10 protein-coding genes and 2 pseudogenes are annotated in these 53,387 nt (G+C 57.8%); 1 reads left to right on the top strand and 11 read right to left on the bottom strand.

Going from position 1 to position 53,387, the window contains the following annotated elements; genetic code table 11:
- A partial coding sequence (locus ACH107_RS05485; protein ID WP_412504968.1) for a hypothetical protein occupies nucleotides 1-277 on the top strand: 277 nt, incomplete at its 5' end.
- Between the two features lie 311 nt (nucleotides 278-588).
- Here the strand turns inward: ACH107_RS05485 and ACH107_RS05480 are convergent.
- The 11 genes and pseudogenes from ACH107_RS05480 to ACH107_RS05430 form a co-directional block, all read right to left on the bottom strand.
- Nucleotides 589-756 (bottom strand): annotated as a pseudogene (locus ACH107_RS05480) (IS1380 family transposase); the annotation flags it as partial.
- A gap of 218 nt (nucleotides 757-974) precedes the next feature.
- Complete coding sequence (gene pncB / locus ACH107_RS05475; protein ID WP_109388775.1) at nucleotides 975-2,267, bottom strand: nicotinate phosphoribosyltransferase; 1,293 nt, start codon at nucleotides 2,265-2,267, stop codon at nucleotides 975-977.
- A 31-nt stretch (nucleotides 2,268-2,298) separates the two neighbouring features.
- Entirely contained in the window at nucleotides 2,299-2,892 is a 594-nt protein-coding gene (gene pncA, locus ACH107_RS05470) for a bifunctional nicotinamidase/pyrazinamidase (protein WP_109388787.1), read from the bottom strand.
- Nucleotides 2,893-2,985: 93 nt separating this feature from the next.
- A pseudogene (locus ACH107_RS05465) lies at nucleotides 2,986-3,528 on the bottom strand (sigma factor-like helix-turn-helix DNA-binding protein); the annotation flags it as partial.
- Nucleotides 3,458-3,853, bottom strand: coding sequence for a transposase (locus ACH107_RS05460; protein ID WP_412504967.1), 396 nt, complete (start codon nucleotides 3,851-3,853; stop codon nucleotides 3,458-3,460). The pseudogene ACH107_RS05465 and the gene ACH107_RS05460, both read right to left, overlap by 71 nt.
- Before the next feature lie 307 nt (nucleotides 3,854-4,160).
- On the bottom strand, nucleotides 4,161-5,705 hold the full coding sequence (locus ACH107_RS05455; RefSeq protein ID WP_412504966.1) for a TolC family protein: 1,545 nt from the start codon (nucleotides 5,703-5,705) through the stop codon (nucleotides 4,161-4,163).
- The gene (locus ACH107_RS05450; RefSeq protein ID WP_412504965.1) at nucleotides 5,702-7,816 is read right to left on the bottom strand and encodes an HlyD family efflux transporter periplasmic adaptor subunit; all 2,115 of its coding nucleotides are present in this window, start codon (nucleotides 7,814-7,816) and stop codon (nucleotides 5,702-5,704) included. The genes ACH107_RS05455 and ACH107_RS05450 overlap by 4 nt, the downstream gene beginning before the upstream one ends.
- Before the next feature lie 3 nt (nucleotides 7,817-7,819).
- The gene (locus ACH107_RS05445) at nucleotides 7,820-9,190 is read right to left on the bottom strand and encodes an efflux RND transporter periplasmic adaptor subunit (RefSeq protein WP_109389917.1); all 1,371 of its coding nucleotides are present in this window, start codon (nucleotides 9,188-9,190) and stop codon (nucleotides 7,820-7,822) included.
- 2 nt (nucleotides 9,191-9,192) lie between these two features.
- Complete coding sequence (locus ACH107_RS05440; protein ID WP_412504964.1) at nucleotides 9,193-52,065, bottom strand: Ig-like domain-containing protein; 42,873 nt, start codon at nucleotides 52,063-52,065, stop codon at nucleotides 9,193-9,195.
- Nucleotides 52,062-52,877, bottom strand: a complete 816-nt coding sequence (locus ACH107_RS05435; RefSeq protein WP_412504963.1) for an efflux RND transporter periplasmic adaptor subunit — start codon at nucleotides 52,875-52,877, stop codon at nucleotides 52,062-52,064. The genes ACH107_RS05440 and ACH107_RS05435 overlap by 4 nt, the downstream gene beginning before the upstream one ends.
- 190 nt (nucleotides 52,878-53,067) lie before the next feature.
- On the bottom strand, nucleotides 53,068-53,238 hold the full coding sequence (locus ACH107_RS05430) for a ParB N-terminal domain-containing protein (RefSeq protein WP_109389861.1): 171 nt from the start codon (nucleotides 53,236-53,238) through the stop codon (nucleotides 53,068-53,070).
- Nucleotides 53,239-53,387: the final 149 nt, after the last annotated feature.

Genomic DNA, 53,387 nt, shown 5'->3' with positions numbered 1-53,387 from the left:
ATCCACTGCCTCACGGCATCGCGTCACAGGTGGCCGAATACTTCGGAACAGGTGGCCGGATGTGATCGGAATGGGTGGCCGAATGCGTCGGAATGCGCACCTGCGCCGTTATCGTATCGCAAAGCACTTGGCAACGGCGGTTGCCATAATGGGGCTTTCAATTTTTTTGGCATTGCGTCTTGACGATCTGGAAACTGATAAAACTGGCGCATATGCGATTATATATGCTGCGGCTCTTGGTACCCTTGGTTGGGCCTTTACCCTCTATGAAACCTGATCTAATTAACGCCGCGATTTCACGCTTCAGTTTATGAGATCCATAAACGAAAGCTCAATGATTGAAAGGCATAAATTAAATGTTTCAACACGTTACCCGTATGGCGTCAAGGTTGATGAACAGGACGTTGAACAGTTATTTAGAGACTTGCAAGATCCAAATAATTACAATGATCAATCTGCTCCGACACTTTATTCAATTGTTCAGATATTAAACCACTACGAATTCATTGCGAACCAAATTCGAAAAAACAGAATTGATGAGTCTGCCGCGAAGGAATGGTATTGTAACCTCATCTCGGCCGGCTGTGACAAATTCGGCGCTGTAATATCGGACAGCCCGAGTGTGTCATCCAGCTCGCGCATCACCAGCAGACCGCCGTCCGAACTGAGCTGTGTGCCTTTGAATTCCAGCCGAACACGAGGGTCGAAATCCACCCGATCTGCCCGCTGCAATCCCGCACCCTCTGGGTGATCCATGAAACACGCCCCTCACAGCTATCAACACCATGATTTATATAGGAAATACAAAGCTCAGGACAGCGAAATCAGCGGACTACTTGGGGAATGCGGGGTAATACGTCGTTTTCGCAGACCACAAAGTGACACTTTTCACGACAAGTACCCTGAGCTAATGTGGCTTTATCATCGTTGGAACGGCAAGCCATTCCCAGACAAATGAGCGAGGAGAAGTAGGTTCATACCACAACCTCCAACCGCTCCTGCTCCCCCACCCCGAACACGCGCTTGTAGCGGGCGATCTCGTCAACCGGCCCCATGGCCTTTTCGGGGTTGTCCGAGAGTTTCACCGTGGGCTGCCCGTTGGCCTCAACCGCCTTGCAGACCAGGCTGAAGGGGGCGAGCGTGTCGCCGGCGGTCAGGCCCTTGAAATCGTTGGTCAGCATGGTGCCCCAGCCGAAGGACACCTTGACCCGCCCGGCGAACTGGCGGTGCAGGGCGGCGATGCGCTCGGCGTCCAGCCCGTCGGAGAAGATGATCAGTTTCTCGCGCGGGTCCTCGCCGCGGCGTTTCCACCAGGCGATGGCGGTCTCGGCGCCCCGGGCCGGGTCGCCGGAGTCGATGCGGATGCCGGTCCAGCGCGCCAGCCAGTCGGGCGCGTTTTCCAGAAATCCCGGCGTGCCGTAGGTGTCGGGCAGGATGATGCGCAGGTTGCCCTCGTGTTCCTCGTGCCAGTCGGACAGCACCGCGTAGGGGGCACGGGCCAGGGCGGCGTCGTCCTCGGCCAGCGCGGCATAGACCATGGGCAGTTCGTGGGCATTGGTGCCGATCGCCTCTAGGTCGCGGTTCTTGGCGATCAGGCAGTTGGAGGTGCCGACGAAGCCCCGGCCCAGCCCTTCGGTCATGGCGCGCACGCACCAGTCCTGCCAAAGGAAGGAATGCCGCCGGCGGGTGCCGAAATCGGCGATGCGCAGGCCCTCGATGGGGCGCAGGTACTCGATCTTCTCCCACAGCTTGGTCATGGCGCGGGCATAGAGGATCTGCAGCTCGAAGCGGCCCATCTCGCCCAGCACGGCGCGGCTGCGCAGCTCCATCAGCACGGCCAGCGCCGGAATTTCCCAGAGCATGACCTCGGGCCAGGGGCCTTCGAAGGTCAGTTCGTACTGCCCGTCGCGTTTTTCCAGGGTGTAGGGCGGCAGGCGCAGCGCCTCGAACCAGTCCATGAATTCGGGCGTGAACATCTGGCGTTTGCCGTAGAAGGTATTGCCGCGCATCCAGGTGCTTTCGCCGCGGGTCAGCGAGAGCGAGCGGATATGGTCGAGCTGTTCGCGCAACTCGCCCTCGTCGATGAGCTCGGCCAGGCGGATGTCGGTGCTGCGGTTGATGAGCGAGAATGTCACCCACGTGTCGGGCTTGTTGCGGAACACCGACTGGCACATCAGCAGCTTGTAGAAGTCCGTGTCGATCAGGGACCGGACGATCGGGTCGATCTTCCACTTGTGGTTCCAGACGCGGGTGGCGATGTCGACCATGGTCGTCCTTTCTGTCGCGGGGTTGGGGCGCTCAGGCCAGCGTGACGCCCGCGTCCGTCATGGCCGCAAGCGCGGCATCCAGAGAGCCGTCCAGGTCGATCGCGCGGCACAGGTCGCGGCGCACGGTCACGGAGAAACCGAGGGTCGCGGCATCCACGGCCGACCAGTTGACGCAGAAATCCGTGGCCAGCCCGACCATGGCAAGGGTCTCGATGCCGCGCGTGCGCAGGTAGCCCTCGAGGCCCGTGGGCGTTTCGTGGTCGTTCTCGAAGAAGGCCGAATAGCTGTCGAGCGCCGGGTTGAAACCCTTTCGAAGGATCAGGTCGGCGCGGTCGGTGTCGAGGTCGGGGTGGAAGGCCGCGCCGTGGCTGCCCTGGACACAGTGATCGGGCCAAAGCACCTGCGGGCCATAGGGCATCTCGGTCATGGTCATGGGCGCGGCCCCGTGGCTGGAGGCGAAGGAGGAATGCCCCGGCGGGTGCCAGTCCTGGGTCAGGATCACTGCGCCGAAGTCGGCCATCAGCGCGTTGATACCGGGCACGATCCGGTCGCCCTCGTTCACGCCCAGCGCACCGCCGGGGCAGAAGTCGTTTTGCACGTCGATCACGACAAGAGCATGGGTCATGGGGCCTCCTTTCCTGGTGTGGGCGAGACTAGGGCCGGGGGGCCGGATTGAAAACCCGATAGCGGCGTCCCGGTGAATTGATGTTGAGCGACCCACCCGCCGCATGGTGCGCGCATTGAGATCTGCAAGCAGCTCGGCAATGGCCAGGTTCAGGGCCTCGATGGAAAAGAACTGCCGGTTGCGCAGGCGTGCCAGAATCCAGCGCTCCACGATCAAGACTGCGCCCTCGACCTTGCCCTTGTTGCGGATTTCAGAAATACCGGACAGCTATTACGCTAAATCCCGGACAGCCGTTTCAGTAATTCCCGGACAGCTCGGGCACGGCTGATCCTCTGCCTGCAGTTATGTTTTTGATGGCATCTTCGGCCAGTCTGGCTCGGTCAGGTCCCCCGGTGGGCGGCCAACGCGCTGGAACACAACCTGCTTCAGCGTGGAATCGTCATCCCGGCCCTTGGGCAGCGGCCAGCAGTTCAGCCCTGCTTCCCGGGCCCGGTTCAGGTATGTTGCCACTGTCGTTTTGCTGAGCTTCAGACGCGCGGCAACCTCACGCGCCGAAAGCCCTTGTTCATGCGTCAGTCGCAGTATGGATCGTATGTCTTGCACAGTCGTGCGCCTCGCTCGCTTCTGTCTCGGCATGGTCCCTCCCGGCCTTGTTCAAGACCGGCAGAATGCCGAGACGGCGCAGGCGATGACCAACCGAGCCCAAGCCCTCCCGGAACTGCCCGGGAATTAGCGAAATAGCTGTCCGGTATTTCTGAAATCCGCACCCATCGCGCTCATCGGCCGGCAGGACGAGATCGCCGTCCTTCGCCATGCGCCGCCAAGCCGACAACTGGTTCGGCCGGATACCATACCGCGCCGCCACCGCGTTGACCGTTGCACCAGGCCGAAGGGTCTCCGCGACAACCTGCGCCTTCACCTCATCCGGCCAGCGTCGTTGACCGGACGCATAGACCTCCACCCCCAACGATCGGAGAAACGCATTCGTAGCACACATTGAGAAACGCACTCCCTGTCTTGTGACAGGACCGGCCTCGCATTGCCCGGAACCTGGTAGAAGGTGGGGGCCAGCTCGCGCTTACGCTGAAAAGCCCGTGGGGCCCAGCTGGCGCTTACCAGGGGTGGCCGAATACCCCGGAATCACTGACCGGATAAAATTGGATTGGGTGGCCGGATACTTTCGGAATCGGTGGCCGGATGACCTCGGATTACGCAATCGCCGCCAGCCATCCGAAAAACCTGATCGACGAGCTCCTCCCTTGGAACTTTCAGCCGTCAAGCTGAAAAGCTCGTGGGGCCCAGCTGTCGCTTACATACCAGTTCTTCAAGGTGATACCCACCTCTCGCTCGATCTCATCAAGTGATGCGGCCTGTATAGAACTGATGTCCGGCTCGAGCCCCAGAGAGGCCTGCAGACGACCCATCGAAGAGTGTAAACCTGCAAGAGCCTGATAGCGCAGTAGATCCGCCATAATTGCCTCTGCCTGAGCACCCACCAACTCGACGTCGCTAATGGTGCCGGCCTTGTGCTGATTCACCATTCGGAACTCGATCTCCTGCTCTACATGTTGCAGCTCTTCCGCGATATCGAGCCGACTTAGGGCGTTTCTCGAGTGAAGCGCCGCCATATGGACCTGTGCGACAACGGTCATCTGCAAGGCGACTCGGCGCATATGGGCAAGCTTTTCCCGAGCCTCGGCATGGTTCCTTACGTTTCTGATATTCAGCAAACTAAACAGGTTGTAGCCCACCGACAGCGCGCCTTCGTTCCACTGATTGTTGAGTGAGAAAGAGTCCGTAGTATATCTCGGCCCCCAGCTGAAGGAGAGGTCGGGCATCAAATCGAGCAAAGCAGTCCGGGTTTCCAGCCTTGCGATTTCAAGGCCGTAAAACTGCTCTTTGAGATCAGCATTATTATAAAGGGCCACCTTCTCAAGTACTTCCATCGGTTCTTCCAGAACTCGCGGCCGATTTTCAAGGGACATCGGCGGATCCAGATCTAACGGCTGATCAACTGGTGCATTGATCAAATTAGAGAGCTCAACGCGCGAGGCCACAAGCTCCTGCTGTACCTGCTTCATATCGCGCAGGGTCCTCAGAAGAGCCCGCTCGTGCCGGAGATGTTCCATCGGCCCCTGCGCGTTGCCCTGTTGGGCAAGCCGTGTGTCCTGAATGGCTGCTCGGGTTACCTGAATGGTTGCCTCGACCTCGGGCTCTAGAGCCTGGGCGCTGGCCGCACGCCAGTAAGCCGTCTGGACGTCCATGATAAGCAGATGCATCGCCCGACGACGTCGCTCTTTGGCGATCAGAAGCCGATTCGCATTCTGCTGGGAGTCGTAAAAGCTAGCTCCGAAATCCAGCAAGCTCCAGCTGAGCTCAGAGGAGAAATCCCAGCTGGATTGATCTGCGCTAATGGTGGGATCCGACTCCAGCTCCTCGCCGGTGACTGCATTAACCGATCGGGTGAGGCGGGGCTCGCTACGTATACTGTAACCGGCATCGGCGAGTAAACGAGGCAGCATATCGTAACGGCTTAAATCAAACTCTCCACGAGCGACGGCCTGCTCCATCAGGGTCACTCGATGATCAAGGTTGAACTTGATCGCTCGTGCAATTGCTTCCTCGAGGCTAAGTGGTCCGCTAAGCGGCGGGACATCTTTCTGGGCGAACAGGCGATCCTGAATCAGATCATTGCTCATGGTCTGCCGATCGATGGCCACCGGCTCAGCCGCGCACCCGGCGAGCAAGATCGCGGAGAAACCGCAACATAGGACGACACCGCGCCAGCCGCGCGCCAAATTCTGGTCATTCATGGATTGAGCTCCCGTATCAGACTTAAGACGACTATACGTAAGTACTGTCCAGCCAGAGAAGCCGGTCGCGCACCTATTTTTAACCGGCCATAATGGACGCTAGTTACCCGGTTACGTCCAGTGCCGTCGAGCTCAACAACAACCCGATACGTCGCGCGTTCCGGGATTAGCTCGCCGGCTTTTTCACGCGCTAGAATATCGCCGCCGAAAACTGAGGCCATTGCTGGAAACGACAGAGAATTAATCGCGTCACTTCCGATCTCTACCACCCGTCCAGAGATAACATCACCGTAGCTTTGCGAGAAAAAGGTAGCCTTGGCACCGATCGATACACGGTCGATAGCGGATTCATCAATCCAGGTCAAAACTTCCATCCCGCTATCCGCATCAACTAGCGTCCCGACGACCGTATCCTTTGCCAGCCACTCGCCCTCGGCAATGTCCGGATTGTTTAGCCGAAACGTTCCATGATATGGTGCGATATGCGAAAGCTTTGTTACTTCACGATTGGCGCGCTCGAGCTCGGCCAGTCTAGACTCCCGCTGGTCGTTGGCCAGCCGCGGCGAGCCAGCGCGCTCCTTGTCAAGGCTGGCGGCCTGATGTCGCCTAGTCGCCGTTTCGGCACGCATAGCCGCCATCTGCTGGTTCAAAAGCAACATGGGGGAAACTAGCTCCACCAACTGACTACCCGCAACCACTTCCGCTCCGTCGCTCACAGCCAGCGCTTTTACACGGGCTGCTTCAGGCACTACCAACTGCGTTGACCGGACCGGCCGCATCAGTGCCTCAGAGGTCACCGGCTTCGGCAGTGGTACAACAAACACAAGCAAGAATCCCAACGTCACCATGATTGTAGCGCGTGTACGAAGCTGTGCCCATATCTCCGCTCGGCGTTCCCACCACAGTTTTGCTTCCTTGATCACAGGTGCGAGGATGAACCAGTAGATTTCGACAACAAACAGGAGAAGTCCCAACACTTTAGTGAACTTGAAGTACACCAAAATAGCAATGCCAATAAAAAGGATGAACCGATAAGTCCAGGTGAGAATGGCAAACACCACGAGGAAACGCTGGAACCCCAAGGATAATGTCTCGGGTGGGGGCTCATCCAAGCCAAATAGTAAGCGACGGATTCGCCACCGTGCCAACGCCGAACTCCTCGCATGCAAATTGGGATAGTCCAGCCAGTCCATTAGCACAAAATATCCGTCAAAGCGCATGAACGGGCTGATATTGAGCAACACTGATAGCACCCAACTTACCGAGGCCAGAAAGAAAACTGCTGATCGAATTGCACCGTCGGGTAAAATCACCCAAAGTAAGGTTGCCCAAACTGCCACCAGAAGTTCTAAACGCAATCCGGCGGTTGAAACCGCGAGGCGCTTACGCCGATCGCTGATCTTCCAGACTTCGTTGGTGTCAGTGTAAGGCATTGGGAACATCACGAGGAAGGCCACACCCATCACTGGTACTCGGCAGCCGTACCTTTTAGCCATGAAGCCATGGCCGAATTCGTGAAAAACTTTCACGCTCACCAAGGCAAAGGCATAGGTCATAAATCCTTTTACGGAAAAGGTATCCAGCAGAGTCGACTGAAAGACCTCCCACTGCTGGCCCACCTTGATCAGCGAAAACAGGAGCACTATGCCGGTCGTCAGTGTAAAGCCCCGTGAGAAAAGAAAAATGCCAATAAAGAGCCAGCGTTCCAAGAAGCGATCCGGGTTGATCAACGGCACCCGAAAGAAGAGGTAACGATGCATCAGGTCAAGCCACCACGCTTTTTTACTCGCCTGTTTGCGCCGAGCAAGCTCCATGGCGTCCGCAAAATCAAGTCGCTTGACCAAGCAGTGCGTATTGAGAAACACAGCAACGCTTTCAACGTCCTCAAGTGTAATCTCAAGTGTCGTTTCCCGGTTCACTGCGTCAACGATGAGCTCCGGCGAACGATAGTCCCATCGACAGAGAATCTCGTAAGTGGGCCAATCCAGTCGAAAAAATTGATTTGGCGCCGGATCGTGTAGTACCCAGCTCGGATGCCCCTTAGACCCAGTGGGCCCAGGATAGACAGTGATTTCGTCGCGCATGATGGAAAGGGCTGTCGAGTCTGTCATGGTTCAGGTACCGAGCCGCGTCCGCAGGCTGGCAATCGGCCGCCGCAGTATCCAGTAACCCAGCGTAGTCCAGCCGCCACTGAGTCGGCTTGTGCCTTTAAGGCCAACGCGGTGAAGATCCGCTTGATCAAGACTCGCGCGAACGCGGTAGGCCACGTTCCCGCTGGGTCGCTCCGTGGCGTCGTAGGCGACGTAGCGAACTTCCCCGCGGACCGGCTTGAGCGGCGCGGAACGAAGATAGAGGTTGACCGGTGAGCCGGGCGGCAAATTGACGGCATCTGCTACGGACAACCACGCCTCAATCTCGATTTTACCCGGATCGACGATGCGCAGGATCTGCTCACCCACGCCGACTGGCTGGCCAATCAGCGCCGAGACACTATCAAAAATCGCAACGCCACCAATCGCGGCGCGGACCGTTGAGTCGTTCAGCCGCGACTCGAGAAAAGTCAGTTCCGCGCGCGCCTGCTGAACCGCCCCCGCTGCTTCAATTAACTCGGCACTAAACTCGTCATTATCCAACGCCTGCTGGGTAAATTGCTGATACTGCTCCGTTGCGGCGCTCAGAGCTCGACGGGAGACTTCAACGCGCTTCTCGAGAATTTCATCATCGAAGCGGAAAAGCGGATCTCCCGCCTCGACATGTTCTGCCGGTCTCACCAGCACTTCCGAAATCACCCCCTCAATGGGGGCCCGGACCCTTAGCGGATCAACCGGCACAAGCTGTCCAGGTGCGATGACCGTCATGCGAACTGGGAGCAGCATAAGCACCAGAAAAACCGCAGCAATCCATATCAGCCGCTTGCGATACCATGGACGCTCTGCCGGCAACAGCCACTGCCTGACCACCCCAGGAGTGAGGCGCCGACGCGCCTCTTGACCGCCCTGGAGCGAGCGTTTGGCATGAGCCCAAACCTGCCACCACTCCTCGAGCAGGGTGCCTTCCTCATCGCTCCAGGGTATCGCCCGCACCAATAACAAGCCAGAGGGCACCGAGGTGGCCGTTATGTCCGGCAACCACAGGGCATACAACGGTAGGTATTCCTGCCAGGCCGCCTGATCTTCCTCACTGAGAGACTCAACATTCACCGGCCCCGCAGCACGATCACTCAATACACGGCGATGGAAGTTTGTCAGCCAGCCCATCATCGGAGCATTGGCATCCAGCGACATCAGCCCAGACAGAGCGGCAGGTTGATGGACATCGCGCCAGAGAATTGCCTGCCGATAGGGGGCCAAGCGATGCGTGGCATTAACAACAAGGTAGTCCAGCTCCTCGATACGCTCGACCATTCGCGCCTTACGCGAGAGCTCCACGAGCGTAACCATCCGATCGTTGACCTGCCCGGCTCGCGAGCGCAACTGTACTGCCATTCTTAACGGGCCTCGCGCAAGCGCTCAGCCAGACTGCGGGCGCTCTCAATGCGGATCACCTCACCGCTGAGGTGCAGTCGGATCACAAAACTTTTCTTATTGCCCTGGTCATCGGCGGCCGTCACCCGCAAAATAAGTTTGTCAGGTGCGTCCACTGGCGGCTCAATGATTAACTCACCCGTGCGGCTGTTGAACTGAATCCATTCTGGCAGCACCTCGTCGTCAAACGTATCCAGTTTCAGCAACACCTGTGCTGCCGGATCGGAGTGCACAAAGGCGTCGGGACGAATGACATCCATATAGCGCTCACCGGACTCCAGATGCAGGTCCGGGTGTCCTCGAAGGACCGCAAGACCAGGCACCTCCAAAGGCATCACTAGGGTGTGGAACCCACCACTGCGCGTGTATTCGAAGGTCGCGTCCATTCGCAGCCAACTCGTCGAGCGTTCGGTTTGCCACGGATCCGAAATAGTCCTAACCAAATCCATCATCCGATTGCCGCCCACGGCCATGCCACGCAAGGGACCTGCTTCGCCGAAGGTCTGTTGCAAACCGATGGGGGTTTGTTGGGCGATGCCCAAGTCACCTATTTCAGACTGCCTCAAGACAGCCGCATCCAGTCGATCCGGTGCGTTCTCTGCCCGTTTTTGCGGAAGGTGAATCTCCCTGTTGAAGCCGCTATCATTCCAACGATCTGCCGGCCTAATGTTACTCTCCACCATCGGAGGAACGCCTCCCCCGCCAGGAGAGACCGGCCCGGGAGAGACCGGCCCGGGAGAGACCGGCCCGGGAGAGACCGGCGTAATGGTTTCCTCTTCAGCATTCGGCCTAAAGAAAACGCCAAACCCGGGATCGAGCACCACGCCGTCGGCTACGCCATCCACATCACCACGGCCGCCTTCACGGATAAACAAGGTAAATAAATCATAGAAACCATCACCGTCGGTGTCCTGCGCCCGTGCACCTGTCTGTGAGACCGGATCCCAGTCAAAATGCTCGACTGTTCCATCCGGATAGATCTTGTAATAACGCGCCTCAAATTCATCCACTGCGTAGGTGGAGTCCTCGATGTGCACATCGACCTGGTGGCGAACGCCGGTATAGGCTTCGCGCACACGGTTGGCAAAGTCATTCTGTGCTTCTGGGCTGACATCGCCCCGATCCACCATGGTCTGAGGGTAGAGCCGGAAGCGCACTAAGTCGGTCGCTTCGAAGGCATCAAAGGCAGAATGCCCAAAGCGATCCAATAAATCCTGCTGGGCTAGATTAAGGTCACTGACATCCGCACTTTGCGCACCCACCAAATCCATCTGTGTTTCGGCGCGCATCGCCCCACCTTCGGTGAGAATGATGTCGGAGTTAAGCTCACGAATGGCATCAATGCGATCACCCGTGGCATCCAAGGTGAGGTCATTTGAATCACCACGGATTGACAAGCGATCACGCGAAATCGCATCCAACAGAATGCCGGCCTCAACGTTATGCCCGAATGGATCATTCTCCGAGAGCACGTTTTGCGGCAAGCTAATCGTTAGCGACACTGCCTCACTTTGCTGCGAAGCGGTACCCGCGAAATCCACCAGCTGATACGACAAATCCCAGCCACCCTCAGGCAGAGCGTACAGAGGAATCAGCGAGCCGGTCTGGGCATGAAATACGCTCGGAATTTCCCTCGGATCATCACCATCGTCCGGCGCCAACATCAAGCGCACGGCACCCGTGTTGGCGAGGATATCGTCACTGCTAATATCGACTTGCAAGCGGATCGCATCGGCTGGTATCGAATTACTTTCATCCACCCCAGGAACTTGCAGCGTCGGGCCTTCGAAATCCTGAAATAGCGCTGGGTCGTAGTAGCGATAAGCCTGCGTGCGAATAGCGCTTTCGCGATCAGCCTCTTGCGTATCGACCACCTTAAATTGAACCGCTTTGCCGGTACCCTGCTCGACGGCGGCCCCGGTCCAGGTGAAGTGATTGCCATCCCAACTCACATCGCTAAGCTGATCGGGACCATTAAGCGCCTGCCAGCCATCCTCATCGCTCACCCCCGGGCCACCCGCGCCATCCATTCGGCCATACACCAAATAGCGGTCGCCGGTCGGATCAACCGCGACATCCAAACTTCCAGTGATTGTCACCCCGGTATCAGCAAGCGGTAGCGGCCCCCCTTGCAGCGCACCGGGTGGTGTCTCATCAAGTTCTATTGCCAAGCTGTTTGGTTTGGGCAGTTGATTGAGTAGCTCGGCGACCGCTTCGCGAATATCAAGATACTGATCAATCGGCTGTCTGGTCTCACCATCCGCTGGTTCAGGGCCTTGGAGTACGCTGAGCACACCATCGAGATTGAAGTCTGTAACGCCGGACATGCCCAGTAAGGTGAAATCGGCCGGTGTGACCGGGTCCGCCGGCTCGGCATTCGGTGAGAGGATGCTATTCATCAGACGCTGCGAGGCACTCGCCAGTTGATCGACCTGCGCAACCGTTGCCACCGCATCGGTGTCAGCCAGCTTCAGGGCCTCAATGAACAGTGTGGCCGTCTGATCCGCACTGTCACCCGGTGCGGGCATGATCTGCGCGGCAACATTAGCGCCAATCGCCGTGAAATCGGCCGCGACCGGGTCTACGGTGGTATCGGCATCGGCAGCAACACCATTCGCCTCGGCGAGAATCGCCGCATAGCTGCCAGTAATTGATTCTAGATCGGCTAGCGCCGTGTCATCACTGGCGTCTAGTACGACATTGTCACCGGCGAGGGCATCATTAAAGGCATCAATATGGACCGGTGAGTCGAACTCAATCCCGTTGAGCGCATAGTCGCTCGCTGGTGGCGCTTGATCCGATTCACCAGCGGCATAGGCCCGCAACCGATCAAGTGCGTTAAGCCGTGCCGCTTCGATGGATAGAACACGGAGTTCCTCAACGCTATCCACTGCCGTTGGATCACCGGTCTCGGCCACTAACCGATAGAACTGCTCAAGGTCATCCATCGACAAGGTACGAATCCCAAGCTCATGGAGCGCCTCGAGCGAGGTTTGATCCATGCCGGTGCCATCCGGTAGCGGCGCATCGGCGGCAAGATTCGTGGCTGACAACGCCATTAGCTCATCCACTGTGCCGGCGAGCGACTCAATCATCGGCGTGCTGGCAATGGTTGGCACGGCTTTTCGCGTGATCACATCATTGAGCAGCGCGATGCCGTCGGCCGATAATGCGCCGGCGGTATTCGCACCGATAGCGTTGTAATGGCTAGTATCAGGCACCGCAACATCAGGCTCACCTGGTGTTGCTGAATGCATCAAAATCGCGGCAAAGCTATCAACGAGGGCTTGTAGCTCACTGACCGAATCGACATCTTCGCCAGCAACGACAGCGGTGGTTAGCGCGCTCGTCACCGCCTCATGGAGCAGGATGTTATCGGTGCCATCGGCCTCAATCGCGTTACCCTGCTCGTCGATGATCACACCGCCACCAGCAACTAACTTATCGATACCGGCCGCTTCGAAAATGTCGATGCCTGGCGCCTCACCGCTTGCCTCACCCTGACTATCCTCGGTGAACTCAATGATTGCTCGTAGCGCTGCCGCTTGCGCGTTGGCCTGTTGCGCTAAGTCAAGTAAGGCGGCATAATCGGTGAGTGTGTCTGCCTCGGCGTAGGCCCGCTGCAGGAATGGCTCGACAGCCAACTCGTCTAATGCAATTAAGCCCGCCTCGCTGGCATTGGTTAAAAACGCTGCCGGGTCATTAAGGGCTGCCGTATAATTGTCGACCGGATCACCATTGGCGAGCTCGGAGAGTTCGGCCACAAAATCCGCGGCAGCCTGAAGATGACCATGGCTAACCGGCCGATCGACGGCATCTTGAGCGACTAAATCATTAAACAAATCAATGCCCGCGTCGTATTGCCCAAACCCGGTGTCCGGATCAATCACCACACTGTCAGTAATGCCAGTGAGATCGACGCCAATGGCAGCAAAGTCCGCCGCGGGTGACGTTGTATCGCTGTTAACGTGGTTATAGGCATCAATAATCGCTTGCAGCTCAGCAATCGTGTCGGTTTCATCAGCCCCGATGGTAGCCGCCGCCAACACTGAATCGAGCCCGGATAAGTTATCCGCACTCACCCCTGAGAGCCCCGCCAAATCATAAGTGCTCGTTGTCGGGGCGGGGTTATCCGTTGGGCTATCGGCGTAATCCCGAATCTGCGCCAATCGATCACTCTGCAGCTGTTGCGCTTGGTTAACGAGCGCCTCAATATCCGCGCGGCTATCAACGGCAGAGGCGTCATCCGGTGTCTGCTCAACCAAATACAGGAAGGCAGGCATCAGCGAGGCATCAAGGCCTGTGATGCCGACATGTTCGAGGGCGTCGAGTGTGACCAAGTCAGGGTCACCATCACCCGCTAGTTCGCGCAAACCAACGACTAAGTCAGCGATTGTTTGCTGATCGGCGTGAGTCTTGACTGCCGCCTGATAGTCCATGGTATCGAGAAGGTCATTTGCTAAGTCAACGGCAACTGAATCATTGAGCTGACCCATCGCCAGGTCGACAAAATCCGCCTCGGTTAGCGGTACGCTGCCAGCGGTCGTGTTGGCCAACGCCTCGAGTTTGCCGCGAGCGTCGAGATACGCATCGGTCAGCGCCTCGACGTCTTTGAAGCTGTCTTTACTCTCGCTTGCCTGTTTGGCGAAGACCGCATTCAAGACCCCGGCGTCATCGGCTGAAATGCCCGAAATACCGGCGTTCAAGAAGTTACTCTCACGAACCGAGGTCGCCGTATCTGACCCATCTTGTCCCACAGCGGCATCAACCAGTGCTTGGCGGCCTTCGTTCAGCGCGGCAATGCCGTTGAGCACACTCTGCACACCGGCCATTGTCGGGGCGGGCTTGGCGCCGGTCACATCGGGGTCATCAAAGGTTGTGCCGATTTTCTCAATCAGCTCATCGACGTTGTCGTCGGTCACATTGCGGATACCGAGTGTCGCGAAGGCCGCCGGGTCAAGGTCATGATCGGCATCAGCACCCTGTTCAGCGACGGCAAAGACATCGTCGATGAGTGCGATCACACCGGCTAGACCGTCATAGGTCGCCACATCCGAATTATCGAGCAGGTCGAGTGACGACTGCAGGAAGTCGAGGCGCTCGTCAGAGAGATTGGCAAAGCCCAGCGTGGCAAGCAGCGCATTATCCACATCGCCCGCATTAAAGTTAAACGTATCGTCCGCGGCGGTGAAGACTTTGGCGTAGGCATCGGCAATAGCCTGGACATCCGCGGCGGTATCGGCATCGGTGCCGACAACGCCATCGGTGGCAAGCACCGAGGTCACGGCTGTGGCCATTTGCGTGGCATTAAAGCCCTTCAGGTCCATGCCGATGGCTTGGTAATCATCGGCGTCAGGCGTCGCCTCGTCATTGTCACCAGCGTAGGCTTCGATCTTCGCCAGCGCCGCATCAAAGGCTGTAACGGCGGCATCCACCACGCTCTGCAAACCAGTCTGTGTATTCACACTGCTGCTATCGCTCTCAGCGATGGCGCTGAGTATGGCGGCGAGGTTGTCGTTGGTGATGCCGGTAACGCCCAGAGCCTCAAGATCGGCTTTGGAAACGTCAGGAGCGGAGTCTGCATCTGCCGCCAGCGCCACCACCGCCTGCGCCTGATCAGCCAGAGCTTGCAGCGCGGCTGTTGTATCAACCTCACTCACCGATTTACCAGGCAGGATGCTGTTGAGCAGCGTCGCGCCATCGGCATCCACCCCGGTTACGCCCAAGGTAGCGTAATCGGAATCACTGAGATTGAGGCTCCCGGGGTTAGCAGCCGCAGCACCGAGAACGCTCGCGTAATCATCGACAATCGCCTGCACCTCGGCGGTGCTGTCAGCGTTTTCGCCAGCCATTGGCGCCGCGGCCAGCGCGGTGTTGACCGCATCGATGAGTTCACTATCGCTTACTCCAGCTGGGCTGACGACTGCGACGCCAGCGAGGTCAAAGTCACTAGCTGTGGGAGCAGAGGCAGTGCCATCACCATCACTCTCGGCATAGTCCTCGATGACTTGAAGGGCGTTGGTGTAATCAGTGTTGCCGTCAGTAACTGCCTGTTGCAGTTCGGTCAGCGTATCAACGGCGGTGGTCGCTAATCCGGTGATTTCTTCAGTCACCGCATTCAGGTTGTTGTCAGTGACGCCCGTCAGACCCAGTTTCTCCAGATCGGCGACGCTTAACGCCGGGCTCGCGGTGCCACCGTCAGCAGCATCCATCACCCGACCGACAACCTCAGCCACCGCTTTAAGGTCAGCCCAGTCATCGACCTCACCTACATTGGCGGACTTGGCATCGAGCACGCTGTTGAGCAGAGAGAGCCTCTCGGTGGCATCAGTGGTGAAATCCACCACGCCACCAAGGCCAAGGGCGGTATAAGCGGCCTGGCCCAGTGCCAGATTCCCTTGATCATTGGCGTTGCGAACGGCGTCGTAGGCCGCAACTATCGCCTTAACGTCCCCGGCGGTAGCTACATCAGCGCCCTCAATCGGCAGCGAGGCCAGCACCGTGTTAACGGAATCCACCAGATCGGCGTCATCGCTCAACGTGCTGAAATCAATTCCCAGTGCTTGATAGTCTGATAGCTGGGGAACGCCGCTGCTATCATCAAATGCAGTACTGCCATCACCGGCATAGCCACCAACCTTAGTTAGTGCCGTATCAAAGGCACTCACGGTACTGGTGACGAGCGTGTTCAGCTCGCTCAGCGAATCCACATCACTGGTAGTGACAGCGGCGTCGGCGATGGCCGCCGTCACCGCAGCGAGATTATCGCCATCAACCGGGTCGTCAGTAATACCCAATGCATTGATGTTAGCCGCCGTCAGCGCGGGAGCGGCTGTCCGCCCCGCAGCGGTATCAATCACGCTATTGATAGTTTCCGCGATCCCCTCGAGCTCGGCCCACTCATCCACGTCAGCAACCGTGGCTGACTTGGCATCCAGCACGGTATTGAGCAGCGATACTTTTTGAGCACCGTCAGCCGTGAAGTCCAGCAAATCATCAAGGCCGAGGGCTTCGTAAGCGGCTTGATCCAGAGCCAGCGTGCCCTGATCGTCGGCGGCACGGATCGCGGTATACGCCTCGACGATCACTTTAGCCTGCGTGGCAGTCGCCACATCGGTGTCCACAACCGGCAGTGACGCCAGCACCGTATTGACCGAACCCACCAAACCACTGGCGTCCGTCACATTTGTGAAGTCAATTCCCAGCGCCTCGTAATCGGCTTGATTTGGGGCGGTACCTCCCGCGGCAGTATTGGCACCGCCTGCATAGTTACCAACGTTCGTCAGTGCCGTGTCAAAAGCATTCACCGTGCTAGTGATCAACGTATCTAATTCACTCAACGAATCGACGCCCGCAACATTGGCGTTTGCCAGAGCGGCGGTGACCGCTGCCAGATTATCGTCGGTGACCGGATCATTGTTAATACCCAGCGCGTTGAGCTCATCCGGGGTTAGTGCCGGATCAGCAGGTGTGCCATCCGCTGTAGCGGTGACCCGCGCCGCCGTGCTAGCCAACGCCGCGACCTGGTCCCAGCGCTCTATGTCAGCCACGTCCTTGTCAGCAAGCACATCGTTCAGAAGCGCTGCAGAAGCGCCATCCACCTCGTCCAGACCGAGCAGCGCGTAATCACTGTCGGTGAGCGTTAATGCACCGGGGTCAGCAGCCGCTTCTGTCAGGATGTCGTTATAGACATTCGCCATTGCCTGAATATCATCGGCATCGACAATGTCCCCGCTGACCACCTCAGACGAGGCCAACACACTGTTTAACGCCTCTATTAACGCTGGATCACCTGCCAGATCGGTCAGACCAAGACGCTGGTAATCCGTCGCACGTGGGGCTGAGCCATCATCATCGGCGTAGTCCCGCACCACCGTTAACGCGTTGTTGTAAGCCGCGATCGCGCTGGCCACCACGCTGTCCAACTTATCGGCGGTATTGACTGCGCTCGGGTCACTCGCTTTGATGGCAGCCAGTACAGCCGTGCGATTAGCATCGGTCACACCGGTAACGCCCAAGGCTTCAAGATCAGCCGTTGTGATTGTTGGCGCGGGATCGGTATCGGCTGCCAGCGCCAGTACTTCCTGCGCCTGATTGGCCAGCGTCTGCAGATTGCCAGTCGTATCCACATCGTCCGCGGCTTTATCAGGCACCACGCTGTTCAGGAGCGTGGCACCATCGCTATCCACACCCGACACACCCAGTATGGCGTAGTCGGCAGCAGTCAGACTCAGAGACCCTGGATCGGCATCGGCGGCCTCGAGGACACTGGCATAGGTATCAACAATGCCCTGCACCTCAGCGGTGGTATCAGCATCCACATCATCTACTGCTGTAGTAGCCAGAGACGTGTTGACCGCGGCCAAGAGGGCACCGTCACTCACCCCACCGGGGCCAGAGACCTCCACGCCGGCCAGGCGGAAGTCATCCGCGCTCGGTGCCGTGGCAGTGCCATCACTATCAGCATAGTCTTCGATCACCTTGAGCGCGGAGGTATAAGCGCTCTGGCCTGCCGTAACCGCAGCCTGCAGCTTGGTCAAATCGTCGGCATCGGCGGTGCTCACCAGATCCGCAATCGCATCTACCACCGCGTTGAGGTTGTCATCGGTAACGCCAGTCAGGCCGAGTGATCCCAAATCTTGGCGTGTCAATGCCGGATCGGGATCAGTCACGTTGTCGTCCGCCGTATCCATAACCCGGCCGACCGTAGTCGCTACCGCCTCGAGCTCAACCCACTGATCGACACCAGTGAGCGCGCGCGCTTTGAGTGCGTCATCAAACAGCGCAGCACGATCGTTATCTTCGGAATCGCGAGTCGAATTATTGAGAAGGCCCAATGCATCACTCAGGCCAAGTGCCTGATAGGCATCTGCATCAAGGCCAGGTGCCGCGGTGCTATCACGACTCTTATCCAGAATTGTCTTGTAGGCATTTACAACGGCCTGAATGCCAGTGGCATCGGCAAGACTGTTCTCGGTGATTGGGCCTGAGGCGAGTGCCGTATTAACGGCATCAACCAGCTCAGTTGATGTGATACCGAGGGGCGGATCAAGCGTTATATCGGCCTTTTCATAGACCGCAACGGCCGGCGGGTCGCCATCAGCGTCATCGGTTGTGTCGCCGGCGTAGTGCAGAATGGCCTCCACCGACTCGCGGGCGAGCTCTGTATCAACAAAAGCCTGCAACGCGGCGCGATCCAGCGTTTGAGTCGCACTCAAATCGAGTACGTCGTTAATCAGGGACGGACCAGAGGATAGCGTCATATTTTCAATGACGAGTGTTCCCTCTAGTACAGAGAGATCGGGCAGCACAACGCGTTGATCCGACTTGCTGCCGTGTGAGGCGTTATCAACGTCGCTCTTATTGCCGGCAGTGTCATCAAACTCCGCCAGCTTGATGGTGAGCGTGTCACCCGATGCTGGCAGCTCACTCGAATTGAGATTGAGGTAACCGGATTTATCGGCCTCCCCAGACAGATCATAGACACCACTTGTTGGGGTCGTGACCTCACTACGAGTGCCCTTGTCCTGGCTGGTTGTGGCAAGCGAGTCATTCGCCATCAAGAAGCCGAGTAACTGGTCGTCTGTCAGGGTGTTAAGCGAAGCTAGATCACTAACACCGGTTATACCCGCATAAGCAGTGTCCGCCTTGATTAGATTCGTGAACTCGATACTTCCAGTACCAACATCAGCGGTAAACGTGAGATAACCGTTTGCTTCTTCCGTTGCCGAGATATTGGTCAACTCGGCTGTGAAATCCGCTTTGATGGAATCATTAACGGCATCAATGTTATCGGCGGTAACACCGGTAACTCCCAGGATGGCGTAATCCTCTTCATTCGGAGCAATCGAGGCCGTCTCACTCTCGAGGTTGGCATTGGCGTAGGTATTGAGAATATCCAACGCCTCGGCCTTGCGATTGACCTCTAGTTTGATCTCATTGCTGAAGTCACTGACGTTGCCGGCTTCATCCGTGGCAGTGATCTTGAAGGTGTGTTCGCTCTCAGCCAGTGGGTCAGCAAAGGTGTAGGTCCAGTCGCCGCTACCATCAGCGTCGGCCGTGGCAATCGCCGTCGTGCCGGAATAAATCGTAACCGTGGAATCCGCTTCGGCCGTGCCGCTGATGGTCGGAGTGTTGTCGCCTGTGGTTGGTGTGCTGCCGGAGGTGTAAGTCAGCGTTTCAGTCGAATTATCACGCTTATCAACAATAATATCGGGGCTCAACTCTCGAGGCGGCGTAGCCGTTCTGTCAAAAGTCGGAGCCTCTGTGTCAACGGTAAAGTCGAAGGTTTCCGCCGAACTGATGTTACCCGCTTCATCAACTGCGGTGAAAGCGATTGAATGCGCGCCATCCGCAAATGGCATGTCGGCAATACTCCATTTGCCATCGGCAGCCACAACGATTTCATCAAACTGGTTGGTAATGTTGGCCGAAGAGCCTGAATCAGTTGTTAGCTCAACCTTTATCACCGCACCGGCTTCAGCTCCGGAGCCGTTAAAGGTCGTTGTTTGCTGGTTGGTCGCCGCGGTTCCAGAAAGATCAGGCGTCATCGTGACGGTGCCAAGCGCTGGCGGCGTTGTATCGATGACCAGCTCGTTACTCGAGACATCAGTGAGAGTAACGCCGCCAGCGGTGACCTCAACGACAACATCATGGATGCCATCTGTTAGGACCGAGTTGATGTTCGAAAGATCAAGCGCCCATACACCGTTGGTGTCGTCGTAAGAAAGCTCTGAGTCGTCAGTTACCTCGGCTCCAATTTTGTAAGACTTGCTATTCGCACCGTCACCAATCGTCACTATCAGAGTGTCATTCGAAGTGTCGAGCGCGATAGAGCCATCGGATCCTACCTTTTCAGCCTTGCCAGCAAGGTCCGGAAGAGCGGTGTTTACTACCATGTCGTTATTGATCAGTTGCGATTCCACCGTTGGTGTACCCGCCGGTGCGATATCGACCTCTAACGTCTGTGTATCCAACACAGAGCGGTTCCCCGCCGCATCGAACGCAAAAACCTCAGCCATGTAACTCTGACCATGCTGGAGAGCAGCGGCATCACCATCAGGCAACGTGAAATTCCAGGTGGTGGCATTAATGCCACTTAAATCAACGGTATAGCGCTCGCCGTTAAAGACCACTTCTACCCTTTCGGTATCAGCAGCAGTTGTGCCTGCCAAAACGGGCGGATTTTCTACGGTGTTTAAAGACTGAATAGTGATGACATCAGTAAATGAGGTCGTGTAATCAGCCGATGTAGTCGTCGAACCACCATTTCCATCGGGGGTTGTTGTATTCACCGTTGTGGTCACTTCGACTGAGTATGTCCCTGCGCCAAAATCAGGCGCGCCATTCAGTCCGAGATCAAGCGTCCATTTGCCGCCGTTGTAGCTAAACCCAGACTCTGCCACGTCGACATCCGACAATGCCGCCGTGTGCACCACACTATTTCCATCCAGGATTTCAACCGTCAGACCATCGCCGGTTTGAAGCCCGGTGGTTTCATCAATCCCTGCATAGCCATTGATCACCGGGCGTGGGCGAGATGTTTCTAAACTGTCTACCGTCGCTGTCTCGCCACTGACCACTGCACTCGCATCTGTACGGGTTTCAGTAAATCGTTCGCTGGCGTCAAATTTGTTGTCACCAGCAATCGTTGTGATCTTCACCGTCGGTGCGCTTGTATCCACCGTAACGGGCTTTTGTACATCGTAGTCGACATTAAACTTCTCAACGCTGGTTTTGAGCGTGTACTCGCCATCACCCAGGCTCGAGGCATCCAGACCCAAGCTCCACTGGCCGTTTTGAACGAGCGCAGTTTCTTCGATATCTGTAACTCCAGCCTTGATCAGCTTGATCGTCACGGTCGTGCCGTCGGCCACATTGGTCACCGAACCTGTTAACACGACTGCCTGGTTTGCTTCGAGGCTGTTGATAACATCATCACCGGTCACTAAATCGATGCTCAGGGTCGGCACCGAAGTGAATGCCTGCAGCTTGTCGAAGCTGTTGATCTCAAAACCACTGTCCTGAGAAGCTGCCAGTGCTGCCTTTACGTTATCAAGATTATCATCGGTAACATCGTTGATACCGATCGCTGAGAAATTCGTTGCCGTCAGTGCCGGGCTCAAGGTTTCCCCCGCAACCTGGCGCATCAGCTTTTCGACAATGTCGGTCACGCTCTCAAGTTCTGCGATGGTGTCGACATCAGCGGCTTTGCTCGTGGTCTGGGCAAGGATATCGTTGAGCAGAGAAAGTCCATTGGGGTTGCCCTCAAGGGCGCCCAGATCGGCTCCCACGGCCAGGTAATTCGCCTGGGTGGGTTCAGTGCGGCCGCCATCCGTTTCCGCCCAATCGAGGATGACATCGTAGCTATCAACGATGGCCTGCAGCTTCTCGGTGTTATTGACGTCGGCGCCGTCAAGACTAGCAATCGAATTTTGTACCGCACTTAGTAGTGGGTCAGATAAGGTGTCCGCGCCATCAGGATCAGTCACGCCAACCAGATCAAGGGTGGCGGCAATTGGTGCAACCGAACCAGCTTCTCCATCCGCGTAATCTACGATGTCACCGAGCGCGGCAATGTAGTTACCGATGCCAGAATCAACAGCACCCTGCAGGTCCGCCAAGCTCGCCATTGGGCTGGTGCCGTTAATCGAGTCAAGCACCGCATTGAGGTTGTTGCTGGTGACACCCGTTATGCCCAGTGCTGATAATTCATCGGCCGTCAACGCTGGATCAGCCGCGGTTCCACCCGCAGTCTCTTCAACGCGACTCACAGTGCTGGCTAGCGCATCGAGCTCAGCGGCTGAGTCAAGATCGCTCACTGATTTGCCTGGCAGCACATCGCTGAGCAGGCTTGCCGAATCTGCACTTAAGCCATCGATGCCTAACTTTGCATAGTCAGCGTTATCTAACGCGAGCGTGCCGTTCGGGTCATTTGCCGCGTTGAGTATGTCGCTGTAGGTATCGACCACGGCCTGCACTTCTGCTGTTTCATCGACTTCAGCGCCTGCGACATCGGCATCAGCCAGTACCCCAGTGACGGCAGCCGCCATCTGTGTTTCTGTCAAAGGCGAGCCGGTCAAATCGACGCCCGCGGTCGAATAGTCCGCGGCCGTTGGCGCGGGTGTGCCGCCGTCGTTCTCGGCGTAGGTCTCTATTTTAGCGAGCGCAGAGGTGTAAGCCGTGTCACCGGCATCAACGGCGTCCTGCAATTCGGTTAACTTGGCAACATCACTGGTCGATGTTTCAGCAGCAATCGCGTCAACGACAGCATTCAGATTATCGTCAGTGACACTACTCAGACCGAGCGCCGTCAGCTCAGCTGCGGTGAGCGCCGGATCCGCCGAGCCGTTACCAACGGTATCCATGACTCGTGAAACGGTATCGGCCAGTGCTTCAAGGTCCGCGAGGGTCAGCGCGGGATCGGCGCTCTGGTTGGCCATCGCCTCATTGAGCAGTGAAGCTTCCTCGTCCGTCAGCCCTGTCAGCCCCAGCGCCGCGTACTCATCCTTGGTTAGCGAGGCGGCGGTGTTATCCTCAGCCGCCTCGAGAATCGCGGCATAATCGTCGGCTAGGGTCTGAATGTCATCGGCGCTATCGACGTCATTACTGCTGATTTCGCTACCTGCCAAGAGTGTGGCAAAGCCGTCAGCGAACTTGGCATCGGTCAGCGTTGAGCCAGCGGCTGGCGTAAGCGTCACACCGGCGTCGTCATAATCACTGACGCTCGGCGCACTACCCACCGGTGCATCGGCGTAGCTGCCGATGCGTGTAACCGCATCGCTATGCGCCTGAACCGCCGCATCGGTGACAACGGCCAGCTCATCCAATGAATTCAGATCCTGAGTGTCTTCAGCCGCTAACGCTGCCACGACGGCATCGAGGTTGTCCGCGGTCACTCCCGTGACACCCAAATCGTTGAGGTTATCAGCGGTTAGGACGGGATCAGCGGTGCGCCCCGCTGCGGTCTCGATAACGCCATCAATGGTCTGTGCCAAACCGTTGAGATCGTCCCACGCGTCAACGTCGGCAACCGTTGCCGACTTGGCATCCAGCACGGAATTCAGCAGTGCGACCTTGTCGGCACCGTCCACCGTGAAGTCCACCACGCCATCGAGACCGAGCGACTCGTAGTCGGACTGCGCAAGCGCCAAGGCGGGCGTGCTGCTGTCGGTGGCATCAGCCATGCGGATCGCGTCGTAGGCTTCGACGATGACCTTCACTTCCGCGGCCGTTGCCACATCAGCACCCTCGACGGGCGAAGAGGCCAGTACGGTATTAACGGATGTCACCAAACCACTGACGTCTGTCACATTCGTAAAGTCAATTCCCAGCGCCTCGTAATCAGCCTGTGCTGGCGCCGTGCTGCCGACCCCAGTGGCGTTGGTGCTATCGCCCGCGTAGGCTTGGATATTGCTGAGCGCCGTATTAAACCCGGACACCGCCGCGCTCGCGACGCTATCAAGATCGGTTAATGTGCTAACCCCCGACACACCGGCCGTCGCGATGTCTGCGAGCACGGCATCGATGTTGCCAGAGTCAATACCGGTCAGGCCAAGGTCACCGAGGGCACTGGCCGTTAAATCCGGGTCGGCGGCGTTACCCGCGGCGGTGTCGATCACGCCGTTAACGGTTTCCGCCAGCACTTTGAGCTTGCCCCACTCATCCACGTCAGCAACCGTGGCTGATTTGGCATCCAGCACGGTATTGAGCAGCGAAACCTTCTCAGCGGCATCCGCACTGAAATCAATTACCACACCGAGGCCAAGCGCCTCGTAGGCCGTTTGGTCAAGATTCAGTGCTGCAATGGTGCCGTCAGTCGCGTCAGCCGTGCGGATCGTCTCATAGGCGGTGAAAATGGCTTTCACCTCTGCCGCCGTGCTGACGTCTGGCTCAGCCACATCGTCGGCGCCTATAACTGGGCCTGAGGCGAGCACCGTGTTGACGGAAGCGATCAGGTCATCATCAGCGGGGCTGGCAACGTCGATGCCAAGGGCCTGATAGTCACTCGCTCCAGGCGCGGGGTACTGAGCATCGCCGTTGTCACTATCCAGACCAATGGCGTCAGTGCCATCGCCAGCGTAATTCGCGACCGTGCCGAGCGCCGTAGTAAATGCCCCCGAGACAGCCGAAGTAATCGTATCCAGCTTGGTCAGATCGTCGACCGCCGCGCCATCAGCCTCACCAGCAATCGCCGCGACCACCGCATCGAGATTGTCATCGCTGACATCGCTAATACCGAGCGCGGTCAGCTCTGCCGCGGTGAGCGGCGGATTGGCCGGCGTACCATCGGCCGTCGCCGTGACGCTTGCGGCGGTGCTGGCAAGCGCCTTCAGTTCCGGCCAGGTATCGACATTGGCCACGGCTTTGCCGGGCAGCGCGTTGCTGAGCAGCGTCGCCGCATTGGCATCGGCAGCAACGTCTGTCAGCCCCAGCAGCGCATAGTCAGTTTCATCAAGGCTGAGTGCTGTACCCGCATCCGCCGCTGTTAAAATCGTGGCATAAGTCTCGACCACCGGGGTGAGCTCAGCGGTGGTATCAACATCGGCCCCCGCCACGCTGCCGGCTGCCAGCACGGTATTCAGTGCCGTTGCAAAAACACTCGAGTCAAGCGGCACGGTCTGTGCGGAGAGATCCACGCCGGCGGCCCGATAATCAGCGGCGGAAGGCGTCACGAACGCATTGCCGTCAGTCGGATTGCTGCCATCTTCTTCGGCATAACGCTCAATAACCGCCAATGCATCCGTGTGGTCCTGATCGCCATCATCAGCGACCGTTTGCAGATTGCTTAGGCTTGCCACATCGCTGGTCGATGTCTTCGCCGCAATGGCATCCACCACCGCGTTGACGTTGTCATCGGTTACTCCGGTTAGGCCCAGATCCGTAAGTTCTGCCGCCGTGAGTGCAGGATCGGCCGTGCCGTCATTAACCGTCTCCATGACCCGGGTGGCGCTACTGGCCAGCGCTTCGATTTCTGGCACGGTATCGATGGCATCTTTACCGGCGCTGCCAATGGCCTCGTCAAACAGATCAAAGCCATCGCCGGTCTTAACCGCGTCATCAAGCGCCACCCCGATCACCGCGTAGTCATCGGCACTCGGCCCACCCGTGGCATCGGTCGTTGAGTGCGCCAGAATGGCGGCGTACTCATCAATAACCGCCTGCAGTGTTTCTTTTTCGCTGGCGATGGCGCCATTAACAGGCGCGGTTAGCAGAGCACTATTCACTGCCCCCAACAACTGCGTGTTCTCGGCATCGGTCCCGGCATCCAAGCCAGCGACGCCCATTTGCAGGTACTGATCCAACGTGGGAGCCGCCATCGCCTCTTCAGTGCCATCGTCCGCTACACGAATGCCATCGCCTTCGGCGTAATCCCGAAGATAGAATCCGGCGGCCAACGATTCAGCCGAGTCAACCATCGCGCCCAATGCGCTGGGTGAGGCGACATCTGAACCGTCATCTGAACTAAGCTCGATGACCTCCACGACCGCGGTAATGTTGGTGTTATCGACACCACTGATCCCGAGCGCGTCGAAGTCACTTTGTGCCAACGCTGGCGACGGGGCCTCGCCAGCCGCGGTCGCTAACAGCTTGTTATAGGCATCGACCATGGCCTGGATTTCATCGGCTGAGTCTTTGTCGTCGGTCGGCAATAACCCAAGGAAACTATTCAGATTACCGACTGTGCCTGCGCTGACATCGTTAAGACCCGCGGCGGCATAATCATCCGTCGATGGGGCTGAGCCCGAGCCGTCATACGATGTCAAAACCGCCAACGGCGAGGTATCCACCGTTACCGTAAAGGCGTTGGATTCTGCTGAGATATTCCCCGCTTCATCGGTCTGGCGCGTTGTAAAGTTATAGCTGCCGGAAGCAAGCGGTGTTTCGGTCTCGATATCGATGGAGCCGTCGTCATTGCGCGCATAGCGCATGTCAAAGCTCCACTGACCAAACTGGTTGACCAGCGTCTCGCCAAGCTGGACGCCGTCTTGGTAGACCGCGAGCGTGGCGTCGGGCTCACCGCTGCCGCGCAGCACTTGTTGCTCCAGGCGATTAACAATCGTGCCCGGCGAGTCGCCAGCCGTCGCGCTAACGCCATCAATGACGGCCTTACTCGGTGCACTGGTATCAACCGTCAAACTAAATTCGTCTGAGGGATCCGAGCGGTTACCGGCAATGTCCACAACAACCGCTTCGAGGCGATGATCGCCCTCCCCTAGTGCTGGCGACGGCGTCCAGGTGAACTGCCCATCAGCATCTGCCCGAATGGTGTCATTGATCGAGTTATCGCCATTGGTGATGACGACATCAGCGTTGGGCTCAGTCATGCCGGTCAGCGTCGGTGTACCGGTATTGACCAGAGCGTCACCTAGTAGCTGCGTCGGTGATGGCCGCTGCAGATCGACGCTAAAGGTCACCTCATCGCTCATCGGGCTGCGGTTACCGGCACCATCCACGGCAAAGGCCGACAGGGTGTAATCACCGTTCGCGAGCGGGCTCGCCGTGGTAAAGCTGTAGGTGTTGTCGTTCAGGACATCGGCGGTGGCGATAACCACGCCATCCAAAACCACTTGCACACTCTCCGCGCCTGCGGCCGTGCCGCTAAAGGTTGGTTGAGCGACGTTAGTGATCGCATCGTCATTCTCGCGGCCAGAATCATCTGCCTGATCAAGCGCCAACGAAGGAGCGGCCGGGGCGTCCGTTGCCAAGGTTATCTCACGCGTTTCTGTAACCGCGTTGCCAGCGATGTCAGTTGCAGTCACCTCGATACGCTTATCGCCGTCATCGCCCAATGCATCGAGGACGCCTTCGTTTAACGACAAGGACCAATGGCCGTTGCTGCTCACACTCAAGGTTGTATCGAGGACTTCGCTGCCACCAGTCTTGGCGTCATAGAGCTGAACACGCAGGTCCGCGCCCGGCTCGCTGCTACCTGATAAGGTCACGCCCTGCTCTTTGAGCGAGGCATTGATGTTGTCGTTATTACCGACCTTGGCAATACCCAGCGCCGGTGCTGCGGTATCCACTGTGACGCCGAGCGATGGGCTGGAGTCGCTGCGGTTACCCACGGCATCGACTGCGTAGGCCTTGAGGCTGTAATCACCGTCAGCAAGCGCGGAACCCAATGTACTGGTATCGAACGACCAGTCACCGTTACCGTCGGCCGCGGTGCTACCGACCAGCGCATCACCGTTAAATAGCTCAATAGCAACGTTCGCTTCGGCCGTACCAGTCACCGTAAAGCCGTTGTCTTTGGTAATCCCATCACTATCCAGACGGCCGCTGTCAGGGCTAAACCCACTGATGCGCGGCGCATAAGGCGCGGTGAGATCCACTGTGAGGCTAAGATCACTGCCCGCTGCACTGACATTGCCGGCGATGTCTTCAAGGGTCGCGCTCAGGGTGTAGCTGCCCTCGGCCAGATCTGCGTCCGGGCGCAGCGTCGCGCTTGATGCAGTGACCATCGCTTGAGTCAGATCAACACTGGCGACGACATTGTTGCTGTCATCACTCAGCGTCAGACGGTCACCGATCGCGGCGCCACCAGGCAGCGCCACATCAATCAACGGGCGCTGCTCGGCAGTAGCGTTACTGCTACCCGAGTCGGTATTGAGTGTCGGCGTAACCGCCCCGGGTGCTGTCGTGTCTAAGGTAACGACTAGCTCAGGGGAATCGGGTGAGTCCGTAACGCCACTGCGCACGACACGAGCAACCAATGTGTTGGTTCCCGCTGATAGCGCATTATCAGTCGCGGCGATGGTCACATCGCCATCAGCCCAGCTTGCGGTGCCCAGCACCGTCTCGCTGACCCCATCAATCCGAACCAACTCAACGGTGTCGCTGGTTGTTGGGTTTTCACTGCCACCATCAAGCTTTGAAGCTGCCACATTGACCGTGAAACTGGCCGCCGCCTCGTTGGTGATGCGATCGGTGTCGCTGCGCCCGGAGTCGTCGGCAGCCTGCAGCCTCGGTGCTAAGGGCGCATCGGGCGCTGCGGTGTTAACCGTCAGCGCAAACGCCGTGTCCGATTGCCGCTCGTTGCCATAGGCATCGGTCAACTTGGCAAACACTTGATAATCGCCGTCGGCCAGTGCTGCGCTCGCAGTGAGTGTGACAGTTCCCTCTAGGTCTCCATCAGCGAGCGTTGCCGACGCCAGAACGTTGCCGTTGCCATCGACTAATTCGAGCGTATCACCGGCGGCTGGCAGGCGATTGGTGGCGGTACTATCAGGCAACCCAACATCAAAAGTGGGGGTATCTTCACTGGTGTCGCTGCTAGGACGCACCGGCACATCCGGCGCGGCCAGCGGCGTGGTCACCACGGTGATATCACGCTGCTCGGTATCGTCGTTGCCGGCAATATCGGTAGATGTCACAGCGATAGACTGCGCCGTGCCCTCGCCCAGCGCGGCGTAGTCACTATCGGTGAGCGTGTAAGACCAGTCGGTACCATCGGTCTCAGGGATTACCTGAACGGCAGACGAGCCGGTGCCCAGTGTCAACACGACACGGTCATCGGCTGCCCGCGTGCCGGTGAGCGTCACGCCCTCAGTTTTCGCCGCGGCATTAATAACGTCACTGGCAGCCACGGTATTGAGCGCCGCGGTTGGATCGGTTTGATCGACCTCCACTGAGAAACTGCTTGAGGCGGCACTGGTGTTGCCCGCGGCATCGGTAGCTTTGGCCGTTAGTCCGTGGCTGCCCTCACTCAGCGCCGCGGTGAGGTCAAGGGTCCAGCTGCCACCCTCATCGGCGATGGCTGTACCCAGACTTGTCGAACCATCAAATACTTCAACCGTACTCTCTGGCTCAGCAGAACCCTGCAGTGTCGGTTTGTCGTTGTTGGTGACGGCGTCATCATCACGACGTCCCGAATCGGTCTCGCTCGACAGCCCCTGAATGGCCGGTGCCAACGGCGCCACGGTATCCACCTCAAAGAGGTGCTGGCGCAACATGCTGACGTTGCCCGCCACATCTTCAACCTGCACGGTGACCGAATGTTGGCCATCATTCAGGGATGCCGCGGAATTCAGCGCCCAGCTGCCATCATTACCCGCCACAACCAAACCAGCCAGCTCGCCATCAACACTGATTGACACCCGGGCACCGGCTTCAGCATCGCCGGACACATCCAGGCTGGATTGATTGGTGTAAGCCGCATCAACGGTGCCGTTGATGGTCAGCGCGGATACCGGCGTTGGCGCCGTCGTATCGACCTCGAGTGTGAAGTTATCGGAAGCCACGCTCTCGTTGCCCGCTAGGTCCACCGCCTTGGTATAGAGGGTGTGATCACCTTCGGCGAGATTTTGCCCGGCGAGGTCAAACTCCCAATTGCCCGATTCGTTGACATCCGCCGTTCCGAGCAGCGTGTCCGACCCTGAGCTAGCTTCTCGATAGACATTGATGGCGGCACCCGCTTCGGCGCTACCACGCAACAGCATCAAATTGGTACGCGTTATGGCATCGCTGCCCGATAAACCGGTATCTGGGGTAATGCCACTAATCGCTGGCTTGGCGGGCGCGACGTTATCGATATCAACCACAAATTCCCGCGACAGCGCGCTTTGGTTACCCGCCAGATCGGCGGTACGCGCCGCAAATCGATAAACGCCATCACCGAAGGTTTTTATGCTTCCGCCGCTTTCCTGATACTCAAACGTCCACTCACCACGGTTATTCGCCTCAACCTCGGCGAGCACCGTGCCGGGGCTATCCATATCAAACAGTTTGATAATGCCAAATGGCTCAGAGCTGCCCTCCAGGGTGATGGTATTGGTCTGCGTCACCCCATCGAGCGCCGAGGCGCCGGTATCACTGACCACAGCGATAATCGTTGGCACCTGCGGCTCAACCGTATCAATAGTCAGAATCAGCGAATCACTGGTGTCACTGACGTTGCCGGCCAGATCAGTTGCTGTGATCAGGACCTCGTAACTCCCATCGGCCAGGTTGGCGCCCGCCGTACTCAGTGACCAGGTGCCGTCACTACCCGCTGTTGTTGTGCCCAACAAGACCTCATTGGCCTCGACCCGAACCCGACTGCCGGCCTCCGCTTGACCCGCGAGCAATGGCTGGTTGTTGCGAGTGAAGAACTCATTACCCTTTTCGGTCTCAAAAACGCCGAGCTGATCGACCGTCGCCATCGTGGGCTTATTTGGCTGAACGGTATCGAGCACCACTGTCAGGGCTTCCTCGGACCAGGCCGACACCGTGCTGGCCTGTGTCCCAGTAACTGTGCTGCTCGGCACTTCGATGCGCGCCTGAATCTCCAAGGTTTTCCCCGTTGCTTCAGTCAGCACAGAAGGATCGAGCTCATCAATATTAATGACGGCCCGCCCCGAGGCCACCTGCAACAGGGTCAGCTCGATATCCGCAAGCACCTCACCCTCTGCCGCGCCCACCTCGGCGAGCACCAGCCGATCGCCGGCGCTAACGCCCTGCGCGATGGTCATATCCAGCCGGAAGCCGTTGACGTTGGTCACGCCATCGTCGTTAATCCGGCCGCTGTCATCCGCGGCCAGTAGGGCGGGTTTATCCGGGACCGCCGGCGGGTTGAGGTTATCGACCTTACTCGCATCAATGTAGAAGCTCTCGGCGTGGTTGCCGGCAAGGTCGCGCAGCAGTTTGGCGCCATCCGATACCGTGGGGCTCTGGTAGGCCAGCGTCAGCGCCTGGCCGCGGGCAACCGGATCGTTGAGTACGACAAGCAGCTTCGTTGGATCCGCCGAATCAACCGCGACCGAAGTCACGCCGACCAACTCACCATCCACGGCCACGTGGAACGCCGATACCGGCAGTGTTTCATCAATCGCCTCGGACATGTTCAACGTGAGCTGGTTACCATCAAAGGTGGCGCCGCCCACCAGCGTTGGCGGAATACGATCCTGCGGCTCGGTGGTCTGCTCGTCGTTATCGATCACGAGCTCGCGCGCGGTGGAGTCCGGCGAGACGTTCCCGGCCAGATCGGTACCGCGCACGATGATGCTGTGCGAGCCCTGCCTCAAGGCATTGCCGGTATAGGTAAATGCCCACTCGCCATTGGTGACGCCCGCACGGCCGAGCTTGACCTCGCTGCCATCTGGCAGCGCGTCATAAATATCGACATAGACGGTATCGAGCTGCGAGTCATTGCTGCCACGACTTGGGATGCTGCCCGTAAGAGTAAACAAGCGATTGCGTTCAGTAGTGGCTGCCTGCGTGTCCGGGTCTGTGTCGCCATCGGCGCTCATCAATACTGGCGTGCTCGGCTTAACCGGCTCGCGGGTCTCAACTTGCAGGTTGTAGGAGCCAGAGACGGCGCCCAGGTTCATGCCCTTCCAGGCGCTTTCATTACCGGCCAAATCGATGGTGCGCGCTGCCACGTAAAGCTGCTGATCCGGCAACGTGGTGCCATCAGGCACAGCAAAGCTAAGCGTGCCGTTGTCGATATCCGCCTGTGTGAGGATTCGTGTGGCACGGTATTGCTCGGTGGAGTTGGTCGATGATGAGTTCCGGATCTGGAAATCGACCTCCGCGCCTGGCTGCAGGCCGGATGAGAGTTCCACCTCAAAAGTCGGCCCTGCCTCACGACTAATCCGGTCATTGTCGAAATAGCCTGAGTCGGTATCGGCCACCATCTTGATGGCCGCCGGCATTGGCGCCGTATTCTCGATTTGGACCGTCAAATCGCGGGTAGTGACATTACCCGCAGGGTCACTGACAACGATAAAGTAGTCGTTCTGGCCGAGAGGCTGGTTGTAATAGGCCGTCATCGAGAAGGTGCCCTCGGCACCGACCACGATCGGATCCCACGTGGTTTCGGCTAATCGCTGTTTTTCGCCCTTTTCAATCACACCGGTGCCGTTGTCATCGCGGTAGAGGTATATCTCACTGCCTGCGGGCGCCGTACCACTGAAAACTGGCTTACGCGCGCTGGTCACCGCATCATCATCCGCTGCGCCGGTGTCCTTACTCGCGTCAAGGCCGACGGTGATCTCGCTGCTAGCGGGTGCGGTAGTGTCAATCACCAGGTCATTGATGGGTGACAGCACACTGATATTGCCGGCGGCATCATGGGTGCGAATGGCAATCTCATGGGTGCCATCCGGCAGCGGATCGCCGTTGTACTCAAAGTGATAGCGCCGATCAGGCCGGTGGGTAAACCCGAGACTCTCGAAGTCGCTCTCGCCCTCTTTTCTAATCATCAGTTCGAGACGATACGTGCCGGTAGGCGGGTTATAGCTGCGATTTTTTGCCTCGAATAAAAGCCCCGTGTTGCGATTAGTTACGCTATTTGCACCGCCGTCATCAGAGCGATCCCGACTAGCCAGCGTGGGGCTAATCCGAGCATTTGGATCGCCGGTGGGCGCGCTATCAATCGTCAGATCAAAGTAGGCCTGATACTGAGTATTCTCGGCCTGATCCCGGAGGTAATAGCGGAAACGGCCACTCACCACGTCAGCAAGCGCGGTGGCATCGGCATAGCCGCGATCCACATCGGCCTGCGTTAACTCATAGTTCACCTGGATACGCGACGTCGGCGTTGTTGTATCTCGATTGATAATCACGCGATTACCGGCCTCAGCGTCCGGGGGTAATGTCACCCGGAAGGTCGGCTGCGTATTGTTCGTCGTCAGGTCGTGCTGACCGATGCCGGTGTTGTTTTCGGCAAAGTCCTGATTGGGCGCGAGCCAGAAATCTCGCCCACCGGTTGGGCTGTACGTATCGACGCGTAGCTTGATGGGGTCGGAGACACTCGCCGCGCCTTCGCCCGGCGCCGTGGTAACGACCCGCAGGTTGTAGTCACCATCGGTAATTAACCGCAAGTCAATATAGACGTCGCCGTTGTTATTGAGGGTTAGCGTCCCGGTCTTATTAGTTGTGCCCTGATAAACCCGAAGCGACGCTTCCCCGGGATCCTGAACGCCGTTGTTGTTGGTATCGTCAAACACCGAGACAAAACTACCCGGCGTGCCGTTATTGACATAAAGCCGAGGCGGTGAACCCCAAGATTTATCCGTAAAGAGGGTGCCATCATCAGCGGTGGTAACAATGTCGCCTGCCCTGACGCTGACTTCGGGCACAGCCGGGGTATCGGTCTCAACCGTTAGATATTGATAGGTGTAGCCATTGTGGCCGCTTTCATTGCCGGCTCTATCAACCGCTGTTGCGCGAATGCGATAGCTGCCGTCAGCAAGTGACGGCACGTCATAGTGCATGCTGAAGTAGCGGTTATTTCGGCCATGGCCGACGCCCAGCAATGACTCCGTCTCGGTCTGGTAGTCGTAGACATAAAACTTCAGGTAAGCGGCGTCGCTGCGGCCCTGAGCGTACAGGGTGAAATCACTGCCACTCCGAACGATCGCTTTGTTAGCAGCGGTCTCTTGGCCGTCACCCGCATCTAGTTCAACGTAACTATTACGGGCCTTGTTAGGATTGCTCGCATCAACATAAACAAATTGCTCAAGACGATGGTTACCGTTTCCGTACTCCGTGGTGTACCAATACACGCGGGTGGTGCTGGTGAAATTGCGAGTGGTCTGGATATCGATAAAACCATCGTCAATATGATCCTGGGTCAAACCCATCAGACCACTGGCCCAATACGACCGCTCACGCAAGCGGATCTCGTCCCCCACCTCGGCATGGCTGCCCAAATGTATCCGCACCATTGGTCTGGCGATATCGGTGAGCACACGATCGATTTCATCGGCGTATCGGGTTACGTTGCCATCCTCGTCGGCAGCGACCAACTCCGCGTACTGGAACACTCGGGCGTCGTTTTCGACCGACGGGACAACCTCAACCCAACGGCTCGCACCAGTCCGGCCTTCATAGCCTGACTGATTGACGACCGCGGCACGCAGGTTGCTGTAAACCCCCACGTCCAGCGCCGCATCGTCACGTACGGTTAAATCCACCGACCCGTTGCCAACATTCGTACTCGTTAGCGTGGCGCGAGCCATTTCAGTACCGCCGTTACGCAGGATCACCACATCGCCAATTCCGGCATCATCGGCCAGATCAATCCGGAACGTCGGCGTTGTATCGTCCGTGATGCCATCCGGCTGCATCGTACCGTCATCAGCAACCAGCACCGGCGGTGCGGGCATATCCGGCGGCGGGTTGCGATCCGAGGTTAACGTCAGTGTGGTATCACCCACTTCAGTGCCATCGGCGGCGATCGCATAGGCGCTCAGGTCATTCGCGCCCTTAATGAGGCCAACATCACTGAGTGTGAACGCGCCTTGGGCGTTGGCGGTGGTGCTGCCGATCAGCACGTCATCCTCGCCCGTCACCTCACGATAGACCCAAACCGTCGAATGGGCAGGCATATAGCCCTTGAGGCTGACTCGATTACCCCAGGTATTGATGGTGCCGTCATCGGCGTTGCCTGAGTAATTCTCCGCGTTAGCCAGCGTGAGCGTGTTCTCCCGGCCGGTGACCGGGTCGAGGGCCTGCGGATCAATCTCCAGGACCATCGGTCCAGACGGATCACTCGTATTCCCGGCGGCATCCACTGCCCGCACCACGATGACATGCTGGCCTTCGGTTAACGCGGTGCTGTCGTGGGTCCAGCGCCAATTATTAGTGCCATCAATCACCGGCGTACTGCCTGCCAGCGAACCATTGATGTAGACATCAACGCGCTGAGCCTGCGTCCAATTATCAACCGTGCCCTCAAGCGTGAAGCCATCATTGTGCGCGGTAATGACATCGGTATTGTTTGAGCCGGTGTCATCGGCGCTGCGCAGGCTCGGAACACCCGGCGCATTTGGCGCGGTGGTATCCACCACCAAGCGCTGCAAATAAGTCTGCGGGCTGAGGGTGCCGTCGGGCTTCAACAACCGGGCGTTGATCGTTGTGTGAGTGGTCTCGTTAAGGAAGTAAGGATGACTGCCAGCAAAGCTCACATCCGAAGCTTCTAACGTTGCTGTCCCGGTATTAACAATCGAACTACCGTTAGGAAAGGCAAAGTCAAACGTGGCATCCGGTCGGGTCGTCGAGGCCACTTCAGTGGCGCTAAGCTCGGTGCCCCACCATGACTGATAAGAGTAAATTTCACCGGTAAACGAATTACTCGCATCACTCGAATACCCAAGGCGCTGAGAGGGACCATTAAAATCTGAGTGAGTTGTAGTGAGATCAGATGCAACCAGTGCTCCATCAACATAAAGATGATGGCCGCCATTGCCCAAAGTAAACGTGACGGTATGTACCGCACCGTCCAGAAGGTTGAGGCCTGTCGACTCTATCGTCCCGCCTGTCCAAACGCGCGAATGAATATTCCCATCGGAAGTGATGTAAAGATGACGGTCGTGCCCACCATCCCTGACCTCAAACAGACCACCAGCCGTTGTGGTGCGGAATGTGATTTCTCGGCTAATGTTTGTTTCAGGCTCATTAATCTGCAGATCGATATAGCTGTTGCCATTAAGCCGCAAAATACCGTCATCTTCCGGGCCGAGATCGACATAGCCCTCAGAGATATCCACTTGGCTGAGGAACGCCTGACCGAGCAGCGAACTCGTGTTGTCGTTCTTGTAGACGTTAATGGCATCGCCAACCTCAGCGCGCTCAGGTAGGTAAACCCGATAACTCGGATGGGTCTCTGCGGTGATGCGGTCGCCATCAGATAACCCGTTATCGGACCCCGGTTGCAGGACAATGCCCAGCGGGCGATCTGCGGGGGTTTCGGTTGTCCAGTCCTTCGAGGCCTCGACGTTGGTACTCGGGTCGGCCGATGTACTATCAAACGCCACCCAAAGCGGATCCGTGGGCTCAGACCGATTACCGGCCGCATCCACCATCACCGCGCGGAAGGCGCGGGTGCCATCGGCGTAGGGCTGGCCTTCGTAATTAAACGACCAGTAGGTGGTAGAGCGTGAGAGGATAACCGCTTCACCAATCGGGTTATTGGGATCCAGATCGTCATAGATTTCGACTGCGACAACATCCTGACTATTATAAAGCCGGCCCCGGAGCGTGAAGTCGGTAGATCGAAGCGTACGGCCCTCACTATCAAGGCCATTATCAAACGTAATCCCACCCCGGATTGTAGGAGCATCGAGCACGGTAAAGCGGGGCATGACCTGCTTGGCGCCGACATTGCCGCTGGCATGGGTCACCCGGGCGTTCAAGTCATCATAGTCGGCCGCGCTGAGCGTGCCAGCCGCCAATGTGAGTGTCACAACGCCTTGCTGGCGTGCACCGGCCCCAATCGTGGTCTGCGCGAGCTCAGTATTATTCTGCAGCAGCGTTACCGTATCGCCCGCGTTGGCGTCATCGGCCAGATGCACCCGGAAGCTCAGTGGCTCATAGACACTGGTCACTCGGTCATTATTCAGCACGCCTGTGTCGCTTGATGACGCCAACTCAATGCGCGTGGGCGGTGCCGGCGGCTGCCTATCGACACTGACATCCAGTGCATCACTGGCGCTGCTCTCGTTACCGGCCCGGTCATAGGCAACGACGCGTAGCGCCCGATCGCCTGTGCCCAGATCAAGGTCGTCGAAACTAAAAAACCCCCCGGCATCGGCGGTGGTCTCGGCAAGCATTTCGCCTGCTTCTACCGCGCCATCACCATCCAAGTCATCAAACAGAATGACCCGAGACCGTGCGTCGGTATTGTCGTCATCAATAACCGCCTCAGCGCGGCCTTCAAGGCTGACCACGCCATCGACCGGCGGGTTAACCAAGGTCAACGATGGGGTGTCCGACTGGTTATCCACCACCACGCGAAGATCGCCGGCGTTACCTTCATTACCCGCAGCGTCCACCGCCCTCACAGTAAATAGGGAGCCGCCGGACGGGAGTGTCTGGCTCAGCGTGTGTTGGAAGTGACGGAGATCGAGATTCGGATCACCGCCAAACTCGGTGCGATCAAGGCTCGCAACTAACTGCGTTTTCTGACCGGTCAGGTCCCCATCGATGCCGGCCACGCCATAGTCATCACGATCATTTCGATGGGTGACTTCAGCTGAGCGATCTCCGCTATCCCAGGCAGCATTCACCGCGGCTTTGCTCTGCACCTGATTGCCATCGGCATCCACCGCCGCCAGGGAGCGAGCATAGGTCTCACCATCACTGCGCACGTCGATGAGTAGCTGCACCATACGGGTCTTGTCGGCAGCCCCGTCATAGGCGGCCATCAGCCAACGGCTGTCGCTGTCCCCATAACGGAAGGCCGTAGCCGGCAGCGGACCACCCAGCGCAGCACCATTAATCATGCCGCCATTCAATGTAATCGACGCCGCGTCTAGCGCGTTTAAGTCTTCTAGAATTTTGCCAGTGTCACCCGTGCTGAGCGCCCCGCGGTTAAAGTAATCGGGCTCAAACGAAAACCCTTCCCGCAAGCGCGGATCGGCGCTGGTGCGATAAATATTGAGCGCCTCAGCATCCCCAGGATAGGTGCCTTGCAGGGTCAGATGGGTATCCCTTCCAGTGAACCCATCGTCATCCAGACCGCCGGTGTCATTGCCGGGCGCGAGCCCCAAGTTGGTCGGTGCTTCGGGGCCGACCGTATCAACGGTGACTTTAATCGATGGCGAGCTGCGGCTGTTGTTGCCAGCAGCATCCGCTACCTTCATGGACAGATTATGGCTGCCATCCGCGAGCTCGCCGCCCGCTGGCAGACGTACATCGATGAAGCCCGCTGCGATGGCGTCTTCATCGGCCAGCAGTGAGTAGATTTTGGTATTGCCATTGAAGAGCTGCACCAAGTCGCCGGCCTGCATCTCCCCGGGCAGGGTCAGGCGCAGTTCCGGCCGAGACTCTGAGGTGAGGAAGCTACCGCCGCTAATGCCGTCTTCGGCATTGAACACCGTGGTGTCACTGCTCGCCAGCAACGAAATACTGATCGGCTCACTCGCCGGAATACCGCGGCGAATCACGGTGAAGGGTTCAGAGGCGACCGGGTCCGCTAAATCCGATGAAGGGACAGTCACCGCGCGCAAGACGTTGGTTCCGGTGCTCAGATAAAGCCGAACAGAAAATGCGCCTGTGGTCGCGTCACTGGTGGTTGTGGCTACTCGCTCACCAACGGTGTATTGCCCATCACCGTCCACATCGTTAAAGACCATGACCGTCTGGCCAGGTGTGAGCACGCCCTCAATGTAAACACGACCGCTTTTAGTGATGCCGTCATTCTGGCTCAGACCGGTATCGTCACCGGCCTTGAGCTGGAGCTTGCCAAACTGCGGCACCGGCGACTTTTCGGTCGGGTCGATGATCAGCTCAAACTGCTCGGTGGGCGCTGTTGGCACGCCCGAGGATCGATGCGTGACGGCGGTTATCCAATAAACCCCGGCATCGAGCTCGGGACCGTCATAGGTGAATTTGGCGTATCGGTTGTCGTTAGGCGCGGCAGTACCTAAAAGCGCGCCATTGGCATAGAAATCGACTTTGGTAACCCAAGTGCCGAGCCGGCCGGTGGTCAACGTGAACCCGGTTTGAAGCGCCGTGATGTTGTCGTCCGAGGCCACGCCCGTATCGTCCTGATCCATCAGGCCTAAACCAGAAGCAGCCTGCGGCCCCTCGACATCGACATAGGCATACGGCTCAGCCGCACCTGGATCCCGGATACTCGAGGCATTACCGGCTTGGTCTACGATGCGGCCGAAAAAGGCGTATTGCCAAGAACCAAATTTGATACTGGTGCCATTGAACGTCCGCCGATCACGCATATCCTCCGCTGGCGTGACATCGACATAACCGCGCTCGATATCGATCTGGGTTAACAGTGGGTTATCAACCAAATGGCTGGCACGCGGTGCATCTGACTTCGGATGGCGGTAATACACCTCGAGACGATCACCCTCTTCCACCTTATCGGGGAGATAGGCCCGCAACGTTGGGCGCAGCGTGTCGTAGATCCCATCGTTAGGATAAAGCCCTGAATTGTCGGCGGCAGTGGACGGCGCAATACGCACCATTTGCAGCGATGCCACTGAGGTGTCGATGGTCAGGGCAATGGGTGCGCTCGGTGCGCTGTAATTGCCGGCCTCATCCACCTGGATGAAGCGCAGAACATGCCGCCCCTCAGGCAGGTCATGCAGTACCCGCGAACTAAATCGGCCATCATTACCGACATCGTCGTAGCTGCCATGGAGCTCAATCTCTTCGGTCGGATCAAAGCGGCCATCGCCGTCTCGATCGGCGAACAGAATCAACTCTGAGCCGGGCTCACCCCGACCCTGGAACCACGGCTTGGTGACATTGGTCAGCCGATCACCGGCAATGCCGCTGTCCGAATCACCCCGCAGGCGAATGTCACTCGGCGCAGTGACCGAGGTATCGACTACTAGGCTTAAAGCGCCCGAGGCATTGCTGCGATTACCTGCGGTATCGACCGCCACAACGGTAATTTCATGGCTGCCATCAGCTAACGGCGCCGTTGAGTTGGGGACGGTAAACTGCCAGCGGCCGCGCTCGGATAATGCCGTTGTGCCAAGCAACCGGCCATCGGCATAGATTTCGGCAAACGCGACCCCCTGGGAGGTGTTCATGCTCCCGTAGACACTAAACCCATTACCGCGGCTAATAGGGCTATTCTCGCCGACTAACTGCGGGTTACCGGGGTTGCTGGGTGCGCTGGTGTCAATCACGAGCGCTGGCATATCGCGAGCCGGGCTGGATGTACCACCCGACACCACCTGCGCGGAAATGCCGCTGCTTCCCACGTAGGTCGCGTTATTAGATAACGGCTTCCACGGCGCCAAGTCGATGTGGCCGGTGGTGATATCCGCGGAGTCCAGCTCACGCGACACAATCAGTGTGGTGCCCTGATAGATCTCCACCGTGTCGCCAGCGGCAGTGCCGCTATTGAGCGACACGCGGAACGTCGGCACGACCCGGTTGGTGATGGCATCGGCACTCGAAACGCCTTCGTCGGTATCCGAGGTCAGCGTGATGTCGTCCGGCCGAAGGTTAGCGGAGTCGTTCACCAGCTCAGTGACGAATACCTCGTAACGCGATGTGCTGGTTGACACATTGCCGGCACGATCGGTGGACTGTGCAATCACCTCGTAAGGTGTATCGGCGGCCTCTAGCTGATTAAGCCGCGGAATGGTCAGCGTCCAAGTGCCATCGCTGCTGTCAGCTAGCAAGCCGGCCTCGGTGGTGTAGGTCGTCCCGTCAACCTTGACTTCGATGTCCGGGTGCTCGGCATAGGCAATGCCATCAATCAACACCACCAGACGGTTCGTATCGGCAGCGGCATAAGTGCCGGTCAGGGTGGGTGTGCCGGTTTCATCGACAACGCGATTGACCGTTGGCGCGCGCGGCGCGATTTGATCAACGCTCAGCGCCAGCGCCTCACTGGGTACGCTGGCATTGCCGGCGGTATCAAACTGCACCACCCGAACATATTGACTGCCTGCCGGCAGTTCGATGTTACTGAACGAATAGGCGCCTGTATTACCGTTGGCAGTCACACTGGCCACGAACTGTTCATCGCCCACGCGGCCATCGTTTCGAGAATCCGCATAGAGCCGGACCTCAGCATCTGGGTCAACCACACCACTAAAGGCCAAACCGGTGTTCTCGCGGGTAACATTGTCACTATCCGATACGCCGGTATCGTCGTCAGCCGAGAGGCTCGGCACCCAGGGCTTAGCCGGTGCGTTGCCGTCAATGGTCAGTAGGAATGGATCTGATCGGTCGCTGACATTCCCCGCCCGATCAATAGAAACCGCCGTCAGGACGCGGGTGGCATCCCCATCGGGCAAGTTGTCATAGCGATACACCCAATGGCCATCGTCGGTGAAATCCGCCAGGCCCAAGCGCGTGTCGCCATCGTAAACTTCGACGCGCTGGGTGTTCTTTTCCATCGTCCCCTGAATGACAAAGGCATCCTGGGACTGGGTAATCCCGTCAGTATTGGATGAGCCAGTGTCCTCAACCTTTGTAATCCCCGTGACCTTGGCCCATTCCTTGCTGGTATCAATGGTAAAGCCTTCGGCCGTATTACCGCCGCCTGGCATACGGCTGATATTGCCGGCGACATCCACAATGTAGCCATGAACGGCATTGGTGCCGACATAGGCCTTATCCGGCATGTCTTGCTTAGCGCGCAAATCGACATAGCCGCGGCCGCTGGCGGGCACGTCCGCCTCGGTCAGGACATAGCGCGAGAGCACGGTATTGTCGTCGGGGTCCGTGGTGTAACTGTTCCCGCGGATCAGCCACAGGGTGTCACCGGCCTGATGGTTCTCGTGCAGGCGTACGCGAAACTCTGGGCGGGTCTCAGCGGTGTAGCGATCATCATTGCGGAAACCGGTATCCGAGTTGGACCGCAGCGTGATGGACTGCACTGGCTCCGGGGCCTGGACATCCACAAACAGCTGCAATGACGGCGAGGCCAGACTGCGGTTGCCAAACTCATCTGAGGCGATCGCACGCAGAAAATGGGCGCCACTGCCGAGCGAGACATTTTCACTGAACTCGCCGGTCGTGCCGTTCGCGTCCAGCTCCGCGAGCAATTCGCCATCATCAATGATGTTGTCGTTATTGCGGTCATCAAAGATCTGCACCGACGCTCCAGGCCGAGCCACGCCGCTGACTGAGATGCCGGTGGTTTTATTGATGATGCCGTCACTGGCGCTCTCACCGGTGTCATCATCGCTGTCGAGCGTGAGGCGACTCGGTGGTGGCAGCGATCCAATAAACTCAATGGTTTCTGTTGCCGCGGGGCCTTCGTTGCCAAGCAAATCAACGGCGCGGGCCTCAATGCTGTAGACACCTGAGCGAAGGGGTGCACCACTGTAGAGGAAGCTAAACTCTGCGCCGGTCTCGGTGAGCGTGGGGATGGCCTCACCCAGCAGCTTGCCGTTGGCATAAATGTTGACCGAAATGGCATCCGCACTGACCAGGCCAGTCAAGGTAAAACCGGTGGTGCGGTTGGTCAGGTTATCGTCACTCGCGATGCCCGTATCGTCACTGGCAATTAACCCGAACTCTTCAGGCGCTGGCAAACCGGTGGTGTTAATCACCAGCGACTGCAGCGCCAAATCAGGGCTGACATTACCGGCGCGATCCACCAGCCTGACTTTCAGGTCGTCATAGACACCATCATCCAGGCGGGCTGCTGGCGTGACCTGCAACTCAATCGCGGCACTGGCCAGATCACGCAATGTCACGCTCTCGCGAATGATCACGTTATTGCCGTTCATTAACAGCATTTCATCGCCGACCTGCACGCCCTCCGGTAGCTGCAGGGTCAGCTTGGGCTCGGCATCGTTGGTAACGGTGCGGCCTTCCGAGTCGGTGAGCTCGAGACCACCGGCAGTAATGACCTGGGCGTAATTGGGCAGGAAGGGGTTATCTAGGTTAACCGTGATCTCAAGGGGCTCAGCGGGTTCACGGGCATCCCCCACCAACCGAGACGTCTCATCGTTCTCGCCGGCATTCAGCGTTTCCAGTGCCCGAATGCGATACTCGCCCACACCCACGATAATGTCGGCTGCAAACAAGCCCGTGGTGGCATCCGCCTCTAGCGTGGTCAACTCGTTATCGCGGTTTTCTTGATAGACGGTGAGTGCCTCACCGTCATCCAGAATGCCATCGTCATTGCGATCATCGAATAGCGTAACCGTCGCCCCAGGCGTCGCTCGGCCGCGGATGGTGAGCTTGGTCTCGTTGGTAACCCCGTCCTCAGACACGGGCCCGGCATCATCGGCCTGATCGAGCCACAGGTAGTCGCGCTGATAGGCCTTGCTATCAACCCGCATAAAGATCGGCGAACTGCCGGTGCCTTCAACGCCGTTAATGCCGACGCCACGGGCAAAAATTGTATGCACGCCGTCGACAAGCGCAGGGCCCTCGTAGGTAAACGACCAGCTTCCGGCGATATCGCTAGGCTGCACTTCACCGAGCAGACGGCTACCCGCGTAGATACGCACCAGGGCAGAATCCCGCCCAGCCCCACCTGAGACGCGCCAACCAGTGCCCTTCGCAGTGACGCCGTCACTATCGCTCACCCCGCGATCATCGGCATCATCAAGGGTAATCGAAGGCGAGCGCGGCTCACGATCTGGATACGCATAGTAGGTCTGGTCAAGGCGCCCACCGGCGTCGCTATTATCCGCCTCATCAGTGATGATTGCCCGGACCTGCGCAAACTCGCGCAAGTTATTCCCTCGCCACGTGCCCCAGAGCTCCCAATCGGTTAGACGCACGTCCGTATAACCGTTGGTGATGTCGGTGGCGGTGACCCTTGCATCACCAGAGTATCGCCAATAGCGGCCCCATTTTTGTTGGATTTCAATTTCGTCGCCGACACCGACGTTCTCGGACAAAATCGCCCTCAGCGTTGGGTGCCGACTGGTAACAAGGTTAATGTCATCAAGTAGGCCATCTTTTGCTTCAGGCACCGGTACGACTGTCAGCACCTCGCCCGGCGTGCGATCCACGGTGATGGTGAGCGGCCCGCTTGGGGCGCTGCGATTACCCACCGCATCCACTGAAATCACCCGAATCTGATGGGTACCTTCCGTTAACTGAAAGGGCTCAATGTGGACAGAGAAGCTGCCGTCGTTCCGCGATACGGTATAGTTCTCGCGAATGATCAACCGCTCGCCAGAGTCCATCGAGCCGTTGCCATTGAGATCATTGAAAAAGATCAGCTCAGTCGAGCGGTGAGCGCCATCCACGTAGTAGGAAGGCTCAGCCCGACCCGTTATGTAATAGGTGTGGTAGACCGCCCGGTTGGTGATGTTATCGCCATCAACGCCGCTATCGTGGTTTGGGTGCAACTGCAGGTTGGAGGGCGGGGTGATGACCGTATCGACAAGAATATCGAAGGTGTTTGACACCTCGGTGCGATTGCCTGCCAGGTCAATGCCAACCGCTGTGACTTCGTGGTTGCCATCGGCAAGCACTGCTTGGCTTTGGTTGTAGTCAAATACCCAACTGCCCTCCTCGGCAACGGCCGCCGTGCCGACCCTTTTGCCGTCGATGAACACATCAACCGAGACCACCTCGCGGTGATCACTGGCCGTGCCGTACAAATGAAAGCCATTGCCGCGATCAAGCCGGCCATCCGAGTCTGTGCCTGGATATTTCAGCGTCCCAGTGTCATCGCCCTGCAGCACCCCGGTGACGGTGGTGTTGGTGTAACTCGTCCCATTGGTGTCGATCACCACCCGCTGCAGGGTGGTCTCCGCACTCGTCTGATAGCCATCCGCCTGCAGCCGCAAAATCTGGGCATGGATATCGTCATGGGTGGTTCCATTCCAGCCACCGCTCGCCAGTGATGCATGTGGCTGCAGATCAACGTAGTAGGTGCCATTACCCCCCCGATCGACTAGGTCGCTGGACTGCAGCGTATAGCGCAAAATGTCCGTATTGCCTTCAGCAAGGCGAACCACGTCACCCGCTTGAACGCCATTGCTGCCATCCACATTCAGGCCAATACGGAAAAACGGCGCGACTTCCCGGGTGATGCCGTCATCGTTGTAGAGCCCGGTATCGCTTTGCGGTGCCACGGCAATTGAGGTCGGCGCTAAGGCGTCGGGGTCAGTCGGCGGCAGAATGCGAACTGGCTCACGCCCCTGACTCAAGATGACGTTGCCCGCCAGGTCATCGCTGCGCACGATGACATCGTAATTCGTGCCGCCATCGCGTTTGAGCTCGTAGGCCTCCTCAATCGCGATCGACCATGTCCCCGCACTGGAATCGAGGGTGAGACCCGCCACCGTCGTACGGTCGGTATTGTCATCGACGCGGACCACTTCACCGGCGGTCTCGCCGTAGACTCGATCACCCACGCGCACATACAGCGCATGGGTATCGGTGGCGTCATAGGTACCGCTGATCGTCGGCGTGCGATCGGTGCCTGAGAACATCTCAACAGTGGGGCGAGTCGGTGGTTCGACATCCACCTCAACGCGAAGCGAGCCGCTGAGATCGCTTTCATTGCCGGCCAGATCGTCCTGACTGACGCGCAGGAAGCTCACCCCGGGCGCCAGCGCCATATCGGTGAAGCTGTATTCGCCATTACTGTCAGCCTGCTTCTCCGCAATTAAGGTGGCATTGGCTGTGCTGTCATCGCCAAAATCATAGAGACGGACGATCGCATCGGCGTCCGCCTGACCGCTAATGGTCAGGTCGTCTTTGAGCTTGGTTATGCCATCGCTATTGGAGGCACCGGTATCGCTATCGGTACTTAATTGCGGCGCACTGGGTGCGCTCGGCGCGGTGGTGTCGACGGTGAAATGAACCGGGTTACTGTCACCAGACCAGTTGCCGGCGTTATCCATCGAGCGGAACCGAATGGTGTAATCACCATCGTCCAGCGGGTCATGTTCGCCATTGCCATCAGGAATACCTGGCACCACAAAAATTGTGTGCCGGTTCTCTGGGGTGGTCGACGTCGTGTCGATTAGATGGGTTTGGCCACTCGGGTCGGTCAGCGTCGCCTGAGTGCTCACTGCATGGGTGTGCTGGAGGAAATTAAAGCCTAGATTGGTGTTATGGCTGGTCACCCGATCACGGTTGTCACGCCCTGAATCACTCGAATCCATCAACGGCGATGGATAGGTCGAGTGGTTCATATCCGGGGCAGTAGGCGAGACGACATCGGTTTCCCACGCGGGCAAACTCCAACCCACTTGATCTGTGCTCTCGTTACCTGCCACATCAGTCAAAACGCCATGAAGCCGGTTGCCCCCAGACCAGCCTCTATCAGACATATCCTCCAAATACATGGACGAGGTTAGAACAACATAGCCATCACTGATGTTGTCTGTCGTGAGAATATGGCTGGCGAGAACCGTCGATCCACCTTCGAGGGTCAGGCGCATGCCCTCGCGTGCGGCTACTGAACCATGCACATTCTTGGGCAATTCAAAACGGAAACTTGGCCGTTGATTGTTGGTGACAAAGTCGATATCACTAACACCGGTATCCGCCCCATCCAGCGGAATCGGCGCATCGGGCCCGAAGGGTGATTGGCGATCGACCGTAATGACCAACGGGTCACTTGAGGTGCTGTAGCTGCCATCAGGTTGCAGGATGACGGCACGCACGCTGTGCGTACCCGACCCGAGCTCAAGGGTCGTCGAGAAGTAGCCATTGCTATTGGTGGAAAGCGGCGAAGCCGTCAGCCATTCGCCCTCATCGACGGTGCCATCGCCGTTTTGATCACGAAACAGAATGATCTGGCTGTTCGGGTTGGCATAACCACTAACACGCTGCGTCACCTTAGACGTAATATCGTCGCGATCACTAAAGCCCGTGTCATCGGCTGAGTTGAGCTGCAGGTCGTAGGGCGCATCGCCACCGAACGATATCGCATTAGTTGCGAGGTTTGCCGTGCCGCTATTGGTCACCGTGTAGTTTGGGAATGTCAGGCTGTATTCCGCCGGATCACGCGCAGTAGCATCCCCGACTTCACTGGCTGTTAGCTCTTGATGCCAAGACTCGTATTTTTCGATCTCGCCGACGAAGTTATCCGCGCCATACTTGGATTTACCGAGCAGTTGGTATTTGTCATCGTTGTAATTTGAGCTGGTAAAGTTACCGTCCTTCTTAAGCACGCCATCGACATAGACCCGATGTCCATTGTTGCTACCCAACGTAAACGTGACGGTATGGGAGTTTCCATCAGTGAGATTCAGCCCCGTTGAGAGCAGGATTTCTTCGTTCCAGACACGCGAGCCGATATTGCCATCAGCAGTAACCCAGAGGTTGCGGTCGTGACTAGAACCCTCCTGTACGGCGAAAAGCGCACCACCCACGGTGGTGTTAAACGTAATTTCTCGGCTTATGTTGGTTTCAGGCTCGTCAATTTCTAGACGGACAAAGTCAGAGCCATTGAGCGTTAAGTTGGAATCACCCTCGGTCTGCAGGCGCAATTGCAGGGTCTTGTTGCTGGAATCCGTCTCGACGTTGGCTAACCGCAAAGTGTCGCCGGTAGCAATGGTCGGATGACCTGTTGCCGAGTCGTTGATCGTCAGGCCGCCACCCGAGGCGCTGCCGGAATACCGCACCAGCCGCCAGCTGCCCCAGTCCCGGTTACTCAGATCGCCATCACCGACACTGACCTCGAGCGAGCCCGCCAGATCCATATCGGTGACACCCGTGATTTCGGCGTCTTCACGGCTGTTGCCGTTATCAACCAGCGTCATGTCCAGTGTGCCGCCGTCCACGATGGTCAACACACCATTGATATCCAGCGGGCGGTCGAGCGCTAAGGTGCCGCCATCTTCAACCGTCATCGAACTGGTGGTCTTTCCACCGCCCGAGAAGGTACCGCCGCTCTCAACCGTAACAGCGGTCGAACCGAGGCTGCCCGTGAGCTTGAGCTCACCGCTTTGAACGGTGGTGGCAGCGCTATAGGTGTTTGCCCCGGAGAGTTCAAGCGTGCCGGTACCTGTTTTGATGAGGCTGCCGCCACTACTGATCACACCGGAGAACGTGGTGTTGGCATTGTTGGCACCGACCGTCAGCGTGTGACCGTAAAGATCAATTGCACCTTCACCGGCAATCGATCCAACCGACTGACTCTCTGGATAGACCTCTAGCTCGGCACCCTCGGCCACGTAAACGGCGGTTTGATCAGATAATGAATCAACCCCGTCAGCCCCAAACCGAAGATACCCAGCCAAAACCTGCGTCCGCCCGGTGTAGGTGTTGGCGCCGGTCAGCGTCATCCGCCCGGTACCATCCTTGGTAAGCCCACCACTGCCTGAAATGACGCCACTGAACGGATCGTTGCCGTTGAGAACGGTGAGTATGCCGCCAGCCCCGGTGTCGATAGCGCCGCCACCGTTGTTAGGCGCTCCATCTCGGAACGAACTCCTCGCGTCCTCAAGATAGGTCACTGCCTGGTTGTAACCATTGAGGTTGAGCGTGCCATTACCATTGACGATCAGATAACTCTCCCGTGCGAGCATATTCTCGCCGGTCAGCGTCATCGTCCCGTTGTTAACGTAGGTGTTGCCGTTGTCGGTGTGCCGCAGGCGCTGTTTTATTTCGAGCTCGCCGGCACCGTTTTTAATGAAATGCCCGTCGCCCTCATACCGCACATCCATCGCCGCGGTATAGCCTGCCGCATGGTCGTATATGAGCGCGCCGTAATGGTCCGAATACACACGGGCTGCGGATAGCGACCCGGTTGTGCCGCCATCGCCAATTTGCACCGTCGTTTTGCGGGTGCTCTTGGCGAGGATGCTTACCTCACCAGTTGTGTCGACATCACCGGACAACACAATTTTTGTGTTGTTGCGGGAATACGCCGTCAGATCGCCTGAACCCGAGATATCACCCGCGATGGTCAGCGTTGCATCACCGTTATCAGCGTTGAGGTGCAACGTAGAGCCAGGCTCTGTACAAAAGTCATTAGTCAATATTGGCGCGACGTTTCCGGCAGTCTTGAGCGTCGCCTCTCCCGCAACAGTCACTGCGCCGGTCCCCAGCCCTGTCAGGTGGTCACCACTTCCGCTATCAACAGAAAAGTCAGCGATCAGCAGTGTGCCATCAACCAGCGTTGTGCCGCCGGTGTGGGTGTTCGCACCGGCGAGTTCAAGCTCACCACTGCCGTCTTTGATAAAAGCGCCTGCACCCGATAAATCACCCGCTGCCATCGTGCGATTGCTGCTGCTATCGAACGCGAAGACCGCGCCGCTCGCGACAGTCACCCCAGAGGTATCGGGGAACGTGACACCATTTCCGTTCCCGATTCGTAGCTCACCGCCATTGACCGTTGTCGCGCCTTCGTAAGTTTGATTGCCTGACAGAATAAGCTGACCAGACCCCTGTTTAACCAGTCCCCCCGCACCGTCCGCACCGCTGATAACACCGGAAAGGTGGTGATCGCCCCCATCACCCGCTGTCAGCGTGGCAGAACCCAGACTGATATCACCCGCCCCGGCGATGCTGCCCACCGTGAGGTTGTGGCCATTGAGATCGAGCGTTTTATTGTTCTCAATCACCACGGCAGTTGACGACGCTAGCGTGTCGGCGCCCGCCTGCTTAACGGTGCCATTACGGACCGTGAGTTTTTCAATGCCGGAGTAATCGACGCCATCAGCAAGGGTTAGGACATCATTACCATTTTTGATCAGGTGAATGCCCCCGCTTTGAGACCCAACCAGTAAATCCGTCTTAAGCTCAAACGCGGAATGGTAATTGCCGATATCAAATTTTGCGGTCTGCGCGCCATTGTTGATAACGGTACCCTCGCCAATCACTTCATTAACTGCAAGACGTCGGCCGTTCAGGTCGAGGGTTCCACCGGCATCAATCTGAATGTTGCTGTATTGGTAAACTTGGCTCACGTCATCATCGGCGTCGAGCGAATCGCTACCAGCAAGCTTGACCGTCGCCCCGTTCTCGATGATTAGTGCCAGACTGTCGTTACCGTTGCTGACAGCCCGGCGCTCGTTATCCCCAGAGTGCTTGTCTAGCACCACCGTACCGTCGGTGACCCTCATGCGGCTGTTGTTGTTATTCGCCTCGCTGCCGCCAAGCGTAAATTCCCCCGTGCCCTGTTTGATCAGCTCACCGCCACGGCTGGTGTTCAGCGTGCCGTTAAAGCGTGTGTCCGCACTGCCGCCGAACGTTAAATCATATCCCGAGAGAACCAGCTCACCCGCCCCGGCGATACTGCCAACGGTCTGGGCGCCATTGGTGTAGATATCCAGCTTGCCGACATCAGATATCAAAACATCAGTATTCGCACTGAGCTCGCCGCCGCCAGACTCCAACCGAATCTGCCCCTCGGCGATAAATGTCCGCCCGGTATGATCGCTTACACCGTGCAGGTCTAAATAGCCCCCTCCGCGTTTAACCAGTTCACCAAACCCGGTGAACTTGGAATAAACGTTTCGGTTATTGTTGCTAACGCCAATTTCCAGATGGCCCGTATTGCCAAAACTTCCCAGCACGATGCTGGAGTCGAGCGATGAATCGCTGTTGAGGTCGTTTATGACTTGCGTGTAACCATTAATATCCAGCGTCACGCTATCGTGGAGTTCGACAAAACTCGCTGGATTAAGGGCGTTATCTGCCCCCAGCTTCAATGTGACGCTACCGGTGAGATCTGTGCGTCCGGTGTAGCTGTTTTCCCCCGATAAGGTTTGGGTGCCGCTACCTTTTAAATAAAGACTGCCGCTACCCGAGATCTCGCCGGAAAAATTCGTTGCGCTCGTGGTGTCGATGGTAAGGTTTCGCCCACCCAGCTCAACCTGTCCAGCACCTTTTAACCCACCAATTGTTTGGTTGTTGTTGGTTAAATCGAGCACTGCATCGGTGCTGACTTCAACGATCGCCGTATCGTCGAGACCATTGCCGTTTGTAATGGTAAGCCGGCCTTCGTCAACTTTGACGCCTTCGCTAAAGTTGTCCGAATTGGTCAGCTTGAGCTCACCTGCGCCCGACTTAATTGCCGGGCCGCCGTCGCCAGTGATTTTGCCGTTGTAACTGACAGTTTTACCATCAGCGACGGCAATCACTGCATCGCTCTCAAGTGTGATGCCACGCCGGTAATCCAGCGCTAAATTTTCATCCACTAGCAGCGTAGCACCACTTTTGACCGCAACTCGATCTGGCGCACTGTCAAGGTTACCCAGCTGATTATCATTGCTGATCCGCAGCGTGCCGCCTTCAACAATCGTTTGACCGGAGTGGGTGTTCTCACCGGTCAAGATCAGCTCACCGTCTCCGCTCTTGACCAAATCTTGGTCACCGCCCAATCCACCAATGTGCTCTAGCGTGACGCCAGTACCAACATTCACCTCAGTGAGCTGGGCAGTGAGATCCGGCGCGGTCAGACTATTATTGGCGGCGTCTTCTAACTCATTGCCTTGAAAATCAAGCTCACCGAGCCGGATGCCTTTCGCCAGCAACTCTGCTGTCAAAAGCGGATCCTCAGTTGCTTTGACTTTATAAACTAGGCTATTGGTGGCACTGCTACTGTCGTCATAGCTCGCATTAAAGTCGAGTCCGCCAATATTGACGTAAAGGCTTGTCTTAGAGCGGTCTGAGTTGCCCGCAATGTCTTCACTGATCGATAGCGTAATGGCGACCTCGTCCGAAGCGACGGCGAGGCTAACGTTGTCAACGAACGGCTCGGTGGCATCAAGCTGCCAAGCCAACTCATCAAGAATGTCAGCGGTTAAAAGTGGTGCGGCAGTAACCTTGCCAACTTCGACTTCCAGCTCACTATCGCCCCCGTCGGCCGGCGCTGCCGTGGTGTCGTCAGATGCCGCAATATCTGCGCCGGTGAGCGTGGAGAGACTATCGACAAACACCCGCCCCGTTTGTTCTGCACCGATGTCACAACCATAGAGCAACAAATCAGCACCTGAGCGCATGGCATCGGTCCAGCCTGATAAGGCGGCCGTGCGCTCAGCTAATCGCTCACGGTCGATCACCTCATCGCCGACCACCAAGGCACCGGCCCGCCCGTGCGTCACCACATGTAGCTCAGAGACCTGATCGTAGTCAGACAAAATAGCGTCGATCTCGGCCAACGCATCGCCGCTACCCTCAAGGACATGAATACGGGCAACATCGCCAAGCGCGGACTGCAGCTCGGGTAGATTGGGCAGATAGCCACTGACAACCAAAACCCGCTCGCCGGCTGCCTCTGTGCTCGAGGACTGATCGGTCGGCTCGGTTGCCGTCTCCACCTCAAGCGCGCTTGAGCGCAGCCGCGGTGTGCGTTTCTCTTGCTTGGGCTTGCCCTCATCCGCAGAGCGCGTATCACGCCGCGGGTCGACCGGATTGGTAGGCTCGTCATCAATGCCATCGAGCGTTGGCACGAACGCGCCATCAAATATCAGCCGCGGCTCTAGCGCCAGCGGTGCCGGACGCCAAATCAAGCTGGCATGCGAGGAGCGCTTACGATCTGTCATTGCGCTGCCTCAAAGCGCACATCACCGCTCATGCCAGGCACAACGCCGCCCAGCTCATCAGTTAGCTGACCCTTGAGTCTGACCGTGCGGCTGACGGGGTCCACACGCACACCGATCTGGTGAACCTCGCCCGACAGCTGCAGAGGTAATTCATTGAGATGCAGCTTGAATGGCTCATTCCGGTCGAGCCACGCGAGCCAGTCCGATGGCACAAGGAATTCGACCTCTAGTGCAGTTGGATCGATCACATCGAGCAGCGGCTCACCGACGCGGATATACTCGGCCTCTCGCTTGCGAACACGCGCCACGACACCATCGAAGGGTGCGCGGACAATACATCGCTGGACCTGAGCGGCGGCCACCTCGACATCGGCCTCGACCGTCCGCTCTTTCACCTGCGAAAGTGTCAGCTCCAGATCACCCACCGAACGCAACTCTGCGAGCCGCTCATTTGTTTGGCGGATCTTCACCGCCTCTTCCAGGCTGGTATGTACTTTTTCAAGTCGTGCCCGCTCGACATCACAATTCAGTTCGGCCAGGGCATCTCCATGCTGAAACGCGTTCCCTTCGGCTACGTTCAATGACCTGATACGTCCTGACATCTCTGCGGCAAGCAGAGCCTCGTGCTTGGCGATGATCCGGCCCTGGGCAACTCCCCTCTCTACCGCAAGCAATCTCTGCTCCAGGTCGGCGCTGTTTGACGACTGCCCAGAGACCTCAGTAGCGGCTCCGCCTACCACCTCCACGACAAACAGCCACAAAATCCAATTAAGCCTCCCAAAAGACCCCATATCCTTTCTTCGATCCGTCATTATTAGCACCCCAAAAACGCAGCTGAGAGGTTACCGAAACTCGTTCCTGTAATGGCTCGACGGCAGCGCCAGGGCGCTAACCTGATCGTCGCTTTTTGCTCTCAGAACTACTGCCTAGTCTCATATTAACTAGTCTCATATTAAGACTGCCTGTTTACACTTCAAGCACCAGAGTTCTCAGAGATTTAAATTAAAACGAAAGCATGTCTGCCAGCACAACCATCGCCTCGTCCACGACGATCGGCTGGCGCCAGCCAAACTCCTGGATCGAGGCCGCGACCGTTGCGATGGCCTCGGCGTTGTTCCGCGGGTTGCGCGCGTAGGGGATGATCTGCTCGAGCGGCAGGTCGGTGACGTCCATGGCGGTGTCCTTGGGAAGGCTTGATGCGCGAACCAGAGGTCCACGAAACAAAACGGCTCTGGCCCGAAAGCGAAATGGGTCTGCTGCGCGAAGCGAAATGGGGTCAGACCCCCGTTTCGGTTCAGGCGGGGTTTGTCAGGCCGTCAGGC

Source organism: Roseovarius halophilus (ex Wu et al. 2025), assembly GCF_047086965.1.
This window is presented reverse-complemented; position numbering and strand designations above follow the sequence as displayed.

Excerpts from the sequence above, each read along its gene's own strand:
- pncB (WP_109388775.1), bottom strand. The coding sequence starts at position 2,267 with ATGGTCGACATCGCCACCCGCGTCTGGAACCACAAGTGGAAGATCGAC.
- pncA (WP_109388787.1), bottom strand. The coding sequence starts at position 2,892 with ATGACCCATGCTCTTGTCGTGATCGACGTGCAAAACGACTTCTGCCCC.
- ACH107_RS05455 (WP_412504966.1), bottom strand. The coding sequence starts at position 5,705 with ATGAATGACCAGAATTTGGCGCGCGGCTGGCGCGGTGTCGTCCTATGT.
- ACH107_RS05450 (WP_412504965.1), bottom strand. The coding sequence starts at position 7,816 with ATGACAGACTCGACAGCCCTTTCCATCATGCGCGACGAAATCACTGTC.
- ACH107_RS05445 (WP_109389917.1), bottom strand. The coding sequence starts at position 9,190 with ATGGCAGTACAGTTGCGCTCGCGAGCCGGGCAGGTCAACGATCGGATG.
- ACH107_RS05440 (WP_412504964.1), bottom strand. The coding sequence starts at position 52,065 with ATGACAGATCGTAAGCGCTCCTCGCATGCCAGCTTGATTTGGCGTCCG.
- ACH107_RS05435 (WP_412504963.1), bottom strand. The coding sequence starts at position 52,877 with ATGACGGATCGAAGAAAGGATATGGGGTCTTTTGGGAGGCTTAATTGG.
- ACH107_RS05430 (WP_109389861.1), bottom strand. The coding sequence starts at position 53,238 with ATGGACGTCACCGACCTGCCGCTCGAGCAGATCATCCCCTACGCGCGC.